This window comes from Maledivibacter sp., from assembly GCA_025210375.1.
Taxonomy (GTDB): domain Bacteria; phylum Bacillota; class Clostridia; order Peptostreptococcales; family Caminicellaceae; genus JAOASB01.
The window spans coordinates 1-44,150 of record JAOASB010000042.1; the positions used below are offsets into that span (position 1 = coordinate 1).

Genomic DNA, 44,150 nt, shown 5'->3' on the forward strand with positions numbered 1-44,150 from the left:
TACTTGGCTAAGCCTGATATGCGAATATCATCCTATATTTAATTGCTTAAGATATAAGCATATTTGATGGTATAGTTCTTAAGGTTTTTTAACTATATATAGTAGATAGTTTTTGCAGAAGGTAATTATGCAATTTGCTCTATTGTTAAGGCTATAAAATATAATTTTTTGATAATAAATAATATAGATGTACACCAATAAAACCATAAAAAAAAGTTAGACTTGATTCTGTGTTCATAACACATTATCATGGTCTAACCCATATTCATTATATCTATTGTTTTTTACTACATCTCTTACAGATATTTAATTCCTTTCCTTCATTGTCAGTTGCAGTCCATAAAAGCTTTACTCCTGTTTTTTTACATATGGGACACGTACCTCTCCATCCATCCTTCTTTATGGTATTTCCCCTGTAACCCTTAGCCATGATTTATCCCCCTTTTTATTTTTGAACTTTTTGACTATTTTGATATTTTAGTAAATAATATCAAATTTAGTTAACTTTTGTCAAGCTCTATGGCTTTATAGAGATTACAGTAATGACTTTATTTTATATAGCCTATGCCATGGTTTATATGAATATTGGTATTCATTCCCTCCGAGTACAGTTTTAATCTTTTTAAGATATATTCAGCATCACTTTTATGGGCTACACAGGGTTGACAATTTTTTATCCTTATGGGTATCAGCTGTGCTTCTGCCCTTTCATCCTTAATTTTCAATTTGACTATTATGGTTTCATCGGTACCATTTGGTATTTGTCTATCAAATATAAAGTTTCCAAGGCTATAAAATATGAGTCCCTCCTTATACCTTTCTACTCCTTGAAGTACGTGGGGATGGTGTCCTAGCACCAAATCCCCTCCACTATCTATTACTGTATGGGCAATATCTTTTTGCATACTACCTGGATAAAACTCATATTCCTTACCCCAATGGAAGGATACAATCAAAAAATCACAGTTCTTTTTTGCAGATTTTATCTCATCCCCTAGGGTATCAAAATCAACCTTTGCAACATCGGGTCTATCAATAAAGCTTATATATCCTTCCGGAGGAAAAACTGAATATCCAAGAAAGCCGACCTTGCAACCATTTTTTTTGATATAAAATGGCTTTCTTCCTTCATTATAATTATGTCCGGCCCCAATAAAATCAATATTAAAGTCCTTGAGTATATTCATTGTGTTTATTATGCCCTTGGTATCATAATCCATGGTATGATTATTAGCTAAATTCAATATATCAAAACCAGTCTCTTTGATGGCAGGCGTGCTTTCTGGATTGGCTTTAAATAAAAGTATGGATTTCTTCAAAGCAGGAGTCCCCTCAGTAGTTATGGGACACTCTAAATTTCCAAAGGTAATATCGGCTCCTTCAAATACATGTTTTACTTTTCTATAGGGATAATCATAATCATCATCGATCCTATCCCCTACCCCCCTATCCAAAAGTATATCTCCAACAGCACATAGGATTATTTCCCTAGAGTAATAGACTTTACCCATTACCCCAATTATTAATACTATAAATAATGCTATCACTAAAAAATACTTTTTCATAGCTCCATTATCTCCTTAAACCTTTATCTATTGCCTAAAAACTACGACTCCAACCTTAGAACTTTGAGCTTACTACTTTAAACGTCTCTAACATCCCGTGCTATATGGATTTGCTGGAGTAGGAATTTCTTCCTTACCCCCCTTAATAAAACTATCCATCCAATCTGGACGCTGGGGCATTGTATTTTCTTTAATTGTCTTCTGCCATTCTTCATCGGTAAGCCTGATTTTCGAATCAAATTCAAAGTAACTAAATACTGCACCCCTAGTGAGATATAACTCCTCTCCTATGGGAACAACAACATAAATCTCGTAGGCAGGCCCAACACCTACTTCAAAATATCCCCCTTCACTGAAATCATTTGGTGCCATCGTATGAATATCAGCTATTACGGCCATATTTTTATCGGTTTCAGAGGTTATCTCATACCATCTCATACCATCTCCTGCAAATGAGCTTGTAAGATACTCTAAAAGCCCTCCATAAACCAAAAGCTGATAATATTCCTCAGAAGAAAGCTCTTCGTTTCTCAGTTCCTTATGGGAACAATTAATTAAAAATTGAAGAATATCTTCAAATCTTTGCATCTTACTTTCCATACTTTCTACAAGTATTTCTTTTTCCTTTAGGTTTGCCCTAGAATATTTAGTTAACCACAATAGCTTTTCATAGACCTCTATATTAGGTTCAACATAGCCCTTAACCTGGGGTGGTTCTTCTCCCCCACCACACTCTACCCCACTTTGTTTTCCGTATAGTATGGTATCATGCTTTAGCTCTGACCAGCTACCAAGGGCTGTACTTAAGGATTTATCGGTCCATGCTTCATTGGTCATAAAGGAAGGGTAACCTTCTCCAAACTCTTTTAATAGTCCCTTAAGTGTCCATAGCCATCCATAGTACATGTTACCGTGCCACTTTGCGTCACTCAACAAATTAAATTCTGCCTTTAATTTATTAAAGGTATCTATATAACTATCTGACTTTTGATCCTCATGATAATGATTTATCTGTATATCATATGCTCTATCGGAGCCTAAAACTCCCATTACATCCAATCCCGAGGGGATAGGTCTCTTCATAGGCTCTACTAGCTTTTGAATAATTTCTGAATCTGGTATGTACCTCTGACCCATTAGTCTGAACTGTTTTCCTACAGGGGTATCCACAGAGGTATATTTAGGTTTTATTTTAGGCTCTGCTAGTTTTTCAGCTTCTAAATATAACTGATCTAGCTTTTCCTTATCATTTAGTGCATTTATATCGGGCTTTTCTCCATACACCTTAATAAGCATATCCTTGTATTGATATATGTTAAGATCATCTGCAGTTCCTACATAAAATGCCGTTGGATCGTATATATTTTCCCATAATGTAATGTCTTCTGTCCTATGGTTATCAAGAAATACACTATAGGTAATCAGTAGGGCTTGAAATGTTTGCTCTAGGTTTCTTACTTTATTGTTATTCTCATCAATTTTATAAAGTGGAAAGGGTACTTGACCATACCACATCATAGCCTCAAAATATCTTTCAAAATCATGATTCCTAGTATAATGTCCCCTTGGTTTATATTGACTATAATCAAGCTTATAGGGAAATATCTTCGACTGCTTAAAGCCACTTTGCTCTTTAATCAATTCATACTCAGCTAAAGCCATTTCCTTTGCTTCCTTTGGCATATCCTCAGGTAAGTCCTTCTCAAGACAAAGTGTCGCTGTGCCAAAATAAGCTATATTCATTAGCTGAGCCTGCTTTATTTCTTTACTGGTTATTTTGTCGAATAAATATATTGACTTACTTAACATGCTTTCAGTTAACTCTTCGGAAAATGCCAATAATTTTTCTTGTTCAAGAACCCTCAAGGAATAATCATAGAATATATGATATACTTGAAGCACAGAATCAGTGGTTATAAAGCTGGGGACCTTTTTATATTCATTTTTTTCATATATATAGAAAAGCTGCTCATCCTTTGCAGGATTGACTACAAAGCCATTCTTTGCAATAAGCTTTTTTTGCTCTGGAGCAAATTCTCCAAAGCTTCCTAGATTAACTATATTTGATAGATCTTCATTAATGGTATAGGGTTTTAACTCCGCCTCAATTTTACTGGGTTCATAGGGAATATCAATAACTTTCCTTTCTTTCTCCGACGAAAAATTAACCTCTTCTACTTTCATTTCTTCCTCAATAGGTTGTACTGTCTCAATAGGCATATTGTTCTTAGCGGCTTCATCTTCAATATCACTTTTTTCACTTTCATTGTTGCTTCCTATACTATCCTTATCCTGTGTTGATTTTGGCTTAGAAGCTTCTACTTTATCTGGACTTTTTATTTGTTGCTCCTCTTCAATCTTAGTATCATTGACCTCTGTATTAGTACTGCAGCCTACGGCCCCAAACATGACTACAAAAGCATAAATAAAACATAAGAAATAAATAAATATCTTCTTTCTTTGCAAAATAATTATCCCCTTTCTCAATTAATATTAAAGGTTGGTACATATTCTTTAAGCTGACCCTTTGCTTCTAATTTTTCGTTAATATGGTTGAGTAATACCCACTCATATTTATCTTCATTCTTTACCTTGATAACGATAATATCCTTATTCCCAGGGGATTTAATCTTATCAATCCATAATATGTCTTGATATTCCTTGCTTTCAGTCATCCCCTCAAATCCAAAACCCTTCCACTTGTATGAATTTATAATTTTTTTCCCACTTTTCAGTACCTCTATAGAAATAATCTCATCCAGCCCATCCCTATCTATGTCGGCAAAAATATAATCTTCAAAGGGTCTTGCAAGTCTTGAGCCCCTCCATTTTGGCGATATACCATCTCCATGCCAATTATATATGAAGGGTCTTTTTGCTTTAACAGGATGAAACTGAGACTCCTTATATACCCCTATTGATATCTCCTTTTTTTTATCCCCATCTACATCGGACACTTGTACCTTCCAAGGCTTCATATCCTTAAAGGTTTTTACAAATATTTTTTCCAATTCATTATCAAAGGAAAAGATCATTAATTTTTCTCCAAAATCCCCATTCCTTTTTCCTGTAATAATTAAAAGTTCATCATGGGTATCATCATCTATATCGGATATATAAGTACTTATTATAGCTTCATCTTTTTTGAGCTTATGGGTATTTAAATATCCTTCTTTTATGGAATAATACTTTATAATATTTTCAGAAATAAATATAATATGGTTATCCTTTTCTGATTTTAATACCCCAACTGGATTTAAAAGTTCCTTTGAAATTCCCAGTAATTTTACATTCCAAAACTTAGACCCATTTTTTAACCAGTAGGCATTAAAATTTAATGCTTTAGCGGAAAAACAAGTGATTTGTGTGCCATTACCCATTACATCCAGCTTTTTTTCGTATTGAAATACTATGGCTATGATCAAAAAAAATACTATGAACATGGTTAATAAGATAATAATTTTACTTCTTTTATACATTAGAATATACCTCTTCTATAAACATCAGTTTTTATAACCCCTTCATCCAACCCATATTATATAAATAGTGAAATATTATAGGGTGAATTTCAAAAAGACAAGCATATTACATACTTGTCCTTTCAAACATTAGTTTAGGAAATTTTATAATATATATAGAACACACTTATAAATCTACATTTTGGTTTTTGAATAGCCAAATCTTTAATATTTTTGAAGGAATCAAAATACAAAAGATTTACCTTAAACTCTCTATAGTTTATAATTTTTTATCGTCTACACCATCTAGCCATTCCTTAACTGGCTCAATAACGGACTTGATACAGCCATCCTTGAAGGGACTGGTTAGATTCGCAAGCTCTACTAATTTTAGGAAGGATTTACTTCCCCCTGCTTTACATAATCTTAAATAGTCCTCCCAGGCTTCCTCCCTGTTTTCTCTAGACTTATTCCAAAACTCTATAGCACAAATCTGAGCTAGTGTATAATCTATATAATAGAAAGGATCTTTAAAAATATGACCTTGCTTAAACCAGAAACCTCCCCTATTTAAGAAATCATTATCCTCATAATCCCTATGGGGTAAATATTTTTTCTCTATTTCTCTCCATGCACTCTTTCTTTCCATAGGAGTAATCTCTGGATTTTCATAAACAAAGTGCTGGAATTCATCGACTAAAATTCCATATGGTATAAATAATAATGCACCACTTAAATGGGAAAACTTATATTTGTTTTCATCTTCTTTGAAGAAAAGTTCCATCCAAGGCCAAGCAAAGAATTCCATGCTCATTGAGTGTATCTCACTGGATTCATATGTTGCCCAGTAGTATTCTGGAATCTCAAAATCTCTACTTGAATATACTTGAAAGGCATGGCCTGCTTCGTGGGTTAGTACATCTACATCCCCAGATGTTCCATTGAAATTTGAAAATATAAATGGAGATTTATAATTGCTTATATAGGTACAATACCCTCCACCGGCTTTTCCTTTTTTGCTCACAAGATCTAAAAGTCCATGATCTACCATATATGTGAAGAATTCATGGGTTTCAGAGGATAGCTCTTTATACATCCTTCTACCATTTTCAATAATCCAATCGGGTTCTCCCTTTGGAATAGCATTTCCGCTCAAAAACTCTAATTTTTCATCATAATATTTTAAGCTATCTAACCCTAGCCTTCTTAGCTGTCTTTCTCTAAGCTCTGTATCTACTGGAACAATATTTTCTAATACTTGTCTTCTATAGTTTGAAACCATTTGAGGATCATAATCTGATCTCATCATGCGTGTATAACCCAGCTCTACGAAGTTATTATATCCCAGTTTTTTTGCTATTCTATGTCTTACCTTAACTAGTCCATCATATATTTGATCAAACTTATCCTCATTTTCTACATAGAAAGCTGTCATGGCCTCATATGCATTTTTTCTCATTTCTCTGTCCTTGGATTGCATGAATGGTTCTAGCTGAGATAAATTTCTTTCCTGTCCCTCAAACATTATTTTAGCAGAAGCCCTTAGCTTAGTATATTGACTAGCTAACTTATTTTCTTCCTGTAAATCTGGAATTATCTCTGGAGAAAAGGTCTTTAACTGCATCTCAGCTAATATAAACAGCTGTTTATCCCATTTTTCTTCAAGGTCTTTTCTAAACCTAGAATTTACTAATGAAGTATAGTATTTTGAAATCATACCCTCATATATGGGCATGGCTTCATCTATAAAATCATTTTCCTTTTCATAAAATTCATCGGTTGTATCTACCGTATGTCTAATATGTACTAGATTAGCCATTGTTTCAAAATCATTTCTAAGTGAGTTTATATCCTTCATTATCTGGTCTTGGGCTTCAAAGGACTCGGCTTTATTAAATTTTTCAAGTAGCTCTCCTAGCTTGCCTTCAAGCTTTTCCATGTCAGGTCTTTCATATTTATAATCTTCAAATTTCAACATAAATAACTCCTCCCCACTTGGCTGAATTTGCCTAATGAATAATACTTATTCTCGTGAAAAACTCTATAGATATTCCAGTTAAACAGTTAATTTATACACATCAAAAATCCCTAGAAACATCGGATATTTTGAGATGTATAAATTAAGCTCTACTATGTGACCGTCACATTTAACTTTGAAATATGACCTACAAGAATAATTATATATTAAGTATTATTATTTTCCAAGTTCCATAAACATTACCTAATCTACCAGAACGATTAATTATATTGCTATGCCTCATATATATCGGAAAATTCAATTGAGATTCTTTCTATTAATGTATTATTTATAGAAAACTTACTTTCATCTATGGTATTTTCCTCTTCTATTGTCCTAACAGGCAGACTAATAATAAATTCTGTTCCCTCTCCATATTTACTTTCAACAGCTATACTTCCCCGATGCATTTCTACTAAGGATTTAACAAGAGATAATCCTATTCCACTACCTTCATTGCTTCGTGATAGGGTATTCTCTACCTGCTTAAATCTTTCAAAGACAAGCTCCTGTTTATCCTTAGGTATACCTACACCATCATCCCTTATGCTAATACTAATATTATCTATACAATCATTAATCTTTACTAATATATGTCCCTTCACACTGGTAAATTTTATAGCATTTGATAATAGGTTCAAGATTATTCTCTCAATTTTATCGGGATCACAGGCTATTATTTTTTCCTCAATGTCGGTATCAAAAATCAACTCTATATCTTTATTGGCAACATAATCAACCACTGATAAAGTAATATTTTCAACAATACTTACTATATTATGATTTTGAAAATTAGTATTATAAAATCCAGTATCAATTTTGGTGATATCAATTAGATTATTTACAAGCTTCAATAGTCTATTACAATTTTGCTTAATCACTTTAATATATTTTCTGTCATTTAAACATCCTTTTTCATGATTTCTCTCGTTGTTCATTTCAAATAGTTGAATTGATCCAAGTATAATATTCAGTGGTGTTCGCAGCTCATGGGATATATTCGCAAAAAAATCGTTTCTTAGATTGTCAAGCTCCTGTGTCTCCTTTAAAAGTCTTGTTTTTTCTTCAATACGCTTTTTTAGCCTTTCTGCATTTTTACGCTCGGTTATATCCCTCGCTATACCTAATATGCCCATTTTGTCCTTATATGGGAAAAGAGCTATAGAGCTTTCCACATCTATGACCGTACCATCTAATGCCTTGATTTTCATTTCATTAGGGGGTTGATCCTTCTTCGTAAAAAATAATTGTTCAAATCTCTCCTGCCCATATTGTATATAATCAGGATATAGAAATTCTTTTAGATTATGACCCTGTATATCCTCTATTCTACCGGTTCTCAAAAGCTTTAATGATGCATTATTGGCAAAGACAATCTCTTCATCTATTACAACACCAATGGCATCTGGAGAAAGCTCCACCAATAATTTATATCTTTCTTCACTTTTATCTAATCTCAATAAAATTGTCTCAAAGTACAAGGCTATATTACCAAAAGCAAATATATTAAATATTAATGAAGCTATGAAGTTGCCAATCGGTATGAAGGATACTATATTTCCTAAAAATGGAAACGTTATCAAATGAATACCCCATAAAATGAAATCACATCCTACTATATATTCTCCTATTTTCATATTTTTCTTGGATTTAATTATACTTTTTGCACTGCAAATAAGGGCACTACCGGGTATAACAAATACTATATTTTGTAAAACATATGACATATTTATGCTGTTTGCTATAATAATATATATCACACCCACTACAAAGGCCACTATCCAGGCTTTTTTCATACTCTGTTGAATGAAGGAATACATTCCATAAATAAATATAAATATAGAGATAAGATATAAAACGTTTCTTAAAGCGGCAATAGATTTTATGTAATTAAACATACTAAAAAGTCCTAATAACTTATGAATAAAGAATATAGACCATCCAGAAGCAATAATCCCTAAATAAACTTTTTTATCTCTGATGAATAAAAAAATAAATACTAAGGATAAAATCAATGCACTAGACATGCCAGAAACAAACATCCACGATGTATAATTCATGGAACCCCTCCCTAAAAATACTAGTATATATTAATTCTGTGAAATGCATAAAATTCCTTCTATTTTATCCAATACTTACATATTTTTCTTCTCATTTCTACAAAATTTCTTTCAAAAAAAATAAAATCACATTACAGGATAAAGCTATTTACCTTTATCCTGTAATGTGATTGCTACTTTATACCTATTTTCTATACTGTTTCACCATCCGACGCATATGCAGGCTCTAGTAACAATGAATTACCTGTCATCTCTTGGGGTTTTGATAATCCCATGAGCTGTAAAAGGGTTGGCGCTATATCGGCTAGCTTACCTTCTGTAAGCTCATATTCCTTAGCGGCATTAATCAATATAAATGGCACTGGATTAGTAGAGTGTTTAGTTATAACATTCCCTTCTTCATCCAACATCTCATCGGAATTACCATGATCGGCGGTAATAGCAAGCTGACCACCCTTTTCTATTACTGCATGAACAACCTTAGCTACACATTCATCAATTGTTTCTACAGCCTTTATAGCAGCTTCCATGACTCCCGTATGCCCTACCATATCTGGATTAGCATAGTTAACTATTATAACATCGTATATATCCTTATTTAATTCTTCCATCAATTTATCGGTTACTTCATAGGCACTCATTTCTGGCTGCATATCATAGGTTGCAACCTTTGGGGATGGGATCAATACCCTATTTTCCCCTTTATTCGGTTCTTCTACACCTCCGTTGAAGAAGAATGTTACATGGGCATATTTTTCGGTCTCAGCAATGCGAAGCTGGTTAAGCCCATGATCACATATATATTCTCCAAATGTATTAGCTAAAGATTGTGGAGGATATGCTAAACTAACATTTGGAAGTGTAGCATCGTATTGTGTCATACATATATAATTTACAGGGAAATAACCCTTGGCCCTTTCAAAGCCATCAAAGGCTGGATCTACAAAGGCCCTACTTATCTCCCTAGCTCTATCGGGTCTAAAGTTAAACATGATTACGGAATCCTTTGGTGAAACTGTAGCTACGGGCTTATCATTTTCTAGGATAACGGTGGGCTTTACAAATTCATCAAGTATATCCTCAGCATAGGACTTTTCCACAGCTTCCACGGCACAGTTAGCCCTCTCACCTTCACCTAAAGTCATGGCATCATAGGCAAGCTTTACTCTTTCCCATCTTTTATCACGATCCATTGCATAATATCTTCCCGATACCGTAGCTATTTTTCCTATACCAATCTCCTGCATCCTTTGTTCTAATTCCTTGATATACCCAGCAGCACTTGATGGCGGTACATCTCTACCATCTAAGAAGCAATGTATATATACCTTTGAAAGTCCCTTACTCTTAGCAAGCTTTAATAGTGCATATAGATGGGTAATGTGACTGTGAACTCCTCCATCGGATAGTAGTCCCCAGAGATGAAGGGCTGATCCATTCTCTTTTACACTATTCATCGCTTCATTTAAAGCCCTATTTTCAAAAAAATCTCCATCGCTTACGGCTTTAGTTATGCGTGTAAAATCTTGATATACAATTCTTCCAGCCCCAATATTAAGATGTCCTACCTCGGAGTTGCCCATTTGTCCATCTGGAAGTCCTACATCCAATCCACTTGCCTTAAGCTTTACGTTAGGATACTTTTCAAAATAACTATCTAGATTAGGAGTATTAGCTGCTTTTACTGCATTACCATAGGCCTTTTCATTTATTCCATAACCATCTAAAATCATCAATACCGTTGGCTTTCTCATTTTCGTCCTCCTTTAATTCATATACATAAATATAATCTAATACTATTATATTTGAATTTTTATATTAGGTCAATCTATGCCCTAAGGGTCACACATAGTCCACATGCGGATAAATTACACTTGCCTAAGTTTATTATACATTCTACTTATGTAATATCCTAAAAAAAAAACTAAATCACTATAATGATTCAGTCTTAATGTTGTTTATCTTTAATATATCATTAATATTATTTGAAAGTGTAGCAAACTCTTCTATAGTAAGGCTTTCTCCCCTTCTCTTAGGGTCTATATCACTTATCTCAAGAGCTTGTTTAATCTCTTCCTTATTTAATCCAAGATCGCTAAAGGATAATGAGTTTAGTAGAGTTTTTCTTCTTTTGGCAAAGGATGCCCTTACCACATTAAAAAAGATTTTTTTATCCGCAACATTTACCTGTGGATTATCCAGTACCTTTAACCTTATAACTGTGGATTCCACATTTGGATTGGGGATAAATACAGATCTAGGCACCCTAGTTACAATCTCAGGTTCACAGTAATACTGCACAGCCACTGAAAGAGAACCATAATCCTTAGTACTTGGCTTTGCCTTAAGTCTATCGGCGACCTCTTTCTGTACCATTACTACTATATCCTTTACGGGAATCTCTTCTTCTAAGAATTTCATTATAATAGGTGTTGTAACATAGTAGGGAAGGTTGGCCACAACTTTAATCTGACTGCCACCAAATCTGTTTTCGATCAATTCCTTCAAATCAAGGGCTAAGACATCAGAATTAATGACCTCAATATCATCATAATCCTTTAGGGTCTCTTCCAATATAGGAATTAGAGTTTTATCTATTTCTATAGCCAATACCTGTTTTGCTTCCTCGGCTAAGTACTGCGTGAGGGTTCCTATTCCAGGACCAACCTCTACAACTATATCATCCTTAGTGATTTCAGCTCCACGGATTATTTTATATATAATATTTTCATCTATTAAAAAATTTTGACCTAGACTTTTAGAAAATCTAAAGCCATATTTTCCTACAATTTCTTTAGTTCTTTTAGGCGACGATAGCTTTTCCATAGTATCCCTGCTTTACTAAATTTTTTTAACAGCATTTTCAAATTCTTCTCTTGTAATTCCATAGTTATTCAATCTATTTAGGAATTGTTTTGAATTTCCATATCCTATACCAAGCAGCTTGCCAAGTTTATCTCGTCTCTTGGAAGCATTAGGTAGCCCCTCTAAATCATGAATAATAAGATCAATCTTTTTAAATTCATTTCTCTTCTCATTCACTTCACTTCTTACCTTTGAAAGGGCTTCTTTTATGCTTTGGGGTGTAGCATTTTCTATACCTATGTCATTATCCTTAATGGCCTCCTGCCTAGGCAAAAAAGCATGTTTGCAGCCCTTTACTTTACTGGAAATAGTCCTTCTGATTGTTTCACCTGCAAAATCCGGGTCTGTAAAAATTATTACGCCCTTTCTCTTTTGAGCGAATTTAATCCTTTTTATGGTCTCATTTGTGATTCCAAAGCCATGGGTAATAATTATTTCTGCATCCACTGCTTTTTTAACAGCCGCTACATCATCTTTTCCTTCTACAACTATTACTTCATTTATTATCATATACACTACCTCGCAAACATAGTTTCCTAATCCAATATATAAACCTTTACATTTCTACGGCCAAATCTATAGACCTTCTTAGGATCTTCCATAAATAGATCTATTTTCTTCCCCTTTATGGCTCCACCTGTATCCTCAGCTGAAGCAAATCCATAATCCGCCCATCCATCTAAGGATTCCACGTAAAGCTTTGTCCCCAATGAAATAACTCTAGGATCTACAGCTACAACCCCTGGTCTTGCCCTAGTTCCACTTCGTGTGATTCCATACTGAGGGTGATCTGGAGTTTTTCCACAGCTCTCAACTGTAAGATCATATGCAGTTGCTGACATTATTAATACCTTCTTATACCTCACAGGTTGACCCCTAGATGCTACAAAATACTTCTCAGAACCCTGTTCTACCAATTTATCTACCGGTTCTTTTATTATATTTTCATTTATTATCTCTTTGACGGCTTCTACTCCATTTTCATAAACTATTTTGTACTCTACTTCCTTTTTACCGTTTTCTCCATCCCTTTTTTTCTTTATAGCTCCGGCTTTCATTTCATCATTGTATGTTATTACAGACCTATAGGGAATATCAATTACTTCCTTTACTACTTCCTCTTCAACTCTAATTATATCAATTATATCCTTCGGGAGAATTTCCTGGTCTAGTGCTGGTCTAGTTTTATCCTTTTCCCCTAATTTTATATCATATTCCTTTAAAATATCCTCGACCCTATTATATGCCGTTAATACATCCAAAGCCTTTTTGTCCACATTTATCTTTACTTCAAATGCCCTTTTAACCTCTATTACCATTCCATCCCTTAGCTTTGTATTTCTGTCAACACTTATCTGATCATGTTCACCCAGGGTAACTCCTGCTTTTTGAAGTGCTTTATCCACCTTAGAAGATAAAGTCTCTATTGTGATCTCTTGCCTATTATCTTTAATTACTATTTTCTTATTCAATATGGTTTCCATTGTGATTACAGTCAATAGCAACATAACTATCATTATAATAATTGTCGTTCTTTTCTTTAATACATATAGAAGCTTATTAAATAGCTCCATAGGTATACCTCCTTATATACAAACAATTCAAATTCTAGGGCCTTATTTTCCTTATAGAAATTCCAGTCAAAACTTCAATTTATATATCAAAGGCTCTTAGAAGCTCTAAGCATTTTGATATGTATAAACTAGGATTCACTTGGGACTCTATATATGGAAAATTTATGGAATGGTCTCATAACTCACATTAGTCTATAACAAATAACTCCCTATGTCAAACATTATATATATTATGCTATTATTGACACAAAAACCCTATTGTATTCTAAAAGCAGTTTAAAGAATATATCATATTCCCCTAACATATTATTTATTTCCCGGGTAATTTTATATTTTCGACATAATACAAATGGATGTGAAGGCACATTTGTAGTTCTAAGGTCTAAGTGGTAAATTCAAAGTTTTTAGGTCATCCTGCTAGGTCACAAAAAAATTTAAAAGCCTTTTTGCACAGCTCAACTATATATTTGTATTAATTGAGGAAATTGCATAACTCTTACTTGGCAGAATTGCATAATACATATGGTATGGCTTTGAAGAATTTTGGACTACATATGATAGATAGTTTTTGTAGAAGGTAATTATGCAATTTGCTCAATTAATTTCTGATTTATGAATTAATATTATTTTATACTGAAATATCTCTTTGCATTTTCAGCGGTTTTTTCTGCAACTTCCTCTATGGAAATGCCCTTGATCTCTGCTATTTTTTCAGCCACATATCTCACATAACTAGATTCATTTCTCTTACCCCTATATGGATGGGGAGTCAAGTATGGGGAATCGGTCTCTATCATTAAATACTCCATGGGTATGGCTTCTACAACCTGTACAGCCTTTCTGGCATTTTTAAAGGTGATTGGCCCTGCAATAGAGATATAGGCTCCTTTTCTTATATATTGTTTAGCAAGCTCTGGACTACCTGAGTAGCAATGCATTAAAACTCCTGTATCAAAGGCTTGCTCTTCCTTTAATATATTCATGACTTCATTATTTGCGTCTCTATCGTGGATAATAATTGGTAAATTCACTTCTTTAGCAAGCTTTATCTGCTGTCTAAACCATTTTCTTTGAATATCCCTAGGAGAGTTGTCATAATAAAAATCTAACCCTATTTCTCCTATGGCCCTTACCTTTGGCTTCTTTGCCAGTCCTTTTAAAAGCTGGAGCATCATGTCATCCATTGTTTCAGTATCATGGGGATGAACTCCAACGGCTGCATAAATCATATCGTATTTAGCAGCAAGTTCAACGGATCTTACGGAGCTTTCAAAGTCTGCTCCAGGATTCATTATGTAGGATATTCCATTTTCCTTAGCTCTTTTTATTACCTCATCTCTGTCCTTATCAAATCTTGAATCATCTAAATGTGCATGTGAATCGAATAACATATTTTGATCTCCTTCCCTATATCTAATATATCGGAATCTATTTTTCATAGATGTAATTCCATATATTAGTAGTAGATAGATATATAGCTAGCAGCAATAATGCTACTAGCTATATATTAACTTACTGTGCTTCCACTTTCAATATCCGCTGTAACAAGATTTAGTTTATCTCCTGTGGTTGCAGCTAATATCATCCCTTGGGATTCAACTCCCCTAAGCTTTACTGGCTTTAGGTTAGCTACAAGCACTACCTTCATACCCACTAAATCCTCTGGCTTATAATGCTGTGCTATCCCTGATACTACCTGTCTTGTTTCATTTCCCACCTTAAGCTGAAGAACCAATAATTTATCTGCCTTTGGATGCTTTTCAGCCTTTATGACCTCAGCGACCTTTAAATCCACCTTTGAAAAGTCATCAATTGTGATTTCCGATTTAACTATTTCTTCTTTCTTTTTTTCTTTTTTCTTATTTTTTTGCTCCTTTGATGCTTCGTCTTTAATTTCCTTTAATTTCTTTTGTATATCTATACGTCCAAATAATATCTCTGGTTTACCTAGCTTTGATCCAACTTCTATACCATTAAATTCTGAAAGAGTTTCTAAACTAGTGGCAGTAGTATTTAATTGCCCCCATATTTTTTCGGCAGTCTCAGGTAAAAATGGATGAAGCATTACTGCGGAGAATCTTATTGATTCCAGTAGATTATATAGTACAGCTGCCAATCTACCCTTTTTATCGGGATCTTTTCCTAAAACCCAAGGCATTGTTTCATCTATATATTTATTACTTCTTCTTAAAAGTGTAAATATTTCGCTTATTGCATCGGCTACCCTAAGCTGATCCATCTTAGCTTCAACCTTTTTAGGTGTTTCAAGGGCAAGCTTTATAAGTTCGTCGTCTATGGCTTCCTTTTCAATAGGCTTTTCTACAGTCCCATCAAAATACTTGTTAACCATTGTAATAGTTCTATTCACAAGATTTCCTAAGATATTGGCAAGGTCTGAATTGATTCTTTCCATTATTAGCTCCCAGGTTATTACTCCATCTTGAGCGAATGGCATTTCATGTAATGAATAATATCTTACGGCATCTACTCCAAAATATTTGGCTAAATCATCGGCGTATATTACATTACCCTTTGACTTACTCATCTTTCCTTCTCCAACCAACATCCATGGATGACCAAAAACCTTTTTAGGTAGTGGTATATCAAGAGCCATAAGCATTATCGGCCAATAAATTGTGTGGAATCTCAATATATCCTTACCTATTAAATGTACGTCTGCTGGCCAATATTTATTGTACCTGTCTCCATGGTTTCCATCGGTATCATATCCAATACCAGTGATGTAGTTAGATAAAGCATCTATCCATACATATACCACATGGTTCTCATCAAAGGTTACAGGTATTCCCCATTTAAAGGATGTTCTAGATACGCAAAGATCTTGAAGTCCTGGCTTTAGGAAGTTGTTAATCATTTCGTTTTTTCTGGATTCAGGTTGTATAAATTCTGGATTTTCTTCAATATGCTTCATCAATCTATCCTGATATTTACTTAACTTAAAAAAGTATGCTTCTTCTTTGGATTCCTTTACTGGTCTACCACAATCAGGACAATTTCCATCCACTAATTGGGACTCTGTCCAGAAGGATTCACATGGAGTACAATAAAGTCCTTCATATTCTCCCTTGTATATATCTCCCTGATCATATAGTTTCTTAAATATCCTTTGTACTTGTTTTTCATGATCCTTATCAGTGGTTCTAATAAATTTGTCATAGCTTGTATTCATAAGATCCCATATTGATTTGATCTGCCCTGCTATATCATCCACAAATTCCTGAGGACTCTTACCTGCTTCCTTTGCTTTAATTTCAATTTTTTGACCATGCTCATCGGTTCCCGTCATAAAAAACACATCATAGCCGGATTGTCTCTTAAATCTGGCTATTGCATCTGCAAGAATAATCTCATATGTATTTCCTATATGAGGCTTACCAGATGTATATGCTATGGCGGTAGTAATATAATATTTTCCTTTGCTCATTTTTTATTCCTCCTTATATGCCTTAATACAACAAAAAAACCCCGTCCCCCATAAAGGGACGAGGATATCTCGCGTTACCACCCTAATTCATTATCATGTTGCCATAATAATCTCGGTAAGTGACTAGTCATCACCTTGCATTTATAACGGATGCAAACCCGATCTGACCTAATATAGGTACAAATTTCAGCCAGACAGTTTAGGGGCCATCTTCAGCATACTTTTTAGTGCCGGCTTTCACCTATAGATATAAACTTCATATCTCCCAGCTCTCTGTAACTAAATCCTATACTTACTCTTCCCATCATTACCTTTAATATATTGCTATATTAATTTTAAAGATAAACAGTTCTAAGTATTAATACTATGTATGATAGTATATTAAAAATATATATAATTATGTATATGTTGTCAAGGTCTGTTGTGATAAGAATTTTAAATTTTTTAGTATTTTAAATGATTTATAAAATTGAATGATTGTGACTTAGCTAGGCTGTATTATATATGGTATAGCTTTGAGGATTTTAAAACTATATATAATATATACCTTTTATAGTAGATACCTATGCAATTTGCTCCATTATTAATCTTTAACATCATGGTTTTATGACTTTGGCATGCCATCAGCATGTGTAAATCCCCCTTGATGACAGGTCAATATCTCTTCAAATTCTCCACAGGATAAGGGTTTATCAAAAAAATATCCTTGCCCTAAATCACAATTTATTTTTTTTAGGTAATGATACTGTTGTTCCGTCTCAATACCTTCTGCAACGACCTGTAGTCCTATATCATGGGCTAATTTTATTAAGGCCTTAGTAATGACTTGATCTTTAGATTTTATTGTTACATTATCAATAAAAGATTTATCTAATTTTAAATAATCAATTGGCAATTTTTTTAGGTAATTTAAAGACGAGTAGCCTGTCCCAAAATCGTCTAATGCAATTTTTATATTCATCTTCTTTAGTTCATTAAGTACATGAATTGTATGATCTAAATTCTCTAAGGCAATATTTTCAGTGATTTCAATAACTAGGTATCTACTATCTAATCCTGTTTTCTGTAAAATCTCTTTTATGTTTTTAACAAGATCTCTTTGTTTAAATTCTAGAGCCGACATATTTATTGATATCTTTATAGAAGTATGACCTCTTTCTAGCCAAATTTTATTTTGCTTACAGGCTGTTTCTAAGGTCAATTTTCCAATTTTTTTAATAATTCCTGTTTTTTCTGCTAAATGGATAAAATCGATTGGGGATATCAGCCCTTTTTCAGGATGATTCCATCTAATTAATGCTTCTGAACCAACTATACGACCACTTTTCAAATCAATTATGGGCTGATAATTTAAAATGAATTCTTTATTTTTAATACCATGCCTTAAGCTTTTTTTCATATTAATGAATTCCATTTTTTGTGTATACATTTCTTCTTTATAAATCTTATAACCTTTTTTTCCTGCTTCCTTTGCACAGTACATGGCAGTATCAGCATTTCTGAGTAAAGTTTCAAAATTCTCTCCATGATGGGGAAACACAGCAATTCCAATACTTGCTGAGATATAAAATTCCTCATCATTCAGTATCCATGGTTTTCCTAAGGAATCAAGAATCATTCTCGCTAAACTATGTAATTGATCTATATTCTTAACTTCTGAAACTATTAAACCGAACTCATCCCCTCCAAGACGAGCCAAAGTATACCCCGTTTTTTTATATTTTCTAAATTCTTTTGAAACCATTTTTAATAATATATCTCCATAACTATGTCCAAGTGTGTCATTTACATTCTTAAAGTCATCTAGATCAAAATATAACAATGCACACTGTTCATTAAAATGTTTAGCTTTAAGTATTTGAGTATACAGTTGTTTTTCAAACATCGCTCTATTAGGAAGCTCAGTTATCAAATCATAATATGCCAGCTTCAAAACTTTTTCTTCGTTTCTTTTTTGTTCAGTGATATCTGTATGGGAGCCTGCCATTCTAATGGGGTTTCCACTTTTGTCCCATATAGCCTGACCTTTACTCAATATCCACTTATAATCTTCACTACTGGGTTTTAACCTATAAATATTTATGTAGCTTCCTATTTGCTTATTCAAATAATCATCAAGGGTTTTTATCGCATCATTTTTGTCCTCTGGATGTAAAAGACTCTTCCAAATTTCAATACTCAATTGAAGTTCAGAATCCCTATATCCTAATATATTTCTCCCTTGGGAAGAAATATGCATTTTATCATTCTTTACATCCCAATCCCATATCCCATCATTGGCTCCTTTAACAACTAGCTCATACCTTGTCTCACTCTCTGCTAAGGCTTCTTTACTTGATTTGATCTCCCTAAATTGATTTTTTAAGTTTTCTTTAGTATCCATTAGTTCTTCATAGGCCAAATTAAGTTCTTCATAGCTTCGATATAGCTTATTTGAAACCAATTGAATCTTTACTAAGGAGTTTCTAATAACTAGAAATAAAAGTCCCCCCGTTACAAGAATATATATCCACCCTTTATAGTTTTGTAGCATATGAACTCGTTTCATATCATCAACTAATATCTCTATAGCTTTATCGGATAATAATATCCATAAACTTCCTATTAAAATATAAAACATACTGATCCTGAAAGCTGTCTTGATTGGGTCGACGGAAGTATATCTTAATGATAAGAGATCATAGGTCTCTAAGTTTTTTTCATGCCTTATTCCAAACATTTTTTTAAAATCAAATATCTTAAACATAATAAATAACCCCCAAATATAGTCATGCTACACCAAAACCTAGGATGTATTTTACTGAAATGATGAATTACTCTACATTTTAAGAAAAATTTATTAATCTTTAAAGTAGCATTACTATAACTGCTAAAAGAAAATGTAAATAACGTTGCAGAATTTGTTGGATATTGTCGCTATTTGTAACCATTATAATCTATATTATTGTCATTTATCAAGTAAGTAATTTTTACTATATATACCACAATTTATTTGAAATAAACACATATGCGATGCCGCTATTTATAAATCAGAAGGATAATAAACTGTTACATGAATTTTGAAAAAAGCAAAAAATATCTTCCAATAGAACTTTATAGGATTTATTAAATATAAAAAACCCAGATGATATAACATCTGGGTTCCTTCTATATTAAATAACAGGTAGAAAAAGGTTTGGGGCAAACATTAAGCGAAGAGAGTATCTTACAATTTATAAAGGAGAGCCGAAAATTTCGACCTTTGCACAAAGCCCCGAACCTTTTTCACCTGCTCAGACCACTAACAATAGGGCCTGATATCCTTGCTAACTAAATTAATTCTTCATCTTTAAGCTTCTCAATAAATCTGTTATTAAGATTACTTGTATTCCCTCTCTTTTCAAATAGCTTTCCATCTTCAATTGTTTGAAGTCTAGCTTTTTTATCAGGGAAGTTAAATCCATTACTATCTGTGTAAAGTATAGGACTTTTGTTAACTGGCCAAAATACATCCTTGCCTATTTCCTTATTTACTCTAAAGTACTCAGGTATACTCATTGATATCTCATCAAGTATATCATCGGGACTATTGTATTCCATTGTAGTACTAAGGGCATTGGCAAGTTTTATTATTATCTCCCAGTTTTCCACTTTTGTAAGGGGAGGTATGGCCTGATTTATTCTTTGTATTCTTCTTTCACTACTAGTATATGTTCCTCTAGACTCAGCAAAACTAACGGCTGGCAGTACAACGTCTGCCTTTTTCGCAGTCTCAGTTAGGTGAATGTCTCTAACCATTAAGAAATCTAGATTACTTAAGTCCACATGGGGTATATCTTCACCAAATACAAGTAGTCCCTTGATGGTCTTTTCTTCTATTCCCTTAATGATTTCCTCTGAGTCTTTGGAAATACCCATATCCACAAGTCCTTGACTGTTATTGTTGGCTTTAAGCTGTATAATACCGCTACGCGCTTTACCTATATGTCCACATATAACAGCTATATTTGCAAGCATTTTTGCTCCATCTACAGTAATACCGTTTTGATCAAATACAATCATAGCCTTCTTCGAATTACCATAAATATCAGCTATCTCTTTGGCTGCATCACTTACATTAATTTCTTCAAGACTTGATTTTAATTCTTCAAAACCGACTGCCCTTTCACTAGATGGCACAAATCCATTATCAATTAATGCCTTAGCGATTTCCTTTAAAAAGTCTATATTATTTTCAGGTATTACCTTCTTATATGCCCATTCATCGGCTGTGGTCTCCGATGGATTAATTGTAATAAGCTTTGCTCCATTTTCTACTGCTTTTTTAATCTTAAGTCCAACAATAGTATGATCCTTCATCACATCTGAACCAACTAAAATAATTGTTTCCGTAGAAAGTATTTCCTCAAAGGTATTGGTTGAAGCATCATATCCAAGTACATCCTTTATTCCATTCTGTAAGCTATTGAAGGAAATAATATTTTCAGTTTTTAATACATCCTTCGCAAACTTAGATGCAAGATATATTTCTTCGTTTGTATATTTATCTGAAATTGCAAAAGCTAGAGAGTCACTTCCATAAAGTAATGATAAACTCTTTGCTTTTTTAGCAGTATAAAGTGCCGCTTCCTCCCATGAAACCTCTTGAAGCTTACCTTCCTTACGAACTAATGGTGTTGTAAGTCTTTTGTCCTTCTCTGCTATATCAAAACCAAATCTTCCTTTTGCACAAAGAAGCCCATCATCTACCTTGCTTTCTTTATCAGGAAGGGAACGAATAAGCAGGTCACCCTTTGTATTTAAGTTCATATTACAGCCTACACTACAATGTGAACAAACAGTGTGGGTTTCCTTGGTCTTAACAGGAACAGATTTCTCTATACCAAGTCTTTCTCCAAGGGCTCCCGTTGGGCAAACACTTATACATTGCCCACATGATATACAATCCGTCTCTTTTAAAGGCATATTAAGGGCTGGCTTAACTATGGTATCAAAGCCCCTGTCCACAAGACCCAATGCCGCAACGCCCATTACTTCATCACAGACCCTTACACATAGTCCACAAAGAATACATTTATCAGAATTTCTTTCTATGAATGGGTGTCCATCATCTAGTCTTCGTTTATGAGCTTCGCCAGTAATCCTCTGTGGCTTTACATCGTATTCGTTAGCATATCTTATAAGATCACATTCAAAGAAGTCGTGGCATCCACACTCAAGACACCTCATGGCCTCCTTCTTAGCATCCTCTTCACTATATCCGCATACAACTTCCTCAAAGTTATACTTTCTCTCCTCTGGAGAAAGATGAGGCATTGAAGGTCTCTTAGCCTTTTCAATATGATCAAAATCTTCTTCTGTTAAATCATGTCTTTCTACATAGTATGGCTTCTTATATGGAATAATCTCTCCTTCAAGATATTTACATATAACTCCAGCAGCTCTTTTGGCTTCACCAATGGCTTCAATAGCGATACTTGCTCCTTTATTGGTTGCATCTCCACCAGCGAATACACCGGATAAGTTTGTTTGGTATGTGTTTTCATCGGCATAGATTGTTCCTCTATCCGTAAGCTCTAATTCTTCAAAGCCAGCCGCATTAACCTTTTGTCCTATTGAGCAAATTATAGAATCCACTTCTATTATTTCTTCTTCTCCCTCGATAGGCATAGGTCTCCTTCTTCCGCTGGCATCGGCTGGACCTTGTTTCATCTTTTGAAGCCTAACCTTACTAACCTTGCCATCTTCACCAATTACCTCTATAGGATTAACTAAATATTTAAAGGTTACGCCTTCTTCTTCTGCTTCTTTGATTTCTACAGCATCTGCAGGCATTTCATCCTTGGTTCTACGGTATAAAAGATAAACCTCTTTAGCCCCAAGTCTTATAGCCGTTCTACAAGCATCCATAGCAGTGTTACCACCGCCAACTACAGCTATCCTATCCCCTGTTATAACGGGTTCATTTACTGCAAATTTGGTAAGGAAGTTAATTCCTCCTATAACCCCATCTAAGTCTGAGCCCGGACAATTCAAGTTAGCACTTCTCCATGCTCCAATAGTTACATAAGCAGCATCAAAGGTTTTTCTTATATGACTAAGGTCAACATCCTTACCAACCCTTAAGTTGTTAACCATTTTTACGCCCATTTTCTCAATTATGCTTATTTCCTTATTAAGCACTTCCTTAGGAAGACGATATTGTGGTATACCATATCTCAGCATACCTCCCATTTCAGGCATCGCTTCAAAGATTACAACCTTATGACCTTCCTTTGCAAGATAATATGCAGCAGTAAGTCCTCCAGGCCCCCCACCAATAACGGCCACTCTTTTTCCAGTATCAGATTTAAGCTCCGGTAGGAAGGCTTCTTCGCCCTTTAAATCTATATCAGCTACAAAGCTTTTTAACCATGCAATAGATACAGGTTCATCGGCAAGCTGTCTTCTACATGCATCCTCACATGGATGAGGACATACTCTTCCTATACTGGCAGGTAGTGGTAATTCCTCTTTTATAAGCTTAAGTGCCTCTTTGTATTCACCATTTGCTATAAGTCCTACATATCCTTGACAATCGGTATTGGCTGGGCATGCTGATACACACGGAGGTCTACAGTCTCCAACGTGATCTGAAAGCAGCAGTTCTAAGGCGGTCTTTCTTGATTCCCTAACCTTATTAGTATTTGTTTGTATTACCATTCCATCACTTATTTTTGTGGCACAAGCCCTTAGAAGCTTTGGAATCCCTTCAACTTCTACAACACAAAGTCCACAAGAACCGTAAACTTCTACTCTTTCGTCATAGCAAAGAGTTGGTATTTCTATATTATTTTCCCTTGCTACTTCTAGTATAGTTTGACCTTTACAGCCTATTACTTCTCGTCCATTTATATTTAATCTTAATTCTGGCATATTTTCTCACCCCTATCTACATGACTTCTATTGCATTAAACTTACATGCCTTTTTACACTGACCACATTTAATACATTTTTCATTATCTATAAGATGAGGTTGTTTTATCTGGCCCTTAATTGCATCCACGGGACATTTCCTAGCACAAAGCCCACATCCTATACATTTATCCTGCAAGATATTATAAGAAAGTAGATTTTCACATTGCTTAGCCGGACATTTTTTATCATATATATGACTCTCATATTCTTCTCTGAAATATTTGAGGGTACTGAGTACTGGATTTGGAGCAGTTTGTCCAAGACCACATAAAGAACCTTCCTTTATCTTTTGCCCCAGTTCTTCCAACATTTCTATATCTCCATCTTTTCCGTTACCTTCACAAATTCGAGTAAGAATCTCAAGCATTCTTTTTGTACCAATTCTACAGTATATACACTTACCACAGGATTCTTTACGAGTGAATTCAAGGAAGAAACGTGCCATATCTACCATACAAGTGGTTTCATCCATTACTACCATACCACCAGAACCCATAATAGCTCCAGTCTTATTTATGGAATCATAATCAACGGGAGTATCTAAAAGGTGCTTAGGAATACAGCCTCCAGAAGGTCCACCCATCTGAACTGCTTTAAATTCCTTATCTTCTTTAATACCTCCGCCTATATCAAAAATGATTTCTTTAAGACTCATGCCCATAGGCACTTCAACTAAACCACCCTTTTTTATCTTTCCAGTAAGGGCAAAAACCTTAGTTCCATTACTTTTCTCAGTTCCCAGAGCTGCGAAGGCTTTTCCACCCTTTGCAAGTATCCAAGGAACGTTTGCAAAGGTCTCAACATTATTGATATTTGTAGGCTGACCCCAATATCCCTTTTGTGCTGGGAATGGAGGCTTCAACCTAGGCATACCCCTTTCACCCTCTAAGGAAGCAATAAGTGCAGTTTCTTCACCACATACAAAGGCTCCTGCTCCAGCTTTAATTCTTAAATCAAAATTAAATCCTTCTTCATTAAATATTCCTTTTCCTAGGAAGCCCTTTTCCCTAGCCTGGTCTATTGCAATCTTTAGACGAACTATTGCTAAGGGGTATTCTGCTCTAACATAAATGATACCTTCAGAAGCTCCCATGGCATATCCACCAATGATCATTCCTTCAATTAAGTTATGGGGATCGCCCTCTAAAACACTTCTATCCATGAATGCTCCTGGGTCACCCTCATCTGCATTACATACAATATATTTAGTATCTCCAGGTGACTGTTTTGCTGCATTCCATTTAAACCATGTAGGAAATCCTGCTCCACCCCTACCCCTTAATCCTGCTATCTTTATCTCTTCTATTACTTCCTGTGGGCTCATGTCCTTAATACATTTTTCAGCAGCCTTATATCCACCTTTTTCTATATACTCTTCAATATGTTCTGGATTAATGATTCCACAGTTTCTAAGTGCTATTCTCTCTTGCTTATCTAATATCCTTTGATCCACTTCATCTATGGTATATTCACTGACTTTTTGTTTTTCTATAATATGCTTTGCTACTATTTCTTCTACCATTTCAGGCTTTACAGTTACATATCTTGTCTTATCTCCATTATCATCTACCACATCAACGATAGGCTCTAGATGGCACATACCGATACAGCCAGTTAGTGCAAGCTCCACATGAAGATTTTTATCATTTATTTGTTTTTCAAATTCTGTATGAACTTTATTAGCTCCAGCTGCTATACCACAGCTTCCTTGACCAATAACTATCTTCATAACCTACACCTCCTCGCTTTTATTTGACTTGATTTCTCTTATGATTTCCTTTGCCTTATCTGGAGTAAGATTTCCATAGGTCTCTCCATTAATCATCATAACTGGTGATAGACTACAGCATCCAAGACAAGCCACATTTTCTAGGGTAAACAGATTATCCTCTGTTGTTTCACCTTCTTTAATCTTTAGCTCCTCTGTGATAGCTTCTTCAATAGCCTTTGAACCATTAACATGACAGGCAGTACCTTGACATAACATAATTACAAATTCACCAACGGGTTCTAATCTGAATTGGGTATAAAAAGTTGCTACTCCATGAACCTTCGCAGGTTTTACTTTCATCTCTGTAGCTATATAATCTAAAACCTCTATAGGTAGATAGTTATATATATCCTGCGCCTCCTGAAGAACACTAATCAAGCTCCCCGATAAACCCTTGTACTTATCTAATATCGGATCTAGCTTTTTTAAATCAACTTGCAACCTTTTGATACTACCATCCTTATTACCACAACAGCATTGCATTATCTCCACTCCTCTCTACATGCCACACTTAGTAATATTATTAAATTGTATTTTATAGGGAGTCCAGCAAAAACTTTAATTTATACATAGCAAAAGACCCCAAAATATGGGATGTTTTATTATGTATAAATTAATATCTATCTGGAACTCTTAATTTAATTGAATTATTCCATGACATTACTGGAAATAGTGGGAGCCTAATTCCAAACCCTAAAGCTCAACACCTCTTTTAAATCAGATTATATTTTAATCACGATTATGTCATTTGTAAAATTTTATAATAGTTCACTGAGGGCACATCACATATAGGGCTATAAACAATTATTGAAGCTATGACCATACTAGACTTATAGGTCTCCCATATATAATGTAATTTTAAGTAACGATGATCTTTATCTACACATTGCTACATAATAGTTACTTAAATTTAAATCCACTCTAAAACTATTATTTCTATATTTTGATTTATGGAATTAAAACAAAATTTTCAATTCAAACCCACTAGTCTAGCGATGCTTTTGTTACAACATTCAATGAAAATTATAAGATATTACTAGCTTTAAATCCCCTAATAATTTACAAAAAAAGAATACGAATAACACCACCGTCACTCATATTCCTCTGTATTTTTGCCTGAGAGTTTCTACACAGGAAATAATGTATTGCTCCGTCGGCGCCATCTCGGTCTTTCCAGAGTTCCATCAAATAGCGATCCTTTTGCCTGAAAGATTCTATATAGACTTGAGAATCTATATATTGCTTCTTCGGCTCCCTTTTAAGGTATCTCTCGCAATTATCATATGGATATTTATAATTAAGTTTGATATAATTATTAATGTTTATTAATCCTTTTTATAATACCATGATTTTCGAAAATTTTCAACTTTTGCGATCACATAGGTAATTTTTTTTGGCGTTTTTTCAAAATTTTTAGTCTTTTTTGTTGTTTTAAGTAATTTTATTAATAATCAAGGAAACGTTATCCTATGTATTCCATCATCTTATCATACAACTAAGGGATTAATTTGTCAACAAATTGTATAATTGTTCGAATTTTATTGTTTTTTGTACTTAGCCTAATACCATCATTGACAGGCTGACGTATTCTTTGTATAATGATATTTATTAATAGTATTCAATAAAGGAGTAAATTAGTTCTATGAGAAGATTAATTTTTAACATTATCAAGTAATCGAAATTAATATTCGTTAAGAAAGCCTCGAGGATATCCATGAATATCTTTATTTTGTGTTGCTTTCTTTGATAATGTTGAGAATTAGGATTTGCATAGGGTTTTTATTATCTATAGATATTGATTAGAAACCATGCTTATTTTGAGCATGGTTTTTTTAGTCTGTTGACGGAGCCCAATATTTTATGGGCTTTATTTACTAGATGTAACTGTAAAATTTAAGCTTTACAGTAAAATATATCGATATCTTAATCCCATGGACAATTTTAATTGTCTGTGGGTTTTTTTTTACTCATTTTTTGAAGGAAAGGAGGTTAACTTATGCCATCATTTACAAAAAACGTAATGGAGCTTATAAAAACTATTTACAGGTAAGGTGTTGTCTATGTTATTAGCCATAAATATTGACCCGATATACCTTACTTGGAAAATTCAAGGAGGTAGACTAAATGAGTCAAATAGTATTAAATTGGGAGTTATTCGAAGACAAAATCGACAGTATAGAAAGATATTGTTCAGGTTGTGGAAAGAAGGTAATATTCTACGATTCCATGGTTAGAAGACATAATGCCAATGGAAAAAAAATATATAAATATGCTATATATAAATGTGAAAAAGGACATACATGGAATAAAATTATAAATAAGTACTTTTCAAACAACTCAAACACTCTAAGTAATCCCAATTCACTGGAAAGCAATAGATATTCAAAGGAAGAAAAATATAGAAAAAAAGGTGACACAAAAGTAAAAATCGAGAAGTTTTCTGCCATGAAATATAAAAAAGAAAATATTGATAGAATTGATATATTTATAAAAAATAAAAATTGCAAAATTAGACTTGATAAGCTGTTAAATGAAAATTTAATAGATATAAGCAGAACACAGATACAAAATAAAATTAAAGCAAAAGAAATATTAGTTAACGATGTAGAAACAAAATCCAAGTACATTTTAAAAGATGGAGATAAAATTACTATTTTTATTTGATAAATAGGTTATCTTAAAGGGCCGATTGATGGTATGTATAACCCCAATCGGCCCTTTATAAAAATACTTTATAGGGATTTAATTATGTACTTTAAGTTTTTACTATGACCCTTTGTATTGTATGATTCTTATTTCTTAGTTAAATACTTCCTTATATCAAAGGCAACCGCTGTGACAATAATAAGCCCCTTTATTATAAGCTGCCAATAGGGATTTACACCAATGAATGTTAGCCCATAGTTTATTACACTAAATATAAGTACCCCGGCAAGTACTCCCGGTACGGTACCAATACCACCTGAAGTTGATACTCCTCCTACTACACAAGCTGCAATGGCATCCAATTCATACATGGTTCCATAATTATTGGTTGCCCCTCCTGTTCTAGCTGCTTCCAGCACTCCAGCAAGTCCGTAAAGAGCGCCTGCAATAGCATAAAGAGTAAGCAATGTCCGTCCCACATTTATGCCAGATACCTCTGCTGCTTCTTGATTCCCTCCTATGGCATACATATTTTTACCTAAATTTGTCTTGTTATATATGACCCACACTATTATCGATACTGTTATGGCAATCAGCACAATTATTGGAATCGAATAAAGGTATCCTGAACCCAAGTTTGTGAAATCACTTCGTAAGCCCCCTATGGGTTGTGAGTCATTTGGTGAGATATCAAAATAAATGGAGTTTAATCCATAAACAATTACCATAGTACCAAGAGTTGCAATAAAAGGCGGTACACTTAGCTTAGATACAATAAATCCATTCATTAAGCCTGCTATTAATCCCGCAACAACTGCAATCAAAACAGGTATAACTAATGGTAATTTAGGTAAATCGGGAAAAAATCTTCTGATGTAATCCCCTGTTTGAAGCATGGAAGCGGAAAGAACGGCTGCGAGTCCAACAACTCTCCCCGATGATAAATCCACACCTCCTGTTATTAATATAAAGGAAACACCCAACGCTATAATAACCCTCGTTGAGCTTTGCAGTAGAATGTCACGAAGGCATACTAAAGATAAAAAACGGGAATCACAAATGGCAATAACTATTACCAGTACTGCTAAGACTATATAAATTGCATTTTGAAATAATATTTCCTTTGTTTTCTTACTCTCTATACTAACCATATATCTATGACCTCCTTAAATCACAAGCTAAATTCTGTGGCAAGACGCATTATAGCTTCTTCATTAGCATTATTTCCATCTACAAAGCCTGAAAGTTTGCCTTCACACATGACCATTATTCTATCAGACATACCGATAAGCTCTGGCATCTCGGAGGATATCATTATTATACTTTTACCTTGTTTGGCTAAATCAACGATCATTGTATATATTTCATATTTTGCTCCAACATCAATTCCACGGGTCGGTTCATCTAATATCAATATATCTGGCTTAGTAAGAAGCCATCTAGCCAAAAGCACTTTTTGCTGATTTCCACCCGATAAATTTTTAATCAGAGTTTTATAGGAAGGCGTCTTAACCCCCAGCCTTTCAATACTCCTATCAGTATCTTCCCTTCTTTTCTTTTCATCGATAAGGAAAAGAGAGCTTATATATTGCTTTAAATTTGCAACTAACGTATTTTCTTGCACATTTAACACTGGTATTATACCCGTAACACGACGTTCCTCTGTAAGTAATGCAATCCCATGTTTTTTTGCATCAATAGGAGATTTTATTTTAACCTTTTTGCCATCTATAAATATATCTCCTGACTCTACAGATCTCAGTCCGAAAATTGCTTCGACTAATTCTGTCCGTTGAGCGCCTACAAGCCCACCTATACCTAGTACTTCCCCCTTATGTAATTCAAAGGATACATCCTTAAAGGATTTAGGAAAGGGGGATGTAAGTCCTTGAACCTTCAATATAGTCTCACCAATCCCATTACTTCGTGCTGGAAATCTTTGATTAAGATCACGACCTACCATCTTCGATATAATCATATCCGTAGTAATATTGACTGTATCCCAAGTCCCAATTAACCTACCATCTCTCATAATTGTTACCTCATCCGATATTTGGGATATCTCTTCCAGTTTATGGGATATATAAATAATAGAAATGCCCTTATCCTTCAAGCGGTTTATTAATCTAAACAGGTGCTTCACTTCATTATCCGTTAATGAGGATGTTGGTTCATCCATGACTATGATTTTTGAGTTATAGGAAATGGCTTTAGCTATTTCCACCAATTGTACTTCAGATACAGACAAATTTTTAATTATAGTCCTTGGTTCTATATTCATATCAAGGTCTAAAAAAAGTTTTTTTGTATCCGCATACATTTTCTTATGATCTATAAAACTAAAGGGTCCGTACCCCTTATTTGGAAATCTTCCAAGCCATATATTTTCCATTACACTTCTATAGGGTACTGGATGAAGCTCCTGGTGGATCATTGAAATACCGTTATTAAGTGCAACCCTTGAATTATATATATCGATCTTTTTGTCGTTTAGAATAATTTCGCCAGAATCCTGCTTATATATTCCAAATAAGCATTTCATAAGTGTAGATTTCCCTGCACCATTTTCACCCATAAGTGCATGTACACTTCCTCTACGGACTTTTAAAGTTACATTATCCAACGCCTTTACGCCGGGAAATTCCTTTGACATATCATTCATTTCCAGCAAGTAATTACTTTTACTCATTCAACCACCCCCTGGGTACTTGTTTTTAGATAGAAACCTTTTATTGCCATGGGTTTTAATAGAAAACAAGGGCCAATTTTTTATTGTACCCCTGCTTTCTTCTAAGAATTTAAATTTTTCTAAGGGATTGTTACTATAATAATTTACTTAGCATCATCCATATTTTCTTTCGTTATTTTTTTATAAGGTATCCATACATATTTTTCATCGGTTATTTCGTATCCAGCATTTTCTTTGTTTGGAGTTTCCCCTTTGGCAAGAACATATGCTAGATTGAATGTAGCTTTACCTTGGTTCTTAGCATCGTTTAGCACTGTTCCAAGAAGGGTTCCATCTTCAAGTGCCTTTAGTGCAGGTGCCGTTGCGTCAACTCCAACTACGGGCATATACTTATCCCCTGTAAAATATCCGGAAGCCTTTAATGCTTCTATTGCTCCCAGTGCCATATCATCATTATTAGCAAATACAGCCTCTATATTATCTCCATGGGAAGCTATGAATGCAGCCATTTTTTCTTGACCCTTCACACGGTCCCACATTCCAGTATCTTCAGCAAGCTTTTCAACCTTTATCCCTGCATCTTCAACGGCCTTAACAGAGAATTTGGTACGTAATTCTGCATCTTGATGTCCTGGTTCTCCCTTCAACATAACATATTGTAAAACTCCGTCCTTATTTTTATCTGCATCCGGGTTAGCTTTCCAATAATCTACTATAAGCTGACCAGATATTGTTCCAGATTCTTCAGCCTTTGCACCTACATAATACACCTTATCCCATTTTTTCATGTCCTCGGGTAGAGGTTCCCTATTTAAAAATACAACTGGCACATCTGCTTTCTTTGCTTTATCGATGATCACTCCTGCGGCAGTACGATCAACGGGATTTATTGCTAGGGCATTGACTTTCTTAGTAATAAAAAGATCTACCTTATCATTTTGTGTTGGTTGTGAGTTTTGACTATCAACAATATCTACCTGTGCTTTACCCTCTGCACTTGCAGATATTTCATTACGAACGCCAGTCATAAATGTATCATCAAATTTGTAGATTGCAACTCCGATTTGTATATCTCCACCGTCGTTACTACTATTTGTGGCACTGTTACCACATGCAGAAAGTATACTGATTAAAAGTGTGATTACGGTAATAAATACAACAATTTTTCTCCCTTTTTTCATAGTTACAATTTCCCCCTTACATTTTTTATAATTCAAGTCCCAATACATAGAAATTTCAAAAATTTCTGACTTGCCTTAAATATATCATCAACAAAAATATAAATTAATATAAAATTCTACAGTTTTATATTGAAATACTACTATATTTTTACTGATCCCTTATATCCACTACCTTAATTTGAGTAAAATTTCTCTACAACAAATGATATGCAATAAAAAAATGGCCTTCAAGCCACTTATTATAAACACATTATTCATTTTACAAATGGAAACAAAAGTTTCTGATTTTCAGGCAAATACATATTTTCTATATTTATTACCTTTGAACCCGTGTCTATACGTTTTTTTATGTCCTTCTTTTCTAGGGCTTTAACTGCATTTTTTACCCCCAAATACCCCATACTAAAGGGGTTTTGAATAATTGTGGCCTGTATCACTCCCCCTTCTAAGTATTCAATCTCCTCGGGAGTGCTATCGAAGGTTACTACTTTTACTTTTCCTGCTAAATTCATTTCATCTATTGCCTTTGCAACGCCTATGGAGGATATTGCATTTAAAGCAACTATTGCATCAACATCTTCATTCTCTCGAATAATCTTTTTTGTTAGTATTACAGCACGCTCTATGTTTGAAAGACAATATTCCTTTGAGATCACATTTATTCCGCTATACTGTGAGATTATATTTGAAAATCCTTTTTCCCTTTGCTCTCCATTCCCTGTACCCTTCACAAAACCCATGATGGCTATATTACCTTTTTTTCCTATCATGCTTATAAGTATTTCCGCAGCTTTTTTACCCGCATCAAAATTATCGGTTCCTATGAAGCTGTTATATTTTTCTGTATTAACCTCAGAATCAATTATTATTATTGGAATTTTCCTATCATATGCTTTTTCGATTACTTCTACGAGCCCATTATAATCACTTGCCGCCACTATAATGGCATCGGCTTTGTTATCAATTGCCCTATTAACTAATTCTATCTGACCTTCTATATCTTCTTCACCATAGGGTGCATTAAAATCTATATCTACATTAAATTCCTTAGCTGCAGTATCTGCTCCCATTTTTACAGTTTTCCAGTAGTCACCACTTTTCATTTTTACAATAAAAGCTATATTTCTTTTTTGTTCATTTTTATTAACAACAGCACTCTTATTACATGCTGCTAAGGATAAGCAAAGTATAATTATGAGGAAAGTGATCAAAAGCTTTTTTATCCTATACATTTCTTTATTCATAATCTTCCTCCTCAATTAAAGGCAGCCATATCTTCACTGAGGTACCCTCTTCTAATTCACTTTCAATTTCAAGACCATATTCATTTCCAAAATAAAGTCTTATCCTTTCATGTACGTTTTTAACCCCTACTCCAAAGGTTTTTTTATCTATTGCTTCCCGGGAAAGTATGTTTTCAAGGATATCTTTTTTCATTCCTAAACCATTATCCCTTACTTCAAATAGTAATTTCCCATCCATGATTCTTCCCCATATGGTAATTAAGCCTTCATCAACCATATATTCGATTCCATGATATATTGCATTTTCAATAATAGGCTGCAAAATTAACTTTAGGGTCTTATATTTAAGAATCTCTTCCTGAACTTGAAAACTAAACTCAAACTTGTTTTTGTATCTCATCTTTTGAATAATCAAATAGTTTCTGGCATGTATAAGCTCTTCATTTACTGTAATTATATGTTTCCCCTTACTTATACTTATTCTGAACAATCTAGCTAGTGAAGTAACCATTGTTATTACATCTCCACTTTTCTCGTTTTCCGCCATCCATACAATAGAGTCTAAGGTATTGTAGAGAAAATGGGGATTTATCTGGGCTTGAAGGGCATTGAGTTCACTCTTGCGTTTTGCCTCCTGTTCAACCACTATCTGATTCATTAGCTGCCTTATCCTCGATATCATCATATTGAAGGTCTTTGAAAGCCTTACAACTTCATCTTCACCTTTAATATCAATATTAATATCAAAACGACCCTCCTCCACCATTTTCATGGACTGCTCAAGCTGCTTTATGGGCTGAGATATTTTTGCCGAAATAAATGCGAGTATTACTATAAAGAATACTACTCCAAAGAATAAAATCCATTTAACAAATATGCTTGTTTCCTTTTTAGTAGCTGCTATCTCATCCATATAAAATACCCCGACTATTTTCCAATCGGCATAGGGCAATGTATTTATTGTGAGCATCCTTTTTTCACCATTTAAATCTTGAATAAAATTGCCATAGCTATATTTTATAAAATCATAATGGTTTTCATATTTTAGACCCACATAAACTAACTGCTGCTGGGGATGAAAAATAATACTTCCGTTGGAATGCATGATATAGACATAACCTTTTTTTCCTAGATTAACCCTCTGACAAATCTCTTCTATGGTTCTAAAGTTCATATCTATTAATAATACACCTTTAACTGGTTTGTTGTTTTTCATAAATGTTACCTTCCTACTTAAGGACACAACCCAATTATGTTTTTTAGGAAATAAGTTCTGTACATGGGGGGAGGAAAAATAAAGGTTATCACTGTTTTTTGAGTGTATTTGGAACCAATCTTGGTTAGATAAAACTACATTGTTCTTTAATGGAAGTGATGGCGCACAGGCAACTGCATCTTCGTCTTCGGTGAATAGTGCTATGGTCACTATATCCTTTCTAGTACTTAAAATTATATTCATATATTCTTCTAGCTTTGATCTAGAGGAATATTGATTGATATTTATATTATTTTCCAATAGATCAGAGATTTCTATCATGCTTCTCATATAATGATCTAGATTCATATTTACCTGTTCTACCACCTCTTCATTACTAATTGAAGTATTTTGTTCAGCGATATCGGAAAACTTTTTATATAATGTTAATGCTACAAATAACATGGCGAGAACAGTTATAAACGTAAATGATACAGTTATAATGAATTGTAGACTTCTAAAGCTCAGACCCCCTACCAACCTGGTAAATATTCTTTTTTCTTTCTTACCCTCCATGGCATCATCACCTCAGCTTCCTATGGTTTTGGAAGCTCTTTCTATATGATGTAGGGGATATGCAAAGATTTTTTTTAAAGCAATAACTGAAATAGTTTGGCTCTGAGTAGCCCACCCGTTCAGCTATCTCAAAGTTTTTGAAATTAGTTGTTCTCAATAATTCCTTTGCTGCCTCCATACGAGTTTGGGTGAGATAGTTTATAAATGTCATCTTGGTTTCCCTTTTAAATATTGAGCTAAAATAAGTTGGACTTATATATAGATATTTACACATCTTGTCTATGGTAATATCCTTTTCGTGATAATTATTATTAACATAGTCCTTTGCTTTGTCTACAAGAAGCCGATAGCTATCCCTTCTATTTTTTGTAATGAAATTCATTACTTTAATACAGATTTCAGTAACCCAATTTTGTATTTCGATAAGGTCATAGAACCTATTTAATTCAAAGAATAGATTATAATTTTCACCAAAAATTTGTTCAATATCTATATTTAGATTTCTAGCTTCCTTAAGTATGGTTGTCAGCATTTCATAAATATATATCTGACCATGATTTAGGGATACTTGGCTATCAATAATTTCTTTGAATAGGTGTTTAACAGTATTTTCTATGTCAATAGGGGTTCCTACCTTTAGATTGCTAACAAGTAGATGCTCCTTGTCTTCATCAAATACTATTCGTTCCTTCCTTTTTGGTTCAATGTCATCTATAAAAATAATTCTATTATTACCTATAACCAACCTATAATCTAGTGCGCATAAAGCATTGTCATAGGACTCCTTTGCCAAGCCAATGTCATTAAATATGGTTCCTATTCCGATTGTAACCGTCAGCTTTAATAGCTTCTCAATAGCTACTCCAATCTCCTGGAATAATGAATTTATTTTGCCCATAACCATGTCTCTATGCTTCTCATGGGAGCAAACTAATACAACTATATACTCATTATGTATAAAAACATTTCCAAGTCCACGTTTTTTCACAATCTCATCACATATATTCAGTACTGCAAATTTCATGAGTTCTTTTTCTTCCCAATTACTTAATATTTCCATATCCTTTGGCAACTTTTTTTTCTTCTTTGGGTTATAGGTATAATGATATTGGTCAATATTTAGAGTGGCTACAATAAATGTACTACCGGATAAATCTATCATATAATTATTTGCCTTTTCATAGATTTCATCTTGTCCCAATTGTTTTGTGATGAGTGAAGCTAAAAATTTTTCCCTTAATATGGGAAGACTCTTGGTGTACATTTTTCTTAAAGCTTTGATATCTTCCTTTTCTGCTATTTCTTCATCCATTATGGATCTTACTTTTTCAAGTATTTGTATGAATTCCTTTGATGAAATGGGCTTCAATACATAGTCAACAACATTTAGCTTGACTGCTTTTTGAGCATATTCAAACTCATCAAAGCCCGTAAGTATTATTATTTTTGTCCCAGGAAATTTTTCCATGATCATCTTTGTAAGTTCAATTCCATCCATAAAAGGCATTTTTATATCTGTTATAACGACATCGGGTATAATTTTTTCCCCTATTTCAAGGGCCTCTCTTCCATTTTCCGCTTCCCCGACAACCTCAAATCCATATTTTTGCCACTCAATTTTCTTTAATATACCTTTTCTTACTTCTTCTTCATCATCAACAAGTATTAATTTATACATGCTAACCTCCATGATAATAAATTAGAATTTCTAGAGAAATACTAAAGATACTATAGATATTCCAGTCAAATAATTGATTTATACACATCAAAAATCCCTAGAAACATCGTATATTTTGAAATGTATAAATTAAATTTAACTTTGGGAAATCTATATTCATTGAAGAATTTACATAGATGTAATTATAATTTAAAAGCTAGTCCCCTAAATATATATTCAACAATTCATATCTTTAATCCTTTTAATAATATGGAATTTTATCCTAATTATTTCAATAATTGAGTAATATCCTTGGCATCTCTTAACCTATCCAAAAATCATCCTACACACCACTACGGAGGCTATTACTCCAGCCATATGGGCTATAAGGGCAGAGGTTAGGGTGTGTCTTGACTTTTTTACTCCTATTGCTCCAAAATATATTGCCATGGTATAAAATATGGTTTCCGATGAGCCCATCATGGTTGAGGCAATACGTCCTACGAGGGAGTCGGCTCCGTATGTGTGGACTATATCCTTGACCATGGCCAATGAACCACTGCCTGAGATGGGTTTTAGAATAGCTAAGGGGATTATTTCCTTTGGAAGTCCAATTAGTTTTCCCGGTATGAGGAGTAGCTTTGAAAATACCTCTAGGGCTCCAGACTCTTTGAATATCCCTATAGCTAAGAATATGGCTATGAGATAGGGCATTATTTTAATGGATGTTTTAAAACCCTCTGAAGCACCTTCTACAAAGGTATCATAGAGTTTTACACCCTTTATATATCCATGAACCAGTATTATTGTTATCATAAGAGGAATAGCACCTATTGAAATAATACTTAATATTTTATACATAGGTCTACTTCCCCTCCATTATCTTACAAACTGTAATACCTACTATGGTTGATACGATAGTTGCTATTAAGGTGGTGGATATTATTTCCGTTGGATCTGCTGAACCTGCATCGGCCCTTACCTTTAGGACAGTAAGGGGTATCAGCTGTACCGATGACATATTGATTACTAAAAACATAGCCATAGCGTTAGTTGCTGTATCCTTTTTATCATTGAGGGTTTGTAGTTCCTCCATTGCCTTAAGTCCTAAAGCCGTAGCTGAGTTTCCAGCACCAAACATATTGGCGGCCATATTCATTATGATAGCTGTATTTGCAGGATGATTTTTAGGTATCTCTGGGAAAATAAATCTTAATAGAGGGCTAAGTATTTTTCCCATACTTTTTATCAGTCCAGATTTTTCTGCTATTTTCATGAGTCCCAGCCAAGTAGCCATAATACCCGTAAGACCTATTGCAAAGGTTACAGCCTCTCCTGTATTTTCTATAACCACCCGATTTATCATATCTAAATTCCCATTTATAACTGCAAATACTATTCCTATACCAATCATAAAAAACCAAATAATATTGATCATTATAGCCTCCAGTATGAAAGCGACTGACATCGCTTTATAGTTGCAAATTTCAGGTTCTAAGCTGTAAGTAAAAACTGTTGTGGTCAACCCCTTTAAGGTTAACTCCTTCTTTTAAGTCATATAGAAGAGATACTATGATTTCTATGTTTTATAGAATTATATGATTAGAAAGTATTAAATATTATGGAAAGAGTGCTAGGGAATGTAATATTTTCTATTGAATTCTGGATTCCGTTGTGGTACAAATATATGGAGACAGCTATTGATAGAATTACATACTTTAAGATAAAAGGACGTGATCATTTGTCACAAACAAAGCTTCAGCCACTTTTAAATAGCTTAAAGCAAAGCACTATTGAGAAATTCGATATAAATGTTCCAAAGGAAAAAATATCTATAGATATCAAACCCAATAGCAATTCCGATGATAAGGTGAAAATAACCTTCGAAGAGGTCTTTTCTTTTTACTTCATAAACGATGAGGGTAATTTAAGTCAAAAGTCTTGCTTTGACTATACTAAGCTTAATTCAATAGGCTACTATGAAAATGGATTGGGGGAGTTTGCCAATTTTAATTGTCCAGATGATGAAATAACAGAGAAGGATATTGCTTTACCTAATTTTGCGTTAGAACTCATTGATTCATGTATATTTATAGAGGCGAGAAGCATAAAAATAGATGACAAGAATTTTAGGGTAGGGTATCCCAGTATATAGGCAAAAACATTGGGAAATGCTTTTGTAGCTGTTAGTCCCGAGTTACGAGCTTCTGGGTCATTCTTTTAGTGCTAAGAAATAAGACATGGATTTTAACTAATAGTCCTATAGCAAATAAAGGCAAAGCCTAATACCAAGCTTTGCCTTTATTTTATCTATAACCGGTTAGCCATTGAAGCTATTCTTTTATATAGCTTGCTACTATCTCACCATAATAAATCACATGGAAATCATTGTCTGAATATTTAACTTCCCTTATTTTTTTATCTATGTTACTTGGCTCCATAGCCTGCTTATATACTATCCTGCATTCATAGTGAAGGTCACACTCACCGATTATTGGAGTATCGACTACCTTGCCCTTCTCAGCAGTTAGATTACATTCCTTAAACTTATCAATCTCTCTCTTTGATTTTGTACCACATATGCCTAATTCCTTTTTCATATCCTTGGAAAGAGGTATACTTACAGTAAATTCATCTGTTTTTTCAAGTAGCTCATATGTGTATCTAGAATAACGTACCATCACTGTAAATATGGGCTTACTCCATATAACTCCTATATTTCCCCATCCTATTGTCATGGTATTTAATTCACCTCCACCCTTTACGGTGAGAAAGGCTCCCCTTTGAAGCTGATCCAACATTTCCTTTGACATTTCATTATAAGCTATGTCCTTTAACATAAAAATCACCTCATTTTTTTATAAACCTATGGAAATATATTTTACTTCTAAAAATTCTTCTATACCAAAATGTCCACCTTCTCTACCTATGCCACTTTCTTTAAATCCCCCAAAGGGTGCTTGTGCAGTAGAAGGCTTACCATCATTTAGTCCTACAATACCATATTCAAGGGCCTCGCTTATCCTTAAACCCCTTGAAAGGGATTCAGTAAATACATAGGCAGCCAATCCATAATTTGTATTGTTAGCTAATCCTATTACCTCTTCCTCTGTTTTAAAAACAGCAACGGGTACCACTGGCCCAAAGGTTTCTTCTTCCATTATTATCATATCATGTTTTATGCATGATAGTACAGTGGGTTCAAAGAAATATCCAGCATCCTGATGCTGCCCTTCATGTCTTCCCCTACCCCCTGCTTCTATTTTTGCTCCCTTAGATACTGCATCATCTATATGTTGATTTATTTTTTCATATCCAGCCCTATCAATAATCGGTCCAATATCAACATTTGCCTCCAGGCCATTTCCTATTTTCATTTCTTTAACCCTATTAGCTAGCTTTTCTATGAAACTATGCTGTACTTCTTCCTGAACATAAATTCTATTAGTGGCTATACATACCTGTCCTCCGTTTCTAAATTTGGATACTAAAACACCTTCTACAGCCTTATCTAGGTCTGCATCATCGAAAACTATAAGGGGCGCATGTCCCCCAAGCTCTAAGGATATATTTTTAACGGTTTTTGAAGCTTGAGACATTAAAAGTTTGCCAACCTCAGTAGACCCTGTAAATGTAATTTTTCTAACTCTGCTATCCTCCATCATCGTATTTCCTATTTCTTTAGCTGATCCGGTTACTAAATTAGCCACTCCCTTTGGAAAGCCAGCCCTTTCAAAAAGCTCAAAGAGTTTTATTGCAGTTAGGGGAGTATTGAATGCAGGTTTAACAATTATAGTACATCCTGCCGCTAAAGCCGGTGCCATTTTTCTAGTAATCATAGCAGCGGGGAAATTCCATGGGGTTATTGCCCCAACGACTCCTACGGGCTGTTTATGTACGAGTATCCTTTTATTTTCTGCTGATGCTGGAATAGTTTCACCATATATCCTCTTTCCCTCTTCCGAATACCATTCTATGAATTTAGCACCGTATACAACTTCACCAATAGCTTCTGCCAAGGGCTTACCCTGCTCTAGGGTCATGATTCTTCCTATCTCTTCTTTTTCATCCATGACTAATTCATACCATTTTTTTAGATATTTACATCTTTCTTCGGCGGGAAGCTTTGACCATTTTCCAAAGGCCTCATATGACGCTTCTATAGCTCTTTTTGTTTCACCCGTACTCCCCATTGGCACTGTACCTACTAATTCACCATTTGCGGGATTAATAACCTCGAATGTTTTTTTGCTATGGGCTTCAACCCATTGTCCATTTAGAAACATTTTGAATTCCATATCCTTTTTCACCTCTTATTTATGATATCTGAGGAAATTACATAATCACTTTCTATAAAAGCCATCTACCACATGTGAGTTTAAAATCCCAAAGGCTATACCCTATGTATTATACAACTTAGCCAAATAAGAGTTATACAATTTCCTCATCTAAATATAATTATACACATATAGAGAGTTTAGGTTAAATCCTAATTTATACATATGAAAATATATAATATTTCAAAACAATTATAAAATCAGGACAAAAACTACTATATTTTAAAAAATGTGCATATATTTTAATAATGTTTATAGTAAAGATAAACAACTTCAAGGTTTAATATATTTCAAAGAAAAAATGTAGAAGCATTCATTATTTTCTATGAGATATATTTTGAATTAATATAATTATTTTGAAGGCGAGGAGGTGTATTATATGTTTGGCTTTGTTAGAAGGAGAGAGTTAGAGGCTAGAAGAAAGGGCTTTTCTAAGGGGATAACCATAGGAGCTGTGCTTGGCAGTCTTGTTGGAGGCCTCACAGGTGTATTGACTGCTCCTGATTCTGGAGAAAATACCCGTAGAAGACTTCAAGAGAATGCTTTGGAAATCAAGGATAGTGTTGAAAATGATTTGCTTGAAGCTAAGGATAAAATAAATGGTGAAATTGCTCAATCAATTGAATGGTTAAGAAAAGAAATTTCTGATGCAAAGGAAGTATTTAAAATGCAAAAAATTGAATGTGAAGCAAGTGATGATAAAGACTTGGATGAAGAAGCTCTGTAAAATACTTTATATAAATTGGGTATGAAAAGAAGGGAATTTCACATTATTTGTAGAAATACTATAACTTCAAAGGATAAATAATATTTGATACTGGCTTTTACATTTAGATATACTTAAAGGCTATTATCTTAAATGGAGTGATTTTATGAATAATATAACAATTACACTTAGTGATTTAGGTCTGATGCTATTATGGGCGGCTTTGTTGGTTTTAATTTTTTATCTAATATTGGTTCTTAAAAAGTTTAATGATACTTTGAAGGAAGTCAGATATATATTATCACACAACAAGGAAAATATTGAAAAGACCCTAAATGAAATGCCTTCTATAGCTAAAAATATTGATGAAATAACAGGTGAAGTTTCCCATGATGTAAAGGCCGTGAGGGATACAGTAGAGACCATAACTGAAAAAAGCGGTGCTGCCGCAAAATCCCTTGACGATACTGACAGTATAATAACAGGTGTGACCTCTGTTATACAGCTAGCCATATTTGTTAAGAATTTCTGGGAAAATATCCTTCCTAAGAAAAGAAGAGTTGTTTAAAATAAATATAAGGGGTCGTCTCAAAGGACGATCCCTTTTTTATTTTCTTCAAATACGTACAAATGTTTGCTATACTATAGATATACTTATAGAATATCACAGTTTAAACCTACCACTAGGAGGCTAAAATGAAAAGAACATTTATTTTTATAATTATTGGATTGCTACTTTTTCTGTTCTTACCGGATTTTGTGAAGGAGTCTCCAACCGTTGATAATAGCTCTTCAAACTTTTTCAGTACTATTAGAGAAGCTTCAGTAAAAACAAGGGCTAGTATAGATAAACATTTTACACCGGAGGATAGAGAAGAATTAAAGAGGGATATTTCCAATTTAGCATATAAGCTGCGTAATATCATTACCAGGGAAGAACTAACAAACATAAAAAATAAAGCAGTTGATCTTGTAAAGGAAATAAATAACTCCATATGGAATAATCTTGGTGATTCTGATTATGAAAAGGCCGTTGTTAAAAGGGTTGTTGACGGAGATACTATTGAAGTCATTTTAAACGGTATAAAAGAAAAAATAAGATTTATTGGTGTGAACACTCCAGAAAGTGCTGGAAAATATAAATACAAGCCCCAGCCCTATGGAAAAGAAGCTAGTAAATTTACTAATTCTTCATTATTAGGTAAGGTTATTTATCTAGAAAAGGATGTTGGTGACAAGGACAAGTATGGTCGTCTTCTAAGATACGTATGGCTTACTGAACCTTCTAAGGGTAACTTAGAGGAAAATATGTTTAATGCCATCCTACTTAGGGAGGGCTATGGTAGAGTAATGACTATACAGCCCAATGTAAAATATCAAAGGATTTTTACCCAGCTTGAAAGAGAAGCTAGAAAAAATAATAAGGGACTTTGGAGATTTAAGTGATACATAGGAGCGACAAGGAATAGTCTTGGACTGATGGAAAAGTAAGCAACAACTTTTGATGAAGCTACTTCCAAATAGCCCCTCAGGATTCTTCTGCTGATGCTATTTGCTTCTGGGCTGTTTGCTTTTCTCTCAAGGTTTCGATAATACCTAATTCATTATGAAAATTATGCAATGTTGAGAATCTATATTTCTTATTTCTTTTTTCACGTTGCTTTAAAACAGATTTTATATATCCATTTATGTATTGGATAATCATGTTCTCTATAGATTTATAGTTTTGCTCTAAAATTTTTCGCTGTGCATTTGGGATTTTTGGGTTTTGTGGGAATTCTATATAGGATAGCTCGTTAACAATTAATATTTTTCTAAAATCTAATCCCGCATTGGGTTTTTCTTTAGTAGGAACAGGATAGCCTATAACCCCATACTTCCCGTTGGAAATAGTCTGACTTCTTAAGGGAACAAAAATATTATTATTTTTGTATTTAATATTTAAAAACATATAATTTCGTTTTATCTGCTTATCTGTGTCGTACGGGTCTAACATTTCTACAAAATGTGTATTTTTGTTAAAATAATCTTTTTTTATAAAAACTATATTATATGTTGTTTTAGCCATTATAACCTAATCCTATCTTTTATTATATTTAAAAAGGAACATCTTTCGATGCTCCTTTTCTTTTACTTTCTTCGGTTTTTTATTAGCCAGGCACTTCCGATAAACGCCTCAAACTTTCTTCGGTTTTTTATTAGCCAGGCACTTCCGATAAACGCCTCAA

Annotated in this window: 32 protein-coding genes, 1 riboswitch and 1 other annotated feature; of the genes, 5 read left to right on the forward strand and 27 right to left on the reverse strand. The window is 34.0% G+C overall.

Annotated elements, in window-relative coordinates; genetic code table 11:
• Window positions 1–274 precede the first annotated feature (274 nt).
• From N4A68_15140 to nuoE, 16 genes are all read right to left on the reverse strand, one after another.
• Window positions 275–430 (reverse strand): hypothetical protein, encoded by a 156-nt coding sequence (locus tag N4A68_15140; GenBank protein MCT4565630.1) that lies wholly within the window; start codon window positions 428–430, stop codon window positions 275–277.
• Window positions 431–548: 118 nt separating this feature from the next.
• The gene (locus N4A68_15145) at window positions 549–1,565 is read right to left on the reverse strand and encodes a CapA family protein (GenBank protein ID MCT4565631.1); all 1,017 of its coding nucleotides are present in this window, start codon (window positions 1,563–1,565) and stop codon (window positions 549–551) included.
• Window positions 1,566–1,652: 87 nt separating this feature from the next.
• Window positions 1,653–4,031 (reverse strand): DUF3160 domain-containing protein, encoded by a 2,379-nt coding sequence (locus tag N4A68_15150; GenBank protein ID MCT4565632.1) that lies wholly within the window; start codon window positions 4,029–4,031, stop codon window positions 1,653–1,655.
• A 17-nt stretch (window positions 4,032–4,048) separates the two neighbouring features.
• Entirely contained in the window at window positions 4,049–5,044 is a 996-nt protein-coding gene (locus tag N4A68_15155) for a hypothetical protein (GenBank protein MCT4565633.1), read from the reverse strand.
• A 259-nt stretch (window positions 5,045–5,303) separates the two neighbouring features.
• Window positions 5,304–7,001, reverse strand: a complete 1,698-nt coding sequence (locus N4A68_15160) for a M3 family oligoendopeptidase (protein ID MCT4565634.1) — start codon at window positions 6,999–7,001, stop codon at window positions 5,304–5,306.
• A 272-nt stretch (window positions 7,002–7,273) separates the two neighbouring features.
• The gene (locus N4A68_15165) at window positions 7,274–9,100 is read right to left on the reverse strand and encodes a PAS domain-containing sensor histidine kinase (GenBank protein MCT4565635.1); all 1,827 of its coding nucleotides are present in this window, start codon (window positions 9,098–9,100) and stop codon (window positions 7,274–7,276) included.
• A gap of 191 nt (window positions 9,101–9,291) precedes the next feature.
• Window positions 9,292–10,854 carry a 2,3-bisphosphoglycerate-independent phosphoglycerate mutase gene (gene gpmI, locus N4A68_15170; protein MCT4565636.1) on the reverse strand — a complete coding sequence of 521 codons (1,563 nt, stop codon included), beginning with the start codon at window positions 10,852–10,854 and terminating at the stop codon, window positions 9,292–9,294.
• A 178-nt stretch (window positions 10,855–11,032) separates the two neighbouring features.
• Complete coding sequence (gene rsmA / locus N4A68_15175; GenBank protein ID MCT4565637.1) at window positions 11,033–11,926, reverse strand: 16S rRNA (adenine(1518)-N(6)/adenine(1519)-N(6))-dimethyltransferase RsmA; 894 nt, start codon at window positions 11,924–11,926, stop codon at window positions 11,033–11,035.
• Window positions 11,927–11,941: 15 nt separating this feature from the next.
• Window positions 11,942–12,472, reverse strand: coding sequence for a ribonuclease M5 (rnmV, locus tag N4A68_15180; GenBank protein ID MCT4565638.1), 531 nt, complete (start codon window positions 12,470–12,472; stop codon window positions 11,942–11,944).
• Between the two features lie 29 nt (window positions 12,473–12,501).
• Window positions 12,502–13,539 (reverse strand): 3D domain-containing protein, encoded by a 1,038-nt coding sequence (locus N4A68_15185; protein ID MCT4565639.1) that lies wholly within the window; start codon window positions 13,537–13,539, stop codon window positions 12,502–12,504.
• Window positions 13,540–14,162: 623 nt separating this feature from the next.
• Complete coding sequence (locus tag N4A68_15190; protein MCT4565640.1) at window positions 14,163–14,930, reverse strand: TatD family hydrolase; 768 nt, start codon at window positions 14,928–14,930, stop codon at window positions 14,163–14,165.
• A 116-nt stretch (window positions 14,931–15,046) separates the two neighbouring features.
• Entirely contained in the window at window positions 15,047–16,984 is a 1,938-nt protein-coding gene (gene metG, locus N4A68_15195; GenBank protein MCT4565641.1) for a methionine--tRNA ligase, read from the reverse strand.
• A 51-nt stretch (window positions 16,985–17,035) separates the two neighbouring features.
• Window positions 17,036–17,301: a binding site (T-box leader), on the reverse strand.
• Window positions 17,302–17,588: 287 nt separating this feature from the next.
• Entirely contained in the window at window positions 17,589–19,730 is a 2,142-nt protein-coding gene (locus tag N4A68_15200; protein MCT4565642.1) for an EAL domain-containing protein, read from the reverse strand.
• Between the two features lie 563 nt (window positions 19,731–20,293).
• Window positions 20,294–23,878, reverse strand: a complete 3,585-nt coding sequence (locus tag N4A68_15205; GenBank protein ID MCT4565643.1) for a molybdopterin-dependent oxidoreductase — start codon at window positions 23,876–23,878, stop codon at window positions 20,294–20,296.
• Window positions 23,879–23,894: 16 nt separating this feature from the next.
• Complete coding sequence (nuoF, locus tag N4A68_15210) at window positions 23,895–25,649, reverse strand: NADH-quinone oxidoreductase subunit NuoF (protein ID MCT4565644.1); 1,755 nt, start codon at window positions 25,647–25,649, stop codon at window positions 23,895–23,897.
• 3 nt (window positions 25,650–25,652) lie between these two features.
• A complete protein-coding gene (gene nuoE, locus N4A68_15215; GenBank protein MCT4565645.1) occupies window positions 25,653–26,174 on the reverse strand; it encodes an NADH-quinone oxidoreductase subunit NuoE in 522 nt (173 codons plus the stop codon).
• Between the two features lie 699 nt (window positions 26,175–26,873).
• Window positions 26,874–26,974: riboswitch (glycine riboswitch) on the reverse strand.
• An 841-nt stretch (window positions 26,975–27,815) separates the two neighbouring features.
• Here nuoE and N4A68_15220 point away from each other — a divergent pair.
• Window positions 27,816–28,355, forward strand: a complete 540-nt coding sequence (locus tag N4A68_15220; GenBank protein MCT4565646.1) for a S4 domain-containing protein — start codon at window positions 27,816–27,818, stop codon at window positions 28,353–28,355.
• A 128-nt stretch (window positions 28,356–28,483) separates the two neighbouring features.
• Here the strand turns inward: N4A68_15220 and mglC are convergent, their stop codons facing one another.
• From mglC to N4A68_15260, 8 genes are all read right to left on the reverse strand, one after another.
• Window positions 28,484–29,488, reverse strand: a complete 1,005-nt coding sequence (mglC, locus tag N4A68_15225) for a galactose/methyl galactoside ABC transporter permease MglC (GenBank protein ID MCT4565647.1) — start codon at window positions 29,486–29,488, stop codon at window positions 28,484–28,486.
• A 20-nt stretch (window positions 29,489–29,508) separates the two neighbouring features.
• Window positions 29,509–31,026 carry a sugar ABC transporter ATP-binding protein gene (locus N4A68_15230; GenBank protein ID MCT4565648.1) on the reverse strand — a complete coding sequence of 506 codons (1,518 nt, stop codon included), beginning with the start codon at window positions 31,024–31,026 and terminating at the stop codon, window positions 29,509–29,511.
• 143 nt (window positions 31,027–31,169) lie between these two features.
• Window positions 31,170–32,207 (reverse strand): galactose/glucose ABC transporter substrate-binding protein MglB, encoded by a 1,038-nt coding sequence (gene mglB / locus N4A68_15235; protein MCT4565649.1) that lies wholly within the window; start codon window positions 32,205–32,207, stop codon window positions 31,170–31,172.
• A 254-nt stretch (window positions 32,208–32,461) separates the two neighbouring features.
• Window positions 32,462–33,451, reverse strand: a complete 990-nt coding sequence (locus N4A68_15240) for a substrate-binding domain-containing protein (GenBank protein ID MCT4565650.1) — start codon at window positions 33,449–33,451, stop codon at window positions 32,462–32,464.
• The gene (locus tag N4A68_15245) at window positions 33,444–35,222 is read right to left on the reverse strand and encodes a sensor histidine kinase (protein ID MCT4565651.1); all 1,779 of its coding nucleotides are present in this window, start codon (window positions 35,220–35,222) and stop codon (window positions 33,444–33,446) included. The genes N4A68_15240 and N4A68_15245 overlap by 8 nt, the downstream gene beginning before the upstream one ends.
• Before the next feature lie 7 nt (window positions 35,223–35,229).
• Window positions 35,230–36,900 carry a response regulator gene (locus tag N4A68_15250; protein ID MCT4565652.1) on the reverse strand — a complete coding sequence of 557 codons (1,671 nt, stop codon included), beginning with the start codon at window positions 36,898–36,900 and terminating at the stop codon, window positions 35,230–35,232.
• Between the two features lie 306 nt (window positions 36,901–37,206).
• Window positions 37,207–37,740, reverse strand: coding sequence for a spore maturation protein (locus tag N4A68_15255; GenBank protein ID MCT4565653.1), 534 nt, complete (start codon window positions 37,738–37,740; stop codon window positions 37,207–37,209).
• Window positions 37,741–37,744: 4 nt separating this feature from the next.
• The gene (locus N4A68_15260) at window positions 37,745–38,317 is read right to left on the reverse strand and encodes a spore maturation protein (GenBank protein MCT4565654.1); all 573 of its coding nucleotides are present in this window, start codon (window positions 38,315–38,317) and stop codon (window positions 37,745–37,747) included.
• 249 nt (window positions 38,318–38,566) lie between these two features.
• Between N4A68_15260 and N4A68_15265 the strand changes: the two genes are divergently transcribed.
• The gene (locus N4A68_15265) at window positions 38,567–39,034 is read left to right on the forward strand and encodes a hypothetical protein (protein ID MCT4565655.1); all 468 of its coding nucleotides are present in this window, start codon (window positions 38,567–38,569) and stop codon (window positions 39,032–39,034) included.
• 178 nt (window positions 39,035–39,212) lie between these two features.
• Here the strand turns inward: N4A68_15265 and N4A68_15270 are convergent, their stop codons facing one another.
• Both N4A68_15270 and N4A68_15275 read right to left on the reverse strand, forming a co-directional pair.
• Entirely contained in the window at window positions 39,213–39,719 is a 507-nt protein-coding gene (locus tag N4A68_15270) for a flavin reductase family protein (GenBank protein MCT4565656.1), read from the reverse strand.
• A gap of 18 nt (window positions 39,720–39,737) precedes the next feature.
• Window positions 39,738–41,165, reverse strand: a complete 1,428-nt coding sequence (locus N4A68_15275; protein ID MCT4565657.1) for an NAD-dependent succinate-semialdehyde dehydrogenase — start codon at window positions 41,163–41,165, stop codon at window positions 39,738–39,740.
• Window positions 41,166–41,595: 430 nt separating this feature from the next.
• On the opposite strand from N4A68_15275, the gene N4A68_15280 reads away from it, so the two are divergent.
• The 3 genes from N4A68_15280 (at window position 41,596) to N4A68_15290 (ending at window position 43,368) form a co-directional block, all read left to right on the forward strand.
• A complete protein-coding gene (locus N4A68_15280) occupies window positions 41,596–41,943 on the forward strand; it encodes a YtxH domain-containing protein (GenBank protein MCT4565658.1) in 348 nt (115 codons plus the stop codon).
• Window positions 41,944–42,088: 145 nt separating this feature from the next.
• Window positions 42,089–42,490 (forward strand): DUF948 domain-containing protein, encoded by a 402-nt coding sequence (locus N4A68_15285; protein ID MCT4565659.1) that lies wholly within the window; start codon window positions 42,089–42,091, stop codon window positions 42,488–42,490.
• 128 nt (window positions 42,491–42,618) lie between these two features.
• Complete coding sequence (locus N4A68_15290; GenBank protein ID MCT4565660.1) at window positions 42,619–43,368, forward strand: thermonuclease family protein; 750 nt, start codon at window positions 42,619–42,621, stop codon at window positions 43,366–43,368.
• A gap of 82 nt (window positions 43,369–43,450) precedes the next feature.
• Here N4A68_15290 and N4A68_15295 read toward each other — a convergent pair whose 3' ends face one another.
• On the reverse strand, window positions 43,451–43,990 hold the full coding sequence (locus tag N4A68_15295; GenBank protein ID MCT4565661.1) for a hypothetical protein: 540 nt from the start codon (window positions 43,988–43,990) through the stop codon (window positions 43,451–43,453).
• Window positions 43,991–44,150 lie beyond the last annotated feature (160 nt).

What these genes read in the sequence shown, in the direction of transcription:
- N4A68_15140 (MCT4565630.1), bottom strand. Translation starts at nt 430, where the DNA reads ATGGCTAAGGGTTACAGGGGAAATACCATAAAGAAGGATGGATGGAGA.
- N4A68_15145 (MCT4565631.1), bottom strand. Translation starts at nt 1,565, where the DNA reads ATGAAAAAGTATTTTTTAGTGATAGCATTATTTATAGTATTAATAATT.
- N4A68_15155 (MCT4565633.1), bottom strand. Translation starts at nt 5,044, where the DNA reads ATGTATAAAAGAAGTAAAATTATTATCTTATTAACCATGTTCATAGTA.
- N4A68_15160 (MCT4565634.1), bottom strand. Translation starts at nt 7,001, where the DNA reads ATGTTGAAATTTGAAGATTATAAATATGAAAGACCTGACATGGAAAAG.
- N4A68_15165 (MCT4565635.1), bottom strand. Translation starts at nt 9,100, where the DNA reads ATGAATTATACATCGTGGATGTTTGTTTCTGGCATGTCTAGTGCATTG.
- gpmI (MCT4565636.1), bottom strand. Translation starts at nt 10,854, where the DNA reads ATGAGAAAGCCAACGGTATTGATGATTTTAGATGGTTATGGAATAAAT.
- rsmA (MCT4565637.1), bottom strand. Translation starts at nt 11,926, where the DNA reads ATGGAAAAGCTATCGTCGCCTAAAAGAACTAAAGAAATTGTAGGAAAA.
- N4A68_15185 (MCT4565639.1), bottom strand. Translation starts at nt 13,539, where the DNA reads ATGGAGCTATTTAATAAGCTTCTATATGTATTAAAGAAAAGAACGACA.
- N4A68_15190 (MCT4565640.1), bottom strand. Translation starts at nt 14,930, where the DNA reads ATGTTATTCGATTCACATGCACATTTAGATGATTCAAGATTTGATAAG.
- metG (MCT4565641.1), bottom strand. Translation starts at nt 16,984, where the DNA reads ATGAGCAAAGGAAAATATTATATTACTACCGCCATAGCATATACATCT.
- N4A68_15200 (MCT4565642.1), bottom strand. Translation starts at nt 19,730, where the DNA reads ATGTTTAAGATATTTGATTTTAAAAAAATGTTTGGAATAAGGCATGAA.
- N4A68_15205 (MCT4565643.1), bottom strand. Translation starts at nt 23,878, where the DNA reads ATGCCAGAATTAAGATTAAATATAAATGGACGAGAAGTAATAGGCTGT.
- nuoF (MCT4565644.1), bottom strand. Translation starts at nt 25,649, where the DNA reads ATGAAGATAGTTATTGGTCAAGGAAGCTGTGGTATAGCAGCTGGAGCT.
- nuoE (MCT4565645.1), bottom strand. Translation starts at nt 26,174, where the DNA reads ATGCAATGCTGTTGTGGTAATAAGGATGGTAGTATCAAAAGGTTGCAA.
- N4A68_15220 (MCT4565646.1), top strand. Translation starts at nt 27,816, where the DNA reads ATGAGTCAAATAGTATTAAATTGGGAGTTATTCGAAGACAAAATCGAC.
- mglC (MCT4565647.1), bottom strand. Translation starts at nt 29,488, where the DNA reads ATGGTTAGTATAGAGAGTAAGAAAACAAAGGAAATATTATTTCAAAAT.
- N4A68_15230 (MCT4565648.1), bottom strand. Translation starts at nt 31,026, where the DNA reads ATGAGTAAAAGTAATTACTTGCTGGAAATGAATGATATGTCAAAGGAA.
- mglB (MCT4565649.1), bottom strand. Translation starts at nt 32,207, where the DNA reads ATGAAAAAAGGGAGAAAAATTGTTGTATTTATTACCGTAATCACACTT.
- N4A68_15240 (MCT4565650.1), bottom strand. Translation starts at nt 33,451, where the DNA reads ATGAATAAAGAAATGTATAGGATAAAAAAGCTTTTGATCACTTTCCTC.
- N4A68_15245 (MCT4565651.1), bottom strand. Translation starts at nt 35,222, where the DNA reads ATGGAGGGTAAGAAAGAAAAAAGAATATTTACCAGGTTGGTAGGGGGT.
- N4A68_15250 (MCT4565652.1), bottom strand. Translation starts at nt 36,900, where the DNA reads ATGTATAAATTAATACTTGTTGATGATGAAGAAGAAGTAAGAAAAGGT.
- N4A68_15255 (MCT4565653.1), bottom strand. Translation starts at nt 37,740, where the DNA reads ATGTATAAAATATTAAGTATTATTTCAATAGGTGCTATTCCTCTTATG.
- N4A68_15260 (MCT4565654.1), bottom strand. Translation starts at nt 38,317, where the DNA reads ATGATCAATATTATTTGGTTTTTTATGATTGGTATAGGAATAGTATTT.
- N4A68_15265 (MCT4565655.1), top strand. Translation starts at nt 38,567, where the DNA reads ATGGAGACAGCTATTGATAGAATTACATACTTTAAGATAAAAGGACGT.
- N4A68_15270 (MCT4565656.1), bottom strand. Translation starts at nt 39,719, where the DNA reads ATGTTAAAGGACATAGCTTATAATGAAATGTCAAAGGAAATGTTGGAT.
- N4A68_15275 (MCT4565657.1), bottom strand. Translation starts at nt 41,165, where the DNA reads ATGTTTCTAAATGGACAATGGGTTGAAGCCCATAGCAAAAAAACATTC.
- N4A68_15280 (MCT4565658.1), top strand. Translation starts at nt 41,596, where the DNA reads ATGTTTGGCTTTGTTAGAAGGAGAGAGTTAGAGGCTAGAAGAAAGGGC.
- N4A68_15285 (MCT4565659.1), top strand. Translation starts at nt 42,089, where the DNA reads ATGAATAATATAACAATTACACTTAGTGATTTAGGTCTGATGCTATTA.
- N4A68_15290 (MCT4565660.1), top strand. Translation starts at nt 42,619, where the DNA reads ATGAAAAGAACATTTATTTTTATAATTATTGGATTGCTACTTTTTCTG.
- N4A68_15295 (MCT4565661.1), bottom strand. Translation starts at nt 43,990, where the DNA reads ATGGCTAAAACAACATATAATATAGTTTTTATAAAAAAAGATTATTTT.